Raw genomic sequence first — 55,425 nt, 5'->3', positions numbered from 1 at the left:
TCGTGCCGCTCGGCGTAGTTGGGGTGGACGGCGTGGCCCGTGTCGGAGGAGAGGCAGACGGTGCCGGCGAAGGCGCGCGCCCGGTCCTCGTACGAGCCGCCGCGCGCGAACACCGAGCGCTCCAGCACGCTGCCGAGCAGCGGGCCGTCGGCGCCGGTGTCCGACTGGGAGCCGGTCTCCTCGTGGTCGAAGGCGGCGAGCACGGGGATGGAGGACGGGTCCGCGCCCGAGCCGGCGACGGCGGCCAGCGCGGCCGTACCGGCGTGCACCGACAGGAGGTTGTCCATGCGCGGTCCGGCCACCAGCTCGTTGTCCCGGCCCAGGTAGGCGGGGGCCTCCACGGAGTGCGTCATCAGGTCCCAGCCGGTGACCTCGCCGCGCTCCAGGCCGGCCTCCTCCTCCAGGAAGGCGATGAGGTCGCCGTCGTGCACGGAGTCGCCGAGGCCCCAGACGGGCTGGAGGTGGCGCTGCTTGTCGAGCTTGAGGCCCTCCGCGGACACGTTGCGGTCCATGTGGATGGCGAGCTGGGGGACGCGCAGCAGCGGGCGGTCGACGTTGACCAGGCGGGTCGATCCGTCGCGCAGCGAGAGCCGGCCGGCCAGGCCCAGGTCGCGGTCGAGCCAGGAGTTCATCAGCGGGCCGCCGTAGACCTCCACGGCCACCTGGCGCCAGCCGTGCGCCCCGCTGTCCGGGCGCGGCTTGACCCGCAGGTTCGGGGAGTCGGTGTGCGCGCCGACGATGCGGAACGGCGTGTGGGCCGCGGCGCCCTCCGGCACGTACCAGGCCACGAGCGCGCCGCCGCGCAGGACGTACCGGCCGCCGGTGGACCCGTCCCACGCGTCCGTCTCGGCGACCTGCCGGAAGCCGGCCTTCTCCAGGCGCGCGGCGGCGTTCGCCACGGCGTGGTACGGCGTGGGGCTGGCCGCCAGGAAGGTCATCAGGTCGTCGGTGTGGCCGCGGTCGAAGCGGGACGGTGCGCTCATGGGGTTCACCTTAACGACGTACGAGAGCCCGCTCCCGGTCTGCCGGGAGCGGGCCCTCGTGAGGGTGTGTGGGGAGTGTGGAGACCGGACTCCCCGGTACCGATCGGACCGGGGAGACGCGGGCCCCTGAGCCGGGAGGGGCTAGAACGCGGCCTCGTCCAGCTCCATCAGGTCCAGCTCGACTCCCTGGGCGACCTTGCGGGCCATGGTCACGCCGGGCAGGACGTTCGCGGCGAAGAACTTCGCGGCGGCGATCTTGCCGGTGTAGAAGGCCTTGTCCCGGGCGGAGGCGGTCGGCAGCTTCTCGGCGGCCACCGCGGCGCCCTTGAGGAGCAGGTAGCCGACGACCACGTCGCCGGAGGCGAGCAGCAGGCGGGTGGTGTTCAGCCCGACCTTGTAGATGTTCTTGACGTCCTGCTCGGTGGCCGCGAGGTCGGTGAGCATCAGGCCGACGATGGCCTCCAGCTCGACGGCCGCCTTGGCCAGGTGCTCGCGGGCGCCGGACAGCTCCTCGCCGCCGGTGGCGAGGGCCAGGAACTTCTTGATGTCCTCGGCGAGCGAGTTCAGCGCGGCGCCCTGGTTGCGGACGATCTTCCGGAAGAAGTAGTCCTGGCCCTGGATCGCCGTGGTGCCCTCGTACAGGGTGTCGATCTTGGCGTCGCGGATGTACTGCTCGATCGGGTACTCCTGGAGGAACCCGGAGCCGCCGAAGGTCTGCAGCGACTGGGCGAGCTGCTCGTAGGCCTTCTCCGAGCCGTAGCCCTTGACGATCGGCAGGAGCAGGTCGTTGAGGGCGTGCTCGGTCGAGGCGTCCTCGCCGTTGGCCTCCTTGACCTGGATCTCGTCCTGCACGGTCGCCGTGTACATCACCAGCGCGCGCATGCCCTCGGCGTACGCCTTCTGCGTCATGAGGGAGCGGCGGACGTCCGGGTGGTGCGTGACGGTGACCTTGGGGGCGGTCTTGTCCATGAAGTTCGCCAGGTCGGGGCCCTGGACGCGCTCCTTGGCGTACTCCAGCGCGTTGAGGTAGCCCGTCGACAGGGTGGAGATCGCCTTCGTGCCGACCATCATGCGGGCGAACTCGATGATGCGGAACATCTGGCGGATGCCCTCGTGCTTGTCGCCGATCAGCCAGCCCTTGGCGGGGTGGCGGTCGCCGAAGGTCATCTCGCAGGTGTTGGAGGCCTTCAGGCCCATCTTGTGCTCGACGTTGGTGGCGTAGACGCCGTTGCGCGCGCCCAGCTCGCCGGTCTCGAAGTCGAACTCGTACTTCGGGACGAGGAAGAGGGACAGGCCCTTGGTGCCGGGACCGGCGCCCTCGGGGCGGGCGAGGACGTAGTGGAGGATGTTCTCCGACATGTCGTGCTCGCCGGACGTGATGAAGCGCTTGACGCCCTCGATGTGCCAGGAGCCGTCCTCCTGCTGGACCGCCTTGGTGCGGCCGGCGCCGACGTCCGAGCCGGCGTCCGGCTCGGTGAGCACCATGGTGGAGCCCCACTGCTTCTCGACGGCGAACGAGGCGATGTGCTTCTGGACCTCGTTGCCCTCCTCGAAGAGGATGCCGGCGAAGGCCGGGCCCGAGGAGTACATCCACACGGCCGGGTTGGCGCCGAGGATCAGCTCCGCGTAGGCCCAGATCAGGGAGCGCGGCGCGGTGGTGCCGCCGATCTCCTCGGGCAGGCCCAGGCGCCAGTACTCGGAGTCCATGAAGGCCTGGTAGCTCTTCTTGAAGGACGCCGGGACCGGTGCGGTGTTGGTCTCCGGGTCGAAGACCGGCGGGTTGCGGTCGGCGTCGGCGAAGGACTCGGCCAGCTCGTTCTCCGAGAGGCGGGTCAGCTCCTCCAGGACGCTCTTGGCGGTGTCGGTGTCCATCTCCGCGAACGGGCCGGTGCCGTAAACCTTGTCACGGCCGAGCACCTCGAAGAGGTTGAACTCGATGTCCCGGAGATTCGGCTTGTAGTGCCCCATGGCGACGGCTCCGTTGAGAGATCGGCGAGGCACTGGATCCTCGCATCTGTACACATACCGACTGCGCGTACCAAGCAGTAGCTCAGCCTCGCTACCGATGATGCTACCCGTCGGTAATAAGAAGCAACCCCGAGCGGGTCATCTGTGACTCGTTACTCGTTACTCTTTGCGGCATGTACGGCTACGACCAGACCGCGGGTCCTCAGCAGCAGCAGTACGCCCCGCCGCCGCAGCAGCCCATGGGCGGCGGGTACGGGCAGCAGCCGCCGCTGTACCCCGAGCCGTCCCCGCCCTCGCTCGCGGACGCGGTGCGCGCCTTCACCACCGGCCAGATGTCCGCCGAGGACTTCCAGCAGATCTTCGCCACCTCGAAGGTCTACTGCCCGCGCGGCGACAACCCCGGGTTCCTCGCGCTGCACAACACCCAGCAGCCGGTGATCCCGATGTTCACCGGCCTCAAGGAGCTGCGGCGCTACGCGGGCAAGGAGTCCAAGTACTTCGTGATCACCGGGGCCGAGGTGATCGACCTGCTGCCCACCGGCTACGGGTTCGTGCTGGACATGGAGGGCGAGCACCGGATGGTCTTCGACGCGAAGGCCGTCGAACAGATGGTCGATTTCGCGATGCGCCGCATGTATGGCTAGACGCCATTGCTTCGCCGACGGCCACGCGCCGTCGCCACCGCTGAGCGAGCCCGGAGGGAATGCCCTCCGGGCTTTCGTGGTTCGGACTGGCAAGAAGTTCAACGCTCAACTAAAGTGGGCGTACCCGAGGAGGTACATCGACGGGATCTTCGACCACCAGGACAGCCAGGGCGGTGGCGGCACCATCACCAACGGCGACACCCAGTGGATGACGGCGGGCTCGGGCCTGCTGCACATCGAGGCGCCGCCGGAGCAGCTGGTGATGTCCGGCGGGCTCTTCCACGGACTCCAGCTGTGGGTGAACCTGCCGGCCAGGGACAAGATGATGGCCCCCCGCTACCAGGACATCCGCAGCGGCTCCGTCCAGCTGCTCACCTCCCCGGACGGCGGCGCGCTGCTCCGCGTCATCGCCGGCGAGCTGGACGGCCACGAGGGCCCCGGGATCACGCACACCCCGATCACCATGGTCCACGCCACGCTCGCCCCGGGCGCCGAGGTCACCCTGCCCTGGCGCGAGGACTTCAACGGCCTGGCCTACGTGATGGCCGGCCGCGGTTCGGTGGGCGCCGAGCGGCGTCCGGTGCACCTCGGGCAGACGGCGGTCTTCGGGGCCGGCGGCTCGCTGACCGTCCGCGCGGACGAGAAGCAGGACGCGCACACCCCCGACCTGGAGGTCGTGCTGCTCGGCGGGCAGCCGATCCGGGAGCCGATGGCGCACTACGGCCCGTTCGTGATGAACACCAAGGACGAGCTGATGCAGGCCTTCGAGGACTTCCAGAAGGGCCGCCTCGGCACCGTGCCGGCCGTGCACGGCATGTCCGAGGCGGGCCCGGAGGCCTGACGCCGCGTCACCCGGGCGGGCGGTCCGCACAGGACAGCCCGCCCGGGCCGTGATCGGCTGGGGGCGTGCAGCTGCTCCCCGGCCCGGTCCGCCGGCTCGCCGCCTGGTGCGCCGTCATCCTGCTCGCCAGCGGTGTCGCCTACGTCGCGATCCGGCTCTGCGTCGAGCTGCGCACGGCGGTGACACCGGCCCTGCTCGCGCTGCTCGGCACCGCCCTGCTCAGACCGCTGCACAAGCGGCTGGTCAAGGCCCACGTGCAGCGCTCGCTGGCGGCCGGGCTGACCTGCGTCGCCGTCGTCGCCGTGGTCGGCGGCGCCCTGTACATCGTGGTGTCCGCCCTCATCGAGACCGGCGACCAGATCGTCGCCTCGGTCCGGAACGCGGCGCGCGACATCGCCGACCACTTCGGGGCGGCGGGCACCTCGCTGGAGGACATGGCGTCCAACGCCCGCGAGCTGCTGGGCAAGTTCGGCGGCACCGCCGCCTCCGGCGTGGTGACCGGGCTCAGCGTGGTCGGCGAGATGATCGCCGTGGCGGTCCTCGCCCTCCTGCTGGTCTTCTTCTTCCTGCGCGACTCCGACCGCGCCGTCGGCACGGTGCGCGCCCTCGCGCCGCCCGGCGCCGCCGACACCGTCGAGGCGATGGCCCGGCGCGCCTTCGGAGCCGTCGAGGGCTTCATGCGGGGCACCACCCTGATCGCCCTCATCGACGCGCTCTGCATCACCGTCGGGCTGCTGATCCTGCGCGTCCCCGGCGCGGTGGGCCTCGGCGCGCTCGTCTTCGTCGGCGCCTACATCCCCTACCTGGGGGCGTTCATCTCCGGCACCGTCGCCGTGCTGGTCGCGCTGGCCGACCGGGGGTTCGCCATCGCGCTCTGGGCGCTCGGGGTGGTCGTGGCCGTGCAGGTGCTGGAGGGGCACGTGCTCCAGCCCATGATCCAGAGCCGCACCGTGCAGATGCACCCGGCGATCGTGCTGCTGGCGCTGACCGCAGGGGCGTCGGTGGCCGGCATCCTCGGGATGCTGCTCGCCGTACCGCTGACCGCGGCGGCGTTCGGGATCGTCCACGAGCTGCAGAAGCGCTACGCCGCCGCCTCACCGTCGGCGGGGCCGTCCTCCGGGGCCGCGGACTCGTAGACCTCGTACCAGATGCTCTTGCCCTTGCCGCGCGGGGCGACGCCCCAGGCGTCGGCGAGCAGCTCGATCAGCATCAGGCCGCGGCCCGAGGACGCCATCTCCCCCGGGCGGCGCTTGTGCGGCAGGTCGTCGCCGTTGTCGGTGACCTCCACCCGGATCCGCCGTTCGCCGGGCTCCCCGGCGACCTCGGCGACCAGCAGGGCGTCGGTGTCGGTGTGCACCAGGACGTTGGTCAGCATCTCGGAGAGCAGGAGCACCGCGGCGTCCCGCTGGTCCTCGTCGGGCCAGTCGTGCAGCAGGTCCCGCAGGTGCTGCCGGGCGGTGGCGATCCGGGCGGGCTCGGCCTGGGCGACCGAGAGCATGGTGCGGCGCACCGTCGGCCGGGCCACGGTGCTGTCGCCGCAGCCGCAGCCCTCGCCCTGCCGGCACAGCAGCAGCAGCGCGATGTCGTCCTCCCGCCGGTCGGCCAGCGGGCCGGTGGTGTGGTGCGACGAGGGCCCGTGCACGGCCTGGACCAGCGCGTCGGCCAGCTCCTCCAGGCCCCCCTCGTGGTCCTCCAGAACCACGCGCAGGCGGTGCCAGCCGGTCTGGAGGTCGTGCCCGCCGGTCTCGACCAGGCCGTCCGTGCACAGCATCAGGGTGTCCCCGGGCTCCAGGGCGAGCCGCGTGGTCGGGTAGTCGGTGTCCGGGTCGATGCCGAGGGGCAGCCCGCCCGCCGTCGCGAGGATCAGCGCGGTGCCGTCCGCCATGCGCACGACCGGGTCCAGATGCCCGGCGCGGGCGCTCTCCACGGTGCCCGTCACGGGGTCGACCTCGGCGTAGTAGCAGGTCGCGAAGCGCAGGTCGCCGGGGTCCTCGTCGGACTGGGTCAGGCCGTGGAAGAAGTGCGAGGCGCGGGAGAGCACCGCGTCCGGCCGGTGGCCCTCCGAGGCGTAGGCGCGCAGCGCGATGCGCAGCTGGCCCATCAGCGCGGCCGCCCGCACGTCGTGCCCCTGGACGTCGCCGATGACGATGGCGAAGCGTTCGCCCGGCAGCGGGATCATGTCGTACCAGTCGCCGCCGACCTGGAGCCCGCCGCCGGTCGGGACGTAGCGGGCGGCGATGTCCATGCCGGGGATCTCCGGTCCCAGCACGGGCAGCATGGAGCGCTGCACCCCGTCGGTCAGCTCCCGCTGGGTCTCGGCGGCGCCCGCCCGGGTCAGGGCCTGCGCCAGCATCCGCGCCACGGTGGTCAGGACGGACCGCTCGTCCGGGGTGAAGGCCACCGGGTACGCGAACGCCGCCAGCCAGGCCCCCATGGTGCGGCCGGCCACGGTCAGCGGCAGGTAGGCCCAGGAGCGGCGGCCGAAGCGCTCGGCGAGATGCCAGGTCATGGGGTAGCGGGAGCGGTACTGCTGCGGCGAGGACAGGTAGACGGCCCGGCCGGTGCGGGCCACCTCCGCGGCCGGGTAGTCGGTGTCCAGGGACATGTCCACGAACGGGTTGACCTCGTTCTCCGGCTGCCCGTGGTGGCCGATGACGGTGAGGCGGTCGCCGGCCACCCCGAAGACCGCCAGGCCGTCCGGGGTGAACCCCGGCATCGACAGGGCCGCCGCGACCCGCAGCACCTCCTCCGTGGAGCGTGCCTCCGCCAGGGCGCGGCCCGCGTCCAGCAGGAACGCCTCGCGGGAGCGGCGCCAGTCGCCGGTGACGGCGCTGCGCCCGGCGGGGGTGCCGGGGGTGGGCTCGGCGACCTCCTGGAGGGTGCCGGTCAGCTCGTACGCCTTGCGCACGGGGTCGAAGGCGGGCTTGGAGCGGCTGCGGACCACGCGGACGACATGCCCCAGCTCGTCCATGATCCGGATCCGGACCTCGGCGAGGGTGCCCTCCGCGACGGCGAGCTGGACCACTCCGGTGATCTCGTTCCAGTCGACCGGATGGAGCCGGGACCGCACCTGCGCCTCGGTGAGGATCACCTGTTCCGCGGGCAGCCCCAGCAGGCGGGCGGCCACCGCGTCGACCGTGACCTCACCCGTGGCGGTGTCCCAGTGCCACAGGCCGGTCGCCAGGGCCGCGAGGACGTCCCCCACGTCCCGCAGGGGCTCACCAGTGCGCATGGGCCCACTGTAAGAAGAGGTGATCGCACGCTGCCACCGCGCGGGGCGGGGGTCACGGCGGGCCAAAGGGGAGGAAGGCAGCCTTGGCCGCCCGGTACGCTGGGGTTGTTTCACGTGAAACGCGAAACACCATCCCCGATCCGCGAAGGCTGGATGAACGACGATGCATCGGTACAGGTCCCACACCTGCGGCGAGCTCCGCTCCTCTGACGTCGGTACCGACGTCCGACTGAGTGGCTGGCTGCACAATCGGCGCGACCTGGGCGGCATCCTCTTCATCGATCTGCGCGATCACCACGGCATCACCCAGCTGGTGGCCCGGCCGGGCACCGAGGCGTACGAGGCGCTGGACAAGCTGACCAAGGAATCGACCGTTCGGGTCGACGGCAAGGTCGTCTCCCGCGGCGCCGAGAACATCAACCCCGACCTGCCCACCGGCGAGGTCGAGGTCGAGGTGGGCGAGGTCGAGCTGCTCGGCGCCGCCCAGCCGCTGCCCTTCACCATCAACGCCGAGGACGGGGTCAACGAGGAGCGGCGCCTGGAGTACCGCTTCCTCGACCTGCGCCGCGAGCGCATGCACCGCAACATCATGCTGCGTACGTCGGTGATCTCCTCGATCCGCAGCAAGATGGTGGCCCTCGGCTTCAACGAGATGGCGACGCCGATCCTCACCGCGACCTCCCCCGAGGGCGCCCGCGACTTCGTCGTCCCCTCCCGCCTCCACGCGGGCCGCTTCTACGCCCTGCCGCAGGCGCCGCAGCAGTTCAAGCAGCTGCTGATGATCTCCGGCTTCGACCGGTACTTCCAGATCGCGCCCTGCTTCCGCGACGAGGACGCCCGCGCGGACCGCTCGCCGGGCGAGTTCTACCAGCTCGACGTCGAGATGAGCTTCGTCGAGCAGGAGGACGTCTTCCGCCCGATCGAGCAGCTGATGACGGAGCTGTTCGAGGAGTTCGGGGGTGGCCGCCACGTCACCTCGCCGTTCCCGCGCATCCCGTTCCGCGAGGCGATGCTGAAGTACGGCTCCGACAAGCCGGACCTGCGCGCCCAGCTGGAGCTGGTCGACATCACCGACGTCTTCGAGGGCTCGGAGTTCAAGGCCTTCGCCGGCAAGCACGTGCGCGCGCTGCCGGTGCCGGACGTCTCCGGCCAGCCGCGCAAGTTCTTCGACCAGCTCGGCGACTACGCGGTGGAGCAGGGCGCCAAGGGCCTGGCCTGGGTCCGCGTCGCCGAGGACGGCTCGCTGACCGGCCCGATCGCCAAGTTCCTCACCGAGGAGAACGTCGCCGAGCTGACCAAGCGCCTGGCGCTGGCCGCCGGGCACGCGGTGTTCTTCGGCGCGGGCGAGTTCGACGAGGTCTCCAAGATCATGGGCGCGGTCCGGGTCGAGGCCGCCAAGCGCGCCGGGCACTTCGAGGAGAACGTCTTCCGGTTCTGCTGGATCGTCGACTTCCCGATGTACGAGAAGGACGAGGAGACGGGGAAGATCGACTTCTCCCACAACCCCTTCTCGATGCCGCAGGGCGGCATGGACGCCCTGGAGAACCAGGACCCGCTGGACATCCTGGCCTGGCAGTACGACATCGTCTGCAACGGTGTCGAGCTGTCCTCCGGCGCCATCCGGAACCACGAGCCGGACATCATGATCAAGGCCTTCGAGATCGCGGGCTACGACGCCGAGACCGTCGAGCGCGAGTTCGCCGGCATGCTGCGCGCGCTGCGCTTCGGCGCCCCGCCGCACGGTGGCATCGCCCCGGGCGTGGACCGCATCGTGATGCTGCTGGCCGACGAGCCCAACATCCGCGAGACCATCGCCTTCCCGCTCAACGGCAACGCCCAGGACCTGATGATGGGCGCGCCGACGGAGCTGGACGAGTCGCGGCTGCGTGAGCTGCACCTGACGGTGCGCAAGCCGCAGCCGAAGTAGCCCGCGGCAGCTTTGCGAGGGCCCGGAACCAGGCGCTGGTTCCGGGCCCTTCGGCGTCGTCACCCGGGCGTCACGTCCGGCCCTCGTCGCGGTAGACCGGCAGGTCGTGGGTCGAGACGGTCCACTCGGCGATGGTGACGTCCTCGCCGTAGACGAAATCCTTGCGGGTGGCGTAGCGGGGGCCGCCGGGGGTGGCGTGGATGTCGCTGAGGACGGCGCCGGTCGCGGTGCGCGGGTCGAAGATCGCGTAGACCGGGATGCCGAGCAGTGGGTAGTCGCGCAGCTTGGTGATCCAGTCGTTGTCCGGATTGGAGCGGGAGACGATCTCGACGGCGGCGATGATCGTACGCGGGTCGAACGGCCCCTCTCCCTCCATGTCCGCCTCGGCGATGACCATGATGTCGGGACGGCGCAGGATCCCCTCCGGCTCCATCTCGACGTCGGGTTCGCCGGTGTGCGCCACGATCTCCTCGGGCATGACCTTCTCCAAGCGCTTGCGGAGCCGGAGAGCGGTCAGCTCGTGTGGCCGCACGGGCGACATCATGTCGAGGACGATTCCTTCTTTGGTGATCTCGAACTTGCCGGGGAGCGTGCCGTCCGTGGACTCCACGAAGTCGCGCATGACCCTGTACAGGTGGGATGCACCCTGCCGTGCGTCGTCCGGGGCGATGGTCATGGCGCTCGCTCCTCGTCGTCTGTGCCCAGGGGCAAGGATCGTCGCTCTCATGCTAGGCGGCCTCCGGGGAGCATCTCGGATCGGCAGTCGCGGCACCTGCCCGGCTCGGGCGCCCGGAAGGCGCGGTCGCAGCCGTCGCAGGTCTGGAGGGGTTGGCGGGGCCCGGGAGCTGGTGGGGCCGGTGGCCTGAACGGCGGTGGGGGCGGCAACTGGGCGGTCAGGCGGTGGGCGAGGAGGGCGGCCGGGCGGATCAGGGGCTCGTCCGGCAGGTTCGCGGTCAGGGCATGGCGTACGGCGGTCGGGGTGACCTCGCGTTCGAGCCAGGCGGCGACGCCCGGGGCCAGGTGTTCGGCGTCCGTGGCGGACAGCAGGAGGCGGGGGTCGCGGCGGCGCAGGCCGGTGAGGACTTCGGCCGCCGCCTGGAGGAGGGCGGGGGTGGTGCAGGAGGGCTGGGGGACGGCGGGGAGCAGGCGCTTGCGTGGCGCGGCCTCGTCTGGCTCCGTGCGTCGCCGGGCGGGCCTGCGCGGTGCCGTGTCGCGCGCGGCGGTGCGGTGGCCGGGCCGATTGCAGGAGACGGTGCGGGTGACGATCCGGCCCGTGGCGGTGCGCTCCCTGCTGCGGATCAGGTAGCCGTGGGCTTCGAGTTCGTTCAGCGCGGCGGCGATGCGGGTGGGGCCCTCGGGGAAGCGGGCGGCCAGGGTCTTGATGTCGACGGCGGTACCCGGACGCACGGACTGGATGTAGCAGGCCAGTCCGATGGCGAGCCCCGACAGCTCCGGGTGCTGCACCAGGTCGTTGCCGACCACCGTGAAGTTCTCGGTGTGGCGCACGTGGTCGTGGGTGACGCCGGCGAACGGCTTTTCGGCGGGGTGGTTTTTGGGCGTGAGTCGGGACTGGGCGCGCTTGGGCGCGCTAGGGTTTTTCGTATCCATCGGGAAGGGCCTTGTCTTCCTCGGTGGTCAGGCCCTCGCATTGGGATGCCAGTCCCGGCGGGGGCCGTCGCATGTCTGGGGGTGCTTTGCGGTGTGCTGCTGCCGCTGAGAGTAGGGCAGGCAACCGGTGGCATATCCAGCCCAGTTGGGCATATTCACTCGCGGGAGTGACCCGGCCCGACGGGAGGGAGGGGTGGGGTTTGGTGAGGTTCTTTCTCCCCAGTGAGTAGTGCATAGGGGGCGCAGGTCGGACCGGAGCTTGAGGCGTCAGGTTCCGGTGGATGCGGGGACGGGCCGGGTGGGATCTGTCCGGGCGTGTCCAGGCTTGTCGGGGCGTCGTTCACGGGTAGGGCGTGGCTGGTACGGGGCGGTACGACGGAGGGGCGCGCATGTCGGTGGACGGCGAGGTTCGGCAGCTCAGGACCGAGGCTGACGAGCCGGGGTGGGAGGTCGACCCGGACGACGAGTGGGGCGTGGCAGTGATCGCCACGGTGGGGCGGCAGTTGAAGCTGCGGCGCGAGGCGGTGGGGATGCGGGCCGGTGACTTCGGCCGGGCCGTGGGGTACGGCGAGGACCTCGTCTACAAGATCGAGGGCGGGAAGCGGATTCCCCGGCCCGAGTACCTGGAGCGGGCGGACGAGGTGCTGGGGGCGGGCGGACTGCTCGCTGCGATGCGGGAGGACGTGGCCAAGGTCCGGTACCCGAAGAAGGTGCGGGATCTTGCTCAGATGGAGGCGCGGGCGGTCGAGATCGGGGTGTACGAGAACAGCAACGTGGCGGGTCTGTTGCAGACCGAGGGCCATATGCGGGCGCTGTTCGGCACGTGGCTTCCCGCCTACTCGGACGAGGAGACGGAGCGCATGGTGGCCGCACGCATGGCTCGCCGCGCGATCTTCGATCGGTCACCCGCGCCGACGCTCACCTTCGTCCAGGAAGAGTCGACGCTCCGGCGGCCGGTTGGGGGCAGAATGGTGTGGCGCCGACAGCTCGAACGCCTGCTTGAGCTGGGGGAGTTGCGGAATGTGTCGATCCAGGTGATGCCGACGGAGGTCGAGGACCACTTCGGCACGGGCGGGCTCATCGAGGAGCTGAAGTTCCCGGAAGGCACGGCGGTGGGTCGCTCCGAGGGAGCGTTCAACGGCCGCCCCGTGAGCGACCCGAAGCAGATCCGCATCCTTGACCTGCGCTATAGCATGATCCGGGCCCAGGCGCTCACGCCCCGGGAATCGCGGGCGTTCATCGAGCAGATGCTTGGAGAGACATGAGCACCAGGGACGACTCCACGCTGATGTGGTTCAAGAGCAGCTACAGCAGCAGCGGCGACGGCAACTCCTGCGTCGAGATCGCCCTCACACCCCGCACCACCCACGTCCGCGACTCCAAGTACCGCGAGGCCGGGCCCCGTCTCGCGCTCGGTGCGGACGCCTGGGCGGACTTCGTGGCGTACGCCTGCGGGAGCTGACCTCCTCGGCTACCGGGCCACGAACTGGGTCAGGATGGCCTGGACCTCGTAGATGTCGACGCCCTTGGTGAAGGTCTTCTGGATGGGGACCTGGGAGCCGGAGAGCCAGATCTTCAGTTCCGCGTCGAGGTCGAAGGTGCCGGCCGTCTCGACCGCGAAGTGCGTGATGCTGCGGTACGGGACCGAGTGGTACTCCGTCTTCTTGCCGGTGATGCCCTGCTTGTCGATCAGGATCAGGCGCCGGTCGGTGAACAGGATGGTGTCGCGGATCAGCAGGTACGCGGCGTACACCTGCTCACCCTGGCCGAGCAGGCGCGCGTACTCCTGCTGGGCCTGGGCCGGGTCGATGCTGTGGGCGTTGCCGAACAGTGCCATGGGCTGGTCCCCCTCGTGATCCTCGCGGTGCGCTCGGAGTAACGGACGCACGAGGGCCCGGGAGCGGTTGCTCCCGGGCCCTCGCGCGTGGCGCTGCCTACGCGGGCTGCGGCTCGCCGCCGAAGCGCTCCTTGTACGCGTCCAGGTCGTCGTCCGTCAGCTTGGCGAAGAGGACCGGGGGGACGGTGAAGGGGGTGCCGGCCGCCACCGTCGTGAGGGCGCGGGCCTCGTCCGGGGTGATCCAGGTCGCCGTGTCCTCCTCCAGGGCGAAGGCCTGGCGCATGGCGGCCGCGGTGCCCGGGATGAACGGCTCCGAGACCACCGCGTACAGGTGGATCAGGTTCATCGCCGTGCGGAGGGTGAGCGCGGCACCGTCCTTGTCGGTCTTGATCTCCAGCCAGGGGGCCTTCTCCTCCAGGTAGGAGTTGCCGGCCGACCACAGGGCGCGCAGGGCCGCGGCGGCCTTGCGGAACTGGAGCGCCTCCATCTGCGACTCGTACTCCGCGAGGAGCGTCGCGATCTCCGTACCGAGCCGCGTCTCCGCCTCACCCGGCTCGCCGCCGGCCGGGACCGCCTCGCCGAAGCGCTTCTTCGAGAAGGACAGCACGCGGTTGACGAAGTTGCCGAGCGTGTCCGCGAGGTCCTTGTTGACCGTGGCGGTGAAGTGCTCCCAGGTGAACGACGAGTCGTCCGACTCCGGGGCGTTGGCGATGAGGAAGTACCGCCAGTAGTCGGCCGGGAGGATGTCCAGGGCCTGGTCGGTGAAGACGCCGCGCTTCTGGGACGTGGAGAACTTGCCGCCGTAGTACGTCAGCCAGTTGAAGGCCTTGACGTAGTCGACCTTCTTCCACGGCTCGCGGACGCCCAGCTCCGTGGCCGGGAACATCACCGTGTGGAACGGGACGTTGTCCTTGGCCATGAACTCCGTGTACCGGACGGTGTCGTCGGCGTCGTACCACCAGGACTTCCAGTCCCGGTTCTCCGGGTCCTGGTCCGCCCACTCCTTCGTCGCCCCGATGTACTCGATCGGCGCGTCGAACCACACGTAGAAGACCTTGCCCTCGGCCGCCAGGTCCGGCCAGGTGTCCGCCGGGACCGGGACGCCCCAGTCCAGGTCGCGGGTGATCGCGCGGTCGTGCAGGCCCTCGTTCAGCCACTTGCGGGCGATGGAGGCGGCCAGCTGCGGCCACTCCTCCTCGTGGCGGGCCACCCACTCCTCGACCTCGTGCTGGAGCTTGGACTGGAGGAGGAAGAGGTGCTTGGTCTCGCGGACCTCCAGGTCCGTCGAGCCGGAGATCGCGGAGCGCGGCTCGATCAGGTCGGTGGGGTCGAGGACCCGGGTGCAGTTCTCGCACTGGTCGCCGCGGGCCTTGTCGTAGCCGCAGTGGGGGCAGGTGCCCTCCACATAACGGTCCGGGAGGAAGCGGCCGTCGGCCGGGCTGTACACCTGGCGGATCGCGCGCTCCTCGATGAACCCGTTCTCGTTGAGCCTGCGGGCGAAGTGCTGGGTGATCTCGGTGTTCTGCGGCGAGGAGCTGCGGCCGAAGTAGTCGAAGGCGAGGGCGAAGCCGTCGTAGACCGCCTTCTGGGCGTCGTGCGCCGACGCGCAGAACTCGTCGACCGGCAGGCCCTGCTCCTTCGCGGCCAGCTCGGCGGGGGTGCCGTGCTCGTCCGTCGCGCAGATGTAGAGGACCTCGTGGCCGCGCTGGCGCAGGTACCGGGAGTAGACGTCGGCCGGGAGCATGGACCCCACCATGTTGCCCAGGTGCTTGATCCCGTTGATGTACGGAAGGGCGCTGGTGATGAGGTGTCGAGCCATCGCGGGCTGCTCCCAAGTCGCTACGTGGAGTGACGATCCTGTGATCTCGGTCGTCCGTGGAACCTTGAAATCGTAGCCGACATGGGTTGGGCCGCCTCCTTCCGTTTCAGGGAGTGGAAGGAGGCGGCCCGGGACGACCCGTCGTGGTTACGGACGCCAGGTCGCCAGTACGCCCTCGTACAGCTCCTCGTCGGTCAGCTCCTTCGGAGTCTCGCCGGCGAGGAAGTGGGACGTGTTGCCCGTTTTGAGCTTGCGGAGGTAGTCGAAGGCCTTGTTCTCCGGGTCACCGAAGGCGACGAAGGAGAAGTGGACGTCCGGGTGGTTCGCGGCGGCGTCCGTGAGGGCCTGGGTGGCCGGGGTCTTGGCGTCCGGGGCGCCGTCGGTCTGGAAGACCACCAGGGCGGGGGTGCCGGGGGCTTCCTTCTCGTGGTGGGCGAGGACGGCCTCGACGGCGGCGTGGTAGCTGGTGCGGCCCATGCGGCCGAGCGCTGCGTGCAGCTCGTCGATCTTGTTCTCGTGGTCGGTGAGGGTGAGGTCGCCGGTGCCGTCCAGCTCCGTGGAGAAGAACGTGACGTGGACCGTGGCCTCGGGGTCGAGGTGGGCGGCGAGGGCGAGGGTCTGCTCGGCCAGGGCCTGGGCGGAGCCGTCCTTGTAGTACGGGCGCATGGAGGCGGAGCGGTCGAGGACGAGGTGGACCTTGGCGCGGGTGCCGGTGAGGTCGTGGGTCTTGAGGGTGGTGGCGGCGGCCTTGTAGGCGGTGGTGAGGGCGGGGGCGCGGGATTTGATTCGCGCCGCGGGGGTGGCGGGCTTCGGAGTCGCGGGGGCCTCCGGCTCCGGGTGCGTGGTCTCCTCGGCGGGGGCCTCCGGCTCCGGGTGCGTGGTCTCCTCGGCGGGGGCCTCCGGCTCCGGGTGCGTGGTCTCCTCGGCGGGGGCCTCCGGCTCCGGGCGCGTGGTCTCCTCGGCGGGGGCCTCCGGCTCCGGGCGCGTGGTCTCCTCGGCTTCGCCTTCGGAGTCCTTGTTCCCACCCGCACCACCCGTGCGGGTTTCGTTGTCGGGTGCGGGTGGCCCCTGTGGGGCGTCCTCGCCGTCGGCGGCTGCGGGGGTCGAGGGCTCGGCCTTCGCCTTCGGCTCGGCCTTCGGTTCGGCGTTCGTCTCCGGCTCTGCCTTCGCCTTCGGCTCTGCCTCGGGCTCCGGGGTGGGCTCCGGTTCGGGCTTCGCGTCCGCCTTCGGCTTCGCCTCGGGCTCGGGCTTCGCCTCGGCCTCCGGCTTCGGGTCCGGGGTCGGGGCCGGGGTCGGCTTTGGGACGTTGATGTTGGTGAAGGCTGCCTTCACCAGGTCGTGTTCGTCGGGGGTGGGTTCCGAGCGGGGCTCGGGGACCTGGGTGGTGGGGGGCTCCGCGGGTGCGGTGGGCTGGGACGGGAGCTTCGGCTCCGGCGCGGTGGCCGGCGGTGCCGTCTCCTGCGTCGCACCCTCCGCCGGGGCGGTCTGTTCCTTGCGTGACCGGCCGAACGCGTTCCGCAGGAGAGTGAGAATGCCCATGTGCGCAACCCTTCGGGTGAGTTGATGCCCGTCAATCCCTGGCCAGGACGGACACGTAAGGTTAGCGGTCCCGACTTGTGATCTTGTGCAGGGTCTGCCACGAAAGCACGGGCGCGTCAAGGTGTGATCGAGACGCCGCGGCAATTCCCCTCCGGCTTCCGGGGGTTCACCCTTCGTTCACCGCGCCGCCCGGCTCCCGCACGTATGTGCACCTACGGTCGCGCTGACACCAAGGGCATCCAAGGGTTTCTCAGGGGAGAACACAGTGCGCAAGCTGCTGCCGTTGATCGGGACACCGTCGTCCGGCTCGCACCCGGGGGGCCGGTCCGCCATGACCTGTCGCTTCCGGTGTGGTGACGCCTGCTTCCACGAGGTGCCGAACACCAGCGCCAACGAGTACGTCGGCGACGTGATCGCGGGCGCGCTCAGCCGCCGTTCCATGATGCGCGCCGCGGCCGTGGTCACCGTCGCCGCGGCGGGCGCCGGGGCCGTGGGTGTGGCCGGGGCGCCGTCGGCGCAGGCCGCGCCGGCGGCCGGGCACGGGCACGGCCACGGGCACCACCCGAAACCGCAGGGTGCGCGCGGGCTGCGGTTCACGCCCGTCGCACCCAACAAGGACGACAAGGTCACCGTTCCGGAGGGTTACCGCCAGGACGTCGTGATCCGTTGGGGTGAACCCATCCTGCGCGGGGCGCCCGCCTTCGACCCGGAGAAGCAGACCGCGAAGGCGCAGGCGGGTCAGTTCGGCTACAACAACGACTTCCTCGCGCTGCTGCCGCTGCGGGGCGAGCGCGACCGGCAGGTGCTGGTCGCCAACCACGAGTACACCGACGAGATCCTCATGTTCCGGGGCTACGACCCCGAGAACCCGACGCGCGAGCAGGTCGAGATCGCCTGGGCCGCGCACGGGCTGTCCGTCGTCGCCGTGGAGGAGGAGAGGCGGAGCGGGCGGCTGACGCCCGTCTCGCGGCACCGGCTCAACCGGCGCGTCACCGCCACCACCGAGTTCCGGCTGACCGGGCCCGCCGCCGGGTCCGACCTCGTGAAGACCTCCGTCGACCGCTCCGGGCGCAAGGTGCTCGGCACCCTCAACAACTGCTCCGGCGGCACCACCCCGTGGGGCACGACCCTGCACGGCGAGGAGAACTTCAACCAGTACTTCGCCAACAGCGGCCGCGACACCGACAAGCGGTACGGGATCGGGACCGGGGCCACCGAGCGCAAGTGGGAGCGGTTCGACAAGCGGTTCGACGTGGCCAAGGAGCCCAACGAGGTGCACCGCTTCGGGTACGTCGTCGAGCTGGACCCGTACGACCCCGAGTCCACGCCGCGCAAGCACACGCTCCTCGGCCGCTTCAAGCACGAGGCCGCCACCGTGCGGCTGACCTGGGACGGCCGTCCGGTCGTCTACACCGGCGACGACGAGCGGTTCGACTACTTCTACAAGTTCGTCGGCAGCAAGCGGATGCGGCACGGCGGCAGCCGCTCGGCGCGCGAGCACAACCTGTCGCTGCTCGACGAGGGCACCCTGTACGTCGCCAAGCTGAGCGGCGACTCCCCGGCGATCGAGATCGACGGCACGGGCAAGCTGCCGCGCGACGGCGAGTTCGACGGCAGCGGTCACTGGATTCCGCTGGTCACCGCGACCGAGGACGGCGCCGTCTCGCACGTCGAGGGCATGAGCGCCGAGGAGGTCTGCGTCTTCACCCGGCTCGCGGGCGACAAGGTCGGCGCCACCAAGATGGACCGGCCCGAGGACATCGAGCCGTCGCCGCAGACCGGCAAGGTGTACGTCGCGCTCACCAACAACACCAACCGCGGTGTCGGCTCCAACGCCAAGCCGGACGAGGCCAACCCGCGCAACGCCAACAAGCACGGGCACGTCCTGGAGCTGACCGAGCGCTGGAACCGGGCCGACGCCACCAGCTTCGCCTGGTCGCTGTTCCTGGTCGCGGGCGACCCGGAGGACCCGGCGACGTACTTCGCGGGCTTCCCGAAGGAGCGGGTCAGCCCGATCTCCTGCCCGGACAACGTGGCCTTCGACGACCACGGCAACCTGTGGATCTCCACGGACGGCAACGCGCTCGGCACCCACGACGGCCTCTTCGGCGTCGCGACCAGGGGCGACCGGCGCGGTGAGCTGAAGCAGTTCCTGACCGTGCCGACCGGTGCGGAGACCTGCGGCCCGCTGGTCCAGGACCGGCGCGTGCTGGTCGCCGTGCAGCACCCGGGCGAGGTCGACGGCGCCTCCGTGGAGAAGCCGGCCTCCACCTGGCCCGACGGGCCGGGCAAGATCGTGCGCCCGGCGGTCGTGGCCGTGTGGCGCGCGGACGGCGAGGACATCGGCGTCTGAGTCCCACCGCGCCGTGCGGGGCCCGGCGTCAGCGGGCCCCGTGCAGCGTGAGGTCGACGACCAGCGCGCGGTGGTCGGTGTCCGCCAGGTCCAGGAACCGGGCGCCGCGCGCGGCGAAGTCCTCCGACACGAGGACGTGGTCGATCTGCACGCCGAAGGCCGGGCTGGTCCGGGCGGGCCAGCTGGCCGTGCGGTCCGCCCCGGACAGCCGGGCGGCGTCGCTCAGCCCGGTGTCGAGGATGCGGCGGAAGGCGGCGTGGTCCTGGGAGGCGTTGAAGTCCCCGGCCACCACGGTGGGCGTCCCGCCGTCCCCGGCGACGGCGTCCCGCAGCGCGTCCAGCTCGCCGCGCCACAGGCCGACCTGGTCCGGCAGTGGCGGCATCGGGTGGGCGAGCTGGAGCCGTACCGGGTGTCCGTTCACGTCGGCCACGGCGCCCGGCATGCCCATGGTGGCGGGGACGCCGTCGGCGGCCCGGAGGGGGAAGGTGCTCAGGATGACCGACCCCTCGGAGCCGCCGCCCTCGACCGCCCGGCGGTGCGGGAAGTCCGCGGCCAGCTCGCGGCGCAGGGTGGCGTCGCAGGTGTATTCGCACTCCTGTACGAAGACTACGTCGGGTCGTTCCTCCCGTACGGCCGCGACCAGCGCGTCGGTGCCCTGCCCGAACTCGACGTTCGAGGTCAGCACCCGCAGCTCGGCCAGGGGCGGCCCGGCGGGGTCGGCGGTCCTGCCGTACGGCTCGATGAACCAGGCCAGCAGCCCGAGCAGCGCGACGCCCCACACCGCGCCGGTCCACCACCGCGCGAGCAGCGACAGCAGCAGTCCGGCAGCGGTCGGCACGAGCAGCCAGGGCAGGAAGGCCAGCAGCTGCGGTACGGGTGTGACCCCGTCGGTGTCCGCGGCACGGCAGCCGACGACCACGCTCACCAGGGCGAACAGCAGCGCCGCGCACCAGGCGCCGAAACGCCGCCGGCCCGGCCGGCCGGGGGGGCGGGCCCACTCGCCGGCCGCCGTGCCGGTGCCCGTGTCCGTGTCCAACGTGCCGGCCCTCCGCTCGCGGGTGCGATGCCCGAATCCTCCCTCAAGGACGAGCACCGCGGACCGGAAGTTGCGCGCCGGGCCTACACGGCGGCGTGGAACTCCCGCACGACCTCGATGCGGCCCACGATGTGCCGGTTGAACTCCGCCAGCTCCTCCGCCGGGACCCACAGCTCCAGGATCGTCTCGCCGCCCGCCCGGCGCACGGGATAGCGCTCCAGGAACGCGGTGTCGACCTCGAACCGGGTGACGTAGCCGGAGCCGGACGCGGGGACGTTCCAGTCGCGGGCGATGCGGACGGCGTAGTCCTCGTTGAGGACGGGGTAAAAGATCGGCTGCTCGGGCAGGCGCGGGGGCCAGGCCGTCCAGCCGGCGGCCGCCACCAGCGCCAGCTCCTCGGGGCCGGTGGGGCGCCACAGGGTCGTCGTCTCGGGCATGAGCGGTGACGGTAGTCGCCGGGGGGCCTGAGCCGCCAAGGGGTTTCAGAGGTGGGTGCGGGTCGGGCTCGGGGGCGTGGGGGTGGTGGGTGTGGTTGGGTTGCGGCGGTGGAGGAGGTCGCGGAGGCGGGCGGTGAGCCAGGAGGCCAGGGCCACGGTGAGGCCGAGGCCGACGAGCAGCCAGGACGCCGTGCGCAGCGTCTCGGTGAGGGCGTCGTAGACGGCGCCCGCGGCCGGGCCGTCCACCGGGCCGGGGAGGTCCGTGACGGTGAGCCGGCGGCCGACCACGACGGCGACGGCGAGCAGGGCGCCGCCCAGCGCGGTGCCGATCCCGGCGGCCGTCAGCGCGTGGCGGCGGCAGGCGGCGACCGCGATGCCGCCGAGCGCGAAGAGGACCGCCGCGAGGGGCAGCCAGAAGGCGGCGACGTCGAGCACGTGGTAGCCCTTCCTGAGCCGGTCCGCGTCACGGGCCGGGAGCACGGTGACCGCGGTGTGCCGCACCGGGATGCGCCGGGCGAACGGCACGTGGTCCCGCGCCAGCCGTTCCCGGACCCGGGCGGTGACCGGCGCCAGGTCGACGGTGACCGGGCGTCCGCTCGCCGCGTCGTCGCGCAGGGCGCGCAGGACGGCCTCGTGGACGGTGCGGTTGGCGGCGGTCCAGCCCACGCGGAAGGCCTCGGTCCGGGCGAAGGAGCGGGCCGCGTCCCGTACGAAGAGCCGCACCGCGCCGTTGCCGGGACCGGCGGCGACCTCGTCGGCCAGCCCGGCGCCCAGCGTGTCGGCGACCGTGTCCCGCACGTTCGGGTCGTCGGCGAGCGGCGCCATGGCGGCGACGTAGCGGCCGGTGTCGGCGAGCCCGTACGCGGCCCAGCCCGCCAGCACGCCGCACGGGGCGAGCAGGCAGGCGAGGCAGATCAGTACGGCCGACAGGCCGCTCCTCAGTCGCGGGGCCACCCTTCAAGGCAAGCCGCGCCGGCCGCTCCGGGCGACCGGCGTGACTGCATATGGCCCCGTATCCGCCCCCCGCGCGGCGGTCCGGTCAGGTCGTGCGGTGGCGGGCCGCCCGCGCCTGCTCGGCGTCCTCGTGCGTGTAGTAGCGGTACATCAGGGATCCCGTCACCGCCGCCGCCAGCAGCAGGGACACCAGGATGGACGTGAACATGGCCACGCCGCTGCCGGAGTACAGGAACCCCAGCGCGCTGCCCGCGAACGCTCCCCACAGCACCGCGTGGGCCTCCCGGGGCAGCCGCGCGGCCACCTCGCGGACCGCGACGAAGAGCACGAAGAACACGAGCACGCTCAGGAAGCCGACCAGCAGGTTCCAGCCGGTGATGGGACCGCCGTGGCGGCGGACGGACGCGACCCAGTACCCGTAGACCAGGCCGATCGCGAGCGGCATCGCCCACTTCGCCAGCAGGTGGGTCCGCGCGCCGTAGACGTCCGGCAGCGTGCTCCCGCGCCTGCTGCCCGGACCCTTGGACGTGCCGCGTGTCGGTACCGCGTGAGCCATGAGAGCACTCCTCTCGCCTCGCCCCGACTTCCAGGGCACACCTGGGCGGGCCGGGCGGCAAGTCAGGATGCGGGCCGGCGGGGGGCGTGCTTCGCTTGCCCCTGTGAGGGGTCGCGTGCGCAGGCCGGTGCGTGGCCGGTGGAAGTGGGGACGGCTGGCCCACGCGGCCGGCCGCGGCGACGTGGTGTCGCGGAACGAACTCCTCAGCGTGCACGGCCACAGCGTCGCCTGGCTGATCCCGCTGGTGCTGCTCGGCGGCGTCGCCGCGGCCGACATCACGACCGGCATCTTCCAGATCATCGCCTGGACCGTGCTCGTCCCCGGCGTCGCCGCGGCCATCTGCTCGGTGCGGGTCACGGCCGTGTTCGCGGTCCTGGCGGTCGGCGTCTACCTGCTCGCCGACCTGGTGTGGAAGCACCGCGACGAGACCGGACTGCCGGGCCTGCTGCTCGTCGTCGTCGGCGGCGGGGTCGCGGTGGTGGCGGCGGCGGTCCGGGTCGGCGGGGAGCGGCGCATGCTGCACATGCGGGACATCGCGGAGACCACGCGCCGCACCGTGCTGCGCCCGCTGCCGGCCGGCTTCGGCGGCCTGGAGCACGGCGCCGTCTACCTCTCCGCGGACAGCGAGGCCCGCGTCGGCGGCGACTTCTACGACATCCAGCCCGGCCCGCACGGCACCCGCGTCCTCCTCGGCGACGTCCAGGGCAAGGGCCTGGGCGCGGTGGACGCGGCCGCCGCGCTGCTCGGCACCTTCCGGGAGGCCGCCTTCCACGAGCCGGACCTCGCCGTGGTCGCCGGGCACCTGGAGATGCGGATGCTGCGGCACCGGGCGCACACGGCCGCCCTCGGCCGCGCGGACGGCGACCGGTTCGCCACGGCCGTGCTCGTCGGCTTCCGCCGCGACCTGCCCGAGGCCGTGGAGGTCGTCGTCTTCGGCCACGAGCCGCCCCTGGCGGTCGGCCCCCGCGGGGTGCGGTCGCTGCCGGTCGGGGGCGGACTGCCGCTGGGCATGAGCGACCTCGCCCCCGGCCCCGTGGTGTCGCTCAGCCGGACCGCGCTCGCGGACGACGAGTCGCTGCTGCTGGTCACCGACGGGGTCACCGAGGCCCGTGACCCCGAGGGGCGCTTCTACCGGCACGGTGACGCCGTCGCCCACGCGGTCGAGACCGACGCCGCGAACGCCGCGCCGCAGCGGCTGGTGACCCTGGTCCGGGACGGCACGCTGCGGCACTGCCGGGGGCGGCTCGCCGACGACACCACCGTCTTCGCGGTACGCCGGGAGGGGCTGCCCCCGAAGTGGCCCTGAAGGACCCGCTTCGCGGTCGCAGCGGTTACGGTGCTGCCGTACGTGATCGACAGGGGGAGGGGACATGCCCGGAACCGTGCTGCTGCTCGCGGCGTCGCCCGTGGGCAGGGGGTGCCTGGTGGACGCCGCCTCCGTGCTCCCCGTCCTCGCGGCCGTGCCGCCCGCGGTGCTCTCCGGCACCGACACGGCGAACGTCGTCGAACTCGCCGACCCGCTGGAACCGCAGGCCGTCCTCACCCGGCTGCGCGCCGCGGCCGCGGCCCCGGGACCGCTGACCGTCTACATCGCCGGGCAGCTCCAGCTGGACCGGCGCCAGCGCCTGCCGCACCTGGCGCTGGCCCGCACCACCCCGGCCACCGTCCGCTACACCGCCCTGCCCTGGCACTGGATCCGCGAGGAGCTGCGGCTGCGCCCGAGCGGTGCGACGACGCTGCTGCTCGACCTGCACGCCGACCGCGAGACCTGGCAGTGGCTGCGGACGGGCGGCCCGCACGGGCTGGACTGCGGGCGCGGCAACGCCGTCTACGGTCGCGTCGCGCCGCCCCCCGCGCGGCGGACCCTCGCGATCCCCTCGTACATGCGGGCCCTGGCCACGATCCTGCGCAGCGGGCACCGGCCGCCCCCCGACGAGCTGCACCGGCGGGCGCTGGCCCGTGCGGCGGCCGACGCCGCGGGGGAGGGCGTGGTGGCCGGCGCGGACCTGGTGCTGACGGCGCCGGGACCGGCCGCGGGCGACCCGCACGCCGTCATCGCCGCCGCCGTGCAGGCCGGCCGGCACCCGGACGCGGACGCCCTCGCCGCCCGGCACGAGGGGACCGCCGCCCACGCCCACGGGCCCGCCTCCGAGGAGGCACTGCACTGGACGGAGGTCCGGGCCGACCTCGCGATGTTCGCGGGCGACCCGGTGCGCAGCTGCCGCGCCTGGCTGACGGTGGCCGAGGCCCGGCTGGGCGCGGGCCAGCCCCCGCACTCGCCCGCGGTGGAGGCGGCCGTCGACCGCGCCCACCACCAGTGGGGCAGGGTGCGCGACCCCGGCCCGGCCCGCGAACTGGGCGCGGCCCTCGCCGCCCTGCGCGGCCGGGTGCCGGGCAGCCGCGAGGGCGCCCTGGACCACGTACGGCGGGAGATGAACCGGTTGCAGGCTCAGGTCTGAGAGCGCCCTAGGCGGGTCCGGCCTTCGCGCGGGTGCGGCGGCCCGTTTCCAGGATGCCGTTGATGATCTGGGTGTGCCGGCCCTTGAGCGCGGCGACGGGGACCTCGATCTTCTGGTGGACCTCGTGCTCGCTCTGGCGTTCCTTCACGCTGTCCTTCTCGTGCCAGCGCAGGTCCTGCCCGCCGGCCTCGATGTAGTCGATGTCCGGGACCGTCTGGAGCACGACGCGCTTGCCGGTGTTCGGATCGGGAAGCTCGATCCAGAAGTGGTCGGGGACGGCCAGCTTGCCCGTCATCTTGTAGTTGCAGACGATCCAGCCCGCCGGATTCCCCTCGGCGACCTCCAGTCCGTTGGACCGCACGAAGCCCTGCACCGCCCGGTGCATCAGCGGCAGGATCGCCCCTTCATCGTGCTTCTCGTCGATCTTGAAGGGGTCGAAGGCCATCCCGGCGGCCGTGATGTCGTTGCGCAGCTGGTCCAGGTCCTGCCTGACGGCCGGGGCGATCTGGCCGAGGGTGGCAGGTTCGCCCATGCTGGTCAGGTACTCCCAGCAGTCGCCGTGGGAGATCCCGCTGCCCTCCGAGGCGGCGCGGACCGCCCACTCCCAGCAGGCGGCCTCCTTCTGGTCCTTGGGCAGCTTGCGGCCCTTGCCGCCCTTGTAGGTGTCCTCGTGGCCGAGCGGCTGCGCGATCATGCTGACCGCCTCGGGATTGATCTCGTTCCCGGTGCTCTCCTCGTGGCCGCGCTTCGGCGCCCGCTGCACGGTCGCCCCGTGCTGCGCGCCGGGATGCCCGGACCTGCGGAGCGATTCCGTGACGGCTTCGTTGCCCGCGCTCTCCTGGAGACCCAGCATCCGGGCGTCTCTCGAATCCCGCGCGGGGCGGCGGAGCGCCTGCCGCTGGAGGGCGGCAGCCTCCCGGTCGGTGTCTCGGTCGCGGTGTGCCCGCACGCTGGCTCCTTTCCTGACCCGGACCCCGTCCGGGCTTGACCCATCTGTTTATCGGCGCACGGCGGCGCGGGGGAGCGGTGGACGGGCAGGGTCCCGGGCCGCGGGGGCAGAGTGCGGCGCCCCCGGTGCTGCCCGGACGTCCCTCAGCGGTCCGCGGAGGCCACGCCCTCCAGTCGCGGGGCGGTCTCCCCCACGGGGGCCGGGGAGCCGGCCGTGGACGTCGGGCCGGCGTTCGCGGCCAGCAGGAGGCAGGCCACGGCGGCGAGGGCGGCGGCGAGGGCCCTGGCGTAGCGTTCGGCGGTGCGGGTGGGTGCGGGCACGGCGTCCTCTGCGGGATCCGGGGGATTGTGCCAAGCGCTGTTAAGCACGCTTAATACGCGGTTTAACCTAGAGCCGTACGAGTCGAACGGCAAGAGCCTCAAGGGGAGTTGGCAGTGGGGGACCGTGACGACCGAGGGGCCATCGGACGCCGGGTGCAACGACTGCGGGCCGAGCGCGGGATGACCCAGCGCCAGCTCGCCGAACCGGCGTACACGCCCGCGTACATCTCGACCCTGGAGGCCGGCCGGGTCCGCCCCTCCGACGACGCGCTGCGGCACCTCGCCAAGCGGCTGGGCGTCGGCTACGAGGAGCTGGCCACCGGGCGCCCGGCGCGGCTCGCCACCGACCTGCGGCTCAGGCTCACCGAGGCGCAGCGCGCGCTGGCCACCGAGGGCGCCGAACAGGCCGCCGGGCAGTACGCCGGGCTGCTCACCGAGGCCGAGGCGCACGAGCTGCCCGAGGAACGCGCCGCCGCGCTGCTCGGGCTCGGCGAGTGCGCCGTGGAGACGGGCGAACTGGCCGCCGCCCGCCAGTACTTCGAGCGCGCCGAGGGCTGCCTCGCCGACGCCGGCGCGCCGCTGCCCGCCCGCGTCCCGGCCCTGCGCGGCCGGGCCGTCGCGCACTACCTCGCCGGTGAACTGCGGTACGCCGTCTACCTCCTGGAGTCCACCCTCGACGAGCTGAACCGCGGCGGCCTGCACGACCCCGACGCGCTGCTGCTGCTCTACGCCAGCGCGATCGGCCCGTACATGGACATGGGGGCGCACGCCCGCGCCGCCCAGGCCGCCGAACTGGCCCTCTCCCTCGCCCCCAGCGCCGGCGACCCCGCGCTGGTCGCCCGGATGCACCGCTCGGTCGCCCGCACCCTGCTCGCCGAGGGGCGCCTCGCCGAGGCGGACGCCTCGCTCGCCAAGGCCGCCGAGCTGTACCGCACGCTGCACCTGCGCACCGAGCTGGCCAACTGCCACTGGATGCGCGGCTACGTGTGCGCCCAGAACGGCGAGCTGCCGCGCGCCGAGGAGGAGATGCGCGAGGCGCTGAGCATGCTCTCCGCCACCCGCGCCGCCCTCTACAGCAGCCAGGTCGCCGTCGAGCTGGCCGACGTACTGCACCGGCGCGGCAAGTCCGAGGAGGCCGCCGGGCTGCTGCACGACGTGCTGGACGACCTCTCCTCCGAGCGCGGCGCGGTGCACTCCGCGGGCGCGCACCGGCTGCTCGGCATCATCGCCGAGGACGCCCGCGACACCGAGGCGGCCGAGGAGCACTACGTCCGCGCGCTGAGCCTGCTGGAGCGGGCGGGCGCGGCCGGCGACCTGGCCGACCTGTGCCGGCTCCTCGGCGACCTGCTGCGGCGCACCGGGCGGGTGGAGGCCGCGCTGGACGCGTACCGCACCGGGCTCGGGCACCGCACCGCGCCCGGCACGACGACGCTGGGTCCGGCGCCCGCCCAGCCGCCGCTGTAGCCCCGCCGCGGGTCCGCCGCCGGCGCCCGCCCAGCCGCCGCCGCAGCCCCGCCGCGGGCCCGCCCGCCGGGACCCGTGCGGCCGCCGGTTTCCGCCGGTCGGGCACGGGTAGTCGGCTCTCGGCCGCCGTGCGGGAAGGAGGCGGTGCCGCGTGCCGCCCACCGACGAGCCCTCGGCCGCCGAACTGATCGCGGCGGAGGTGCGGGGCACACCGCCGGCCGAGGTGCCGGGGCGGATGTGCGCGACCGCCGTGCGGCTGCTCCCGGTGGCCGGGGCGAGCGCGTCGCTGCGCGGCGAGGGCGTGCCGGTGCGGCTGTGCGCGAGCGGGGACCGCGCCTCCTACCTGGCGGAGATCCAGGCCAGCCTCGGCACCGGCCCCTGTGTGACGGCCGTCGAGGTGGGCGCGCCGGTGCTCGCCTGCGACCTGGCGTCCGCCGCGGACGCCGGGCGGTGGCCGTTCTTCGCCCAGCAGGCCACGGCGGCCGGTGTCCGCGCGGTCTACGCCCTGCCGCTGGGCACCGGCGACGCGTGCCTGGGCACCCTCGACCTCTACCGGAACAGCCCCGGCAACCTGAGCGCGCCGCAGCTGCGGACGGCGCGGCTGGTGGCCGGGGTCATCACGGCGGCCCTGATGGCGCTGCCGCGCCGGGCGGGGGCCTGGCTCGACGAGGTGGCAGGGGACCACGACGAGGTCTACCGGGCGGTCGGCATGATCATGGCCCAGCTGCGGATCGGCGCCGACGAGGCCCTCGCCCGCCTGCGCGCCGACGCCTTCGTCCGCGGCCGCACCGTCCAGGACGCGGCGCGTGAGGTCCTCACCCACCGGCGCCACTTCGGCCGGGACGGCCGGGGCCCGGCCTAGAAGGCCCTAGACCTGCGCCCGCCCCAGCCGCCGGGCCTCCGTCAGGTGCCGGGCGCCCGTGTCCGCGGCCGTCCAGGTGGCGTCGTCGGCGGGTTCGGCGAGGGTGCCGTTGGTGAGACTGACGGCGTCGTCGCCGACGCGTACGGCGGCGAGGTCCACGGTGAGGAAGGCGGCGTCTCCCCCGTCCACCGTCACCCGCACGCCCTGCCGGGCCTCCCCCGCCCCGGGCAGCTCCAGGGCGCCGACCCGGACGTCCCGCACCGCGCCCTCGGGAGCGCGGGCCGTGAAGCGCCCGCAGGTGTCCGGCAGGGTCGCGAGCCAGGCCAGCGTGCGGTCCAGGTCGGCGGCCCGGTGCGAGGTCACCCGGTAGTGCAGCTGGGCCCCGCCGTCCGCGTCGTCCAGCGCGGTCGTGGCGCGGGGCGCGCCGGCGCCGAAGAGGTCCTCGGTGTACAGGACGTCCAGCAGGCGGTGGCAGTCGGCCCGCTCGGCGGTCGCCTTGAGCAGCTCGTCCCGCCAGGTGGCGGCGCCCCGCGTCGGCTCCCACGCCTCCCCCAGGTCCTCCTCGGTGATCAGGGCCGCCCGCGCCTGACCCCGGGTGAGCACCGGCGGTACCTCGGCCGGTGTCAGCGCCGCCGGGGAGCGCGGTTCCGTCGGCGCGGGGGCGGCGGGGCGCACCCCCGTCCGTCCGCCTCCGGCGCAGGCGGCGGCCGTCAGCGCCAGCACCGCCGACAGCACGGCGGCGAGCGGGGTGCGGGCGGCGGGGGCGTGCCGCATCGGTGCCTCCTGGAGGGCCGGTGCGACCGGCGCCGCTCCGGGCCCGGCCGCACCCCCCAGGCCACCACCGTCCCCGCCCCACCACCAGCGCGCGCGTCCGTCCGGGTGAGGGACGGGCGGCCGGGCGGGACGGGGGCCGTGCGGTCCGACGGGCGGCTACAGCCCCAGCCACACGGTCGTGTCCGGGCCCAGACGGCCGTCGTCCAGGGGGCCGCTGGTCAGCAGCACCTCGCCGGCCGGGAGGTCGACGGTGTTGCCGGTGAGGTTGGTGACGCAGCGCCAGCGGTCCGAGCGGTCGAACCGGAGGACCCCGGCCGGCATGTCGTCGGCCCAGGTCAGCGACTCCCCGTCGAGTAGCTTGCGGCGCAGCCGCAGCGCCGAGCGGTACAGCTCCAGCGTCGAGCCCGCCACCCCGTCCTGGCCCTGGACGGAGTAGGCCGAGAAGCCCGGCGGCTGCGGCAGCCAGGACCCGCCCGCGCCGAACCCGTACGACGGGCCGTCCGTCGTCCACGGCAGCGGCACCCGGCATCCGTCGCGGCCCTTGCGGACGTGTCCGGTCTGCTCCCAGATGGGGTCCTGGAGGACCTCGGTGGGCAGGTCGGCCACCTCGGGCAGCCCCAGCTCCTCGCCCTGGTAGACGTACGCCGAACCGGGCAGCGCCAGCATCAGCAGCGTCGCCGCGCGCGCCCGGCGCAGTCCGGCCGCCGCGTCCACGGCCGGGGCGTGGCCGCCGGACAGCAGCCAGGCGTCGGTGTCGGTGTCCGGCGGCAGCGCCAGGCGGGTGGCGTGGCGGACCACGTCGTGGTTGGAGAGCACCCACGTCGCCGAGGCGCCGGCGGCGTGCGCGTCGGCCAGCGAGCCCGTGATGATCGCGCGCAGCTCCGCCGCGTCCCAGCCGCCCTGGAGGTACTCGAAGTTGAAGGCCTGGCCCAGCTCGTCCGGCCGGGCGTACAGCGCGCGCCGGGCGCCCGGGACCCAGGCCTCGGCCACCGCCATGCGGGGCGGGGTGTAGGTGTCGAAGATCTTGCGCCAGTCGCGGTAGACCTCGTGGACGTCGTCGCGGTCGTAGAACGGGTGGGTGCCGGGGGCGAACCGCGCGAGCGCCGCCTCGCCGCTCAGCTCGGGGGAGCCGAGGTCGCGCAGCGGCTCGGTCAGGTCCTTGACCAGGGCGTGCGCGACGTCAACGCGGAAGCCGTCCACGCCCCGGTCGCACCAGAACTTCAGCGTGGTGCGGAAGTCGGCGCGGACCTGCTCGTTGTCCCAGTTCAGGTCGGGCTGCTCGGGGGTGAACAGGTGCAGGTACCACTGGCCGTCGGGCACCCGCTTCCAGGCGCTGCCGCCGAAGACCGACTGCCAGTCGGTGGGCGGGAGTTCGCCCTGCGTGCCGCGGCCGTCGCGGAAGACGTAGCGGTCGCGGGCCGGGGAGCCGGGGCCCGCCTCCAGGGCCTCCAGGAACCAGGCGTGGCGGTGCGAGGTGTGGTTGGGGACCAGGTCGACGATCACCTTCAGGCCCAGCCGGTGCGCCTCGGCGGCCATCGCGTCGAAGTCGTCCAGGGTGCCCAGGCGCGGGTCGACGTCGCGGTAGTCGTCGACGTCGTAGCCGCCGTCGGCGAGTTCGGAGGGGTAGAAGGGGCTGAGCCACAGGGCGTCGACGCCCAGGCCGGCCAGGTGGGTCAGGCGCTGGGTGACGCCGCGCAGGTCACCGAGGCCGTCGCCGTCGGCGTCGGCGAAGCTGCGGGGGTAGACCTGGTAGATGACGGCCTGCCGCCACCAGTTGGGGTCCTTGGACGACAGGTCGGGCTTGGCGGCGGTGCTGCGTACGGTCACGCGGTCTCCTTCGCGGGCGTGCGGGCGACACGATCGGTCTGTTAGATCTGTCCAGATCACCCGAAAAGTGAAACCGCGCGCCCGCGACGCGCCGGGGCGGTCCGCCGGCGTGGGGACGGTCCGCCCGGCGGGCTCCTAGACGGCCCGGCGCTCGACGGCCGAGAGGTACAGCTCCACGTACCTGGCCACGTCCACGTCCAGGGCCACGTCCACCAGCGGTTGTTCGCGGGTCCCCTCGTGGAGTTCGGACTCGCCGGGGCGGGCGCGGCGGTCGACGACGGTCTGCCCGCGGGACGGTCCGGGGGCCAGGGAGACCTCCACCGGCAGCCGGCGGGTGGTCAGCCCCGCCGGGTCGATCACCGCGCAGACCGCGCCCGCGTCGCCCAGCCCGCCGCCGGGGTCCGACTCGTCGGTGGCGGGGCCGCGGTGGGCGAGCAGCTCGCCGGCGAGCCGGGTGCCGGGCTCTTCGCTCGCGCGCAGGCGGCGCACGTCCGGGCCCGGGACGATCACCCGCTGGAACACGTCGAGGCCGTACATCGTGATCGGCACGCCCGCGGTGAGCAGGATCGCGGCGGCCTCGGGGTCGTGCCAGACGTTGAACTCGGCGACCGGCGTGGCGTTGCCGGTGGCCACCGCGCCGCCCATGAACACGATCCGCTCGATGTTCCGGGTGACCTCGGGGTGGGTGCGCAGCAGCAGCGCGATGTTGGTCGCCGGGGCGGTGGGGATCAGGGTGACCGGGCGCGGGGAGGCGAGGATCTCCCGGCGCAGCAGGGTCACCGCGTCCACTTCGGCGGCGGCGCGGGTGGGCGCGGGCAGGCCGAGGTCGCCCATGCCGTCCCGGCCGTGCACGTGCCGGGCGGTGCGCACGCCCTCGATCAGCGGGCGCTCGGCACCCCGGGCGACGGGGACGTCGGGGGCGCCGGCCTGCTCCAGCACGGTCAGGGTGTTGCGTACGACGCCGGTCACGTCGGTGTTGCCGGCCACGCAGGTGACGGCGCGCAGGTCGAGGCCGGGGTGGCGGACCGCGAGCAGCAGGGCGAGGGCGTCGTCGATGCCGGTGTCGCAGTCGATGATCACGGGGACGGGCTGCGTCCGGCCGGGGGCGGTCGTCACGGCGGGGCTCCTTGCGCTGCGGGGTGCCGGTGCGGCGACCCTACGCGCGCGGGGCGGCGGCGCCCGCGGGCGGGGGTGCGCGGGGGCGGCCGCCGCGGGGCACCCTCTGCGACGCCCGCAGCCGCCCCGGCGGGCGCACCGCCCGGCACCCCTCGGGCGGGCCGGCCGGCGTTGCCGCGAGTGGGGGCCGGGTGTCGGGAGCGGGAGTGGAGTGCTGTGCGGGGACGTTCGCATGTCGCGTGGCGCCCGGTCGCTCTCGCGGGGCCGTCGGCGGCCGGGGAGGGTCGGGCCGGCGCTCAGCCCGGCGGGCGGTGCCGCTGGTGCCGGGACGTGCGAGCGCCCGTGCCGTCGGGGCGCGGCGTGTCCGGGGTGCCTGCTCCGGGGGGCGCCGACCTGCTCCAGCACGGTCCACGGTGCCGCGTCCTGTCACCCTCGCGGGGCCGCGTCGGCGGTGATGCCGCTCGGGTCGATGCCGCTCGGGTCGGTGCTCAGGGCTCCGCCGGCGGTGTTGCGGCGGGTCCCGCACGCCCCTGTGCCGCCGAAGCAGGCCAGGATGTCCGCATCACGGGCGCAGACCCGGCGCAGCCGCCCTCGCGGGGCCGCCCGCCGAGGGCGCGCCTCCGGGGTTCGCCGAGCGCCGTCCGGTCAGTGGTGGCCGGAGCCGCCGCTGCCGAAGGCTCCGCTGGAACCCGGCAGCCACTTGCGGCGCCGCTGGTCCTCGCCCCGGCGGCTGCCCGAGTGGTGCAGCTCGTAGGGCATCAGCCGGGGGCTGCCGTCCTGGTTCAGCGGGATCTCGTCGGGTTCGCGGATCTCCCGCTCCTCGCGGACCGCGCCCGACGCCGGGAGGTGGGGCTGGTCCTCGGCCCGCGGCCGGTCGGACTCGCGGTCCATGACCCGCATGCCGATCCGTACGGCGCCGATGAGCGCGCCGGCGACCACCAGCCCGAGGATGAAGGCCACTGTCACGTTGACCGCGTCGGACGCGGCCAGCAGTTCATACGTTGCCGTACTCATGTTCTGATTATGTACCCCCAAATGAGATAAAGCGCCCTATATGTCCGACAAGGTGGACGGGCCCCGCCTCACGGGGCCCGCAGCGCGTCCACCGCGATCCGGGCGGCCGTGCCGATGACCGCGTCCGCGGCCGGGAGCGTGGCGGCGGTGTGGGCGGTGCGGGTGAAGACGGCGACGGCGTAGCGGCCCCCGTCGGGGTACTCGACGACGCCGACCTCGTTGCGCAGGGTCGGCAGGCTGCCGGTCTTGCCGGCCACGTGGACGTCGTCGAAGGGGAAGCCCGAGGCCAGGCGGTGCGGCCAGACCTGGAGGCCCATGATCCGGCGCATGGCGGCCCCGTACTCGGGCGGGCAGGCCTCGTCCCGCCAGACCGCGGCGAGCAGCCGGGTCATGTCCCGGGGCGTGCTGCGGTTGGTGCGGGCCGGGTCGAGGGCGCGCAGCCGGGTGATGACGTGCGGGTCGGTCAGCGCCTGCGCGCCGGCGGGGCCGGTGTCCTCCCGCATGGTGGCCAGCATCTCGCCGAAGCCGTACACCGCACGGGTCCGGGTCAGCCCGAGCCGCTCGGCGGTCCGGTTGACGGCGTCCAGTCCGACCCGGCGCAGCAGCAGGTCGGCCGCGGTGTTGTCGCTGACGGACATCATCCAGAACGCGGCGTCGCGCAGCGACATCCGGACCGGGTCCAGCATCGCCGAGAGCCCCGTGGGCCCCGGGGTGCGCCCGGCGGGCGGGCACTCGACCTGCTCCGTGAGGTCGAGCGCCCCCGCGGCGGCCCGCTCGTGCAGCGTCACCAGCACGCACACCTTGTGGACGCTGGCCGTGCACACCGCCTGGTCCGCCCCGGCCTCCACCTGCGCCCCGGAGTCGACGTCCACGGCGTGCAGCCACCCGGTGACCCCGGCCTCGGCGAAGGCGGCGTCCAGGCGCGCCAGGGTGACGGTGTCGGTCACAGCCAGTACTCCGATGCCGGGCGAAGGTGCAGGGGCCGGGCGGGAGCCTCCGAGTGGGCGCCGGCCGTGGTGCGCAGGGCGTGGGTGGCCGCGTCTGTGAAGGCGGCGACGGCGGAGTCACCGCGCCCCCTGGGCCAGGCCACGGAGTGCCGCCAGGCGGGCGCCGCCCCGGCCAGCGGCCGCCAGACGAGGTCCTGGTCGCCGGGGGTCACCAGCCGCGTGTCGCGCGGGCACAGGGCGACGGCCCCGGAGGACAGCACCAGGCCGCGTACGAAACTGGCGCCCTGCCCGTGCCGTACGGCACCGGGCGTCCAGCCGCCCCGGGCGCACGCGGTGAGCAGGTCGTCGTAGACCGCGGGGGCGTCGGCGCGCGGGAAGAGGACCAGGTCGTAGCCGGTGAGCGCGGCCAGCGGCACCTCCTCCCGGTCCGCCGGGACCGCGCCGCGCGGCAGCAGCACGCCGAGGTCGCGGCGGAGCACCGGCCCCAGTTCCAGGCCGGTGACGTCGCACGGGTGGTGGATCAGGCCGACGTCCAGCTCGTGCGCGGCGAACCCGGCGAGCTGCTGGGCGGTGGACAGCTCGTGCAGCTCCAGCTCCAGACCGGCGTGGCGGCGACGGAAGTCCGCGAGCAGGGCGGCGACGGTCTCGCCGGAGATGTCGGGGGACAGCGCGGCGCGCAGCAGACCGGTCTCGCCGTCGCGGACCCGGCGCGCGGTGGCCCGCAGGGACTCGGCGCGGGTCAGCAGTTCGCGGGCCTCGGCGAGGAGCAGCGTGCCCGCCTCGGTGATCCTCACCTGGCGGCTGGTGCGCTCGAAGAGCCGGACGCCCAGCTCCCGCTCCAGCCGCTGGATGCGCTGCGACAGGGGCGGCTGGGCCATGCCGAGCCGGGCCGCGGCACGCCCGAAGTGTGACTCTTCTGCAACAGCCACGAAGCACTCCAGGTGCCGCACCAGGTCCACGACCAGTAATCATATCGGGGATTGATCGATCCGACATCCATATGAATCTTGGACACGGGCCCGACGGTGTTGCTCTCCTCGGGGCATGCGCTCCTTCCGCGACCTCGCACCCCGCCCGGCCCGGTGGCCCGCCGCGCTCGCCCTCGCCCTCCTGCTGCCGCTGGCCGGCTGCTCGGCCGACTCAGACCGGCCCGAGGCGGCGCCACCCGCGAGCGGCGCGTCCCCGGGCGGCGGTGCGGGCACCGCACCGCCGGAGGTCCGCGGGCGGCTCGCGGTGGACGGCCACGACCGCCGCTACCTCCTGCACCGTCCCGCCGCCGACGGCCGCAGGCCCCTGGTCATCGCCTTCCACGGCCGCGGTGAGCGCGCCGCCGACCTGCGGGAGAAGAGCGCGCTGCAACGGGCCGCCGGGCGGCGCGGCATGCTGGTGGCCTTCCCCGAGGGCCTGGACCGGGGCTGGGGCGCGGGCAGCCGGGCCACCGCCTCGCGCCCGGACCCCGGCCTCGACGTGCGCTTCACCGAGGCGCTGGTCCGGCACCTGGTCCGCACCGAGCGCGCCGACCCCCGGCGGGTCTACGTCGCCGGGTTCTCCAACGGCGGCTCCATGGCCCTGCGCATGGCCGCCGAACGCCCCGCCCTGATCGCCGGGGCGGCCTCGGTCTCCGGCCAGCTGACCGCCGGCGACGCCGCGGTGAAGCCCACCGGGCCCGTCCCCGTCATGGTCGTCTACGGCGCCGACGACCCCGTACGCCCCCTGGCCGGCCTGCCCTCCCCGCCGCCGGACCCCGAGGAGCCGATCCTGCCGAGCCTGTCGGCGCGGGACACCGCCGAGGCGTTCGCGGACGCCGGGGGAGCGGGCGCCCCGGTCACCCGGGCGCGCAAGGGCTACGACGAGACCGTCTGGCGGGCGGGGGACGGCGGGGACGGCGACGCCGTGCGCCTCCTCGTCGTCCACGACGCCGGCCACACCTGGCCGGGCACGGCCGTCGCCCCGCCCGACGGGTTCGGCCCCGTCAGCAAGGACCTGGACGCCACCGCCGCGATCCTCGACTTCTTCACCGGCCCCGCCGGCTGACCGGCCGCGCCGGCTGACCGGCCGCCCGCGCCGCCGGCACCCGCGCCGACGATCCGGAACGCCGGCCGCCACCGGCCGTCGGCAGGCGCACCAGCCTCCGCGAGGAGCACCGGCCGCACCGGGTCCATCGCCCCGGCCCGGCCGCCGCCGGCCCCACCGTCCGCTACCGGTTCCCCCGGCCCCCCGGCCGCCGCCAGGCCCACGGTCCGCCGCCGGGCCCACCGCCCCCCCGCTCACCAGAGCCCCCGCCCACCAGCCCCCGGCCCGCACCGCCCCGACGCCACCGACGTACAGGAGATCCCGATGTCCGAACCCTCCTACCTCACCTCCCCCCGCCGCCGCGGCCCCCGCAACGGCGTGCGGGCCGTAGCCGCGGTCGGGGTCGTGCTCGCGATCGCCGCGGGCGGCTCGTACGCCGCCGGGCTCGGTCCCTTCGCGCGCGGCGACGACGGCCCGGACCCCGCCGCGATGGAACAGGCGCGGGCGTTCCTCGCCGACTGGTCCGCCGGGCGCCTGCCGAGCGCGGCCGGCCGCACCACCAGACCCGGTACGGCCGAGGAGGTGCTCCAGAGCTTCACGGCCGGGCTGGACATCGAGAAGCCGAAGCTGACGGCGGCGAAGGAGGCGGAGGAGGCCGAGGACGGCACCCTCGGCGTGCCGTTCACCGCGCGGATGCCGATCAGCGGTCTCGGCACCTGGACTTACGAGTCGCGGCTGCCGCTGCGGGAGCAGGAGAACGGCGACTGGAAGGTGGACTGGCGGCTCTCCCTGGTGCATCCGAGGCTCAGCGACACCGAGAAGTTCCGGCTGGAGCGCGAGGAGACCGCCGCGCCGAAGGTCACCGACCGCGAGGGCACCTCCCTCAACGGCGGCCGGTACCCCTCCCTGGCACCGCTCCTGGGCCGGCTCGCCGGCGACGCGGGCGGCGGTCCGCGCGGTGCGGTCGAGCTGGTCGACCGGGCCAGCGGCGAGGCCGTGCGCACCGAGGCGTCCTTCGGTGAGAAGCCCGACCCGGCCACGGCGGACCAGCCGGTGCGCACCACCCTGGACGCCCGCTGGCAGTCCGCCGCCGAGGAGGCCCTCGCGAAGGCCGACGGCAAGAACGCCGCGCTCGTCGCCCTGCGCGTGGACAACGGCGAGGTCCTGGCCCTCGCCAACTCCCCTTCCACCGGCTTCAACCGCGCCGCCTCCGGCACCTACGCCCCCGGCTCCACCTGGAAGATCGTCACCAGCAGCGCCCTGCTGCTCAAGGGCGCGGTGAAACCGGACGACGTCGTGGACTGCCCCAAGTACCTGACGGTCGGCAAGGAGTTCCACAACGTCGAGACGTCGGAGCACCCGGGCGCCACCTTCCGCAAGGACTTCATGGAGTCGTGCAACACGGCCTTCATCAGCCTGCGCGGCAAGCTCGACGACGCGGAGCTGGGCGAGGTGGCCCGCACCTACTTCGGGGTCGGCCAGGAGTGGCACGTCGGCATCCCGACGTACGACGGCTCGGTGCCGGTCCCCAAGGACCAGACCGAGAAGGCCGCGTCGATGATCGGGCAGGGCCGCATCCAGGCCAACCCCCTGATCATGGCGTCCGTGACGGCGACCGCGGTCTCGGGCGAGTTCCACCAGCCGTCCGTCACCGCGGGCAACGAGAACGGCACCCGCACCGAACCGCTCCCCCGCGAGGTCGTCACCCAGCTGCGCGGGCTGATGCGGGACACCGTCACCGACGGCACCGCCCGCGGCCTGGCCGACCTGCCGGGCGAGGTCGGCGCCAAGACCGGCACCGCCGAGGTCTCCGAGGACCAGGACAACAACGGCTGGCTCGTCGCCCACCGCGGCAACGTCGCCGTCGCCGTGGTCGTCGAGGAGGGCGTCACCGGCGGCGGCTCCGCGGGGCCGGTCGTGCACAGCCTGCTGTCCGCCGTACCGGAGGACCCCTCCTGACGGTCGCGGCCGCCCCGGGCGGGCGGATCAGCCCAGGCGCAGCGGCAGTTCGGCCAGGCCGTGCAGCAGGGTGCCGGTGCGCCGGGTGAGCGTCGCCGGGTCGGTGGCGAACGCGAGCGCGGGGCAGCGCTCCAGCAGCAGTCGTACGGCGACGGTGGCCTCCAGCCGGGCCAGCGGGGCGCCCAGGCAGTGGTGGAGACCGTGGCCGAAGCCCAGGTGGCCGCCGGGAGCGCGGCCGGCGTCGAAGCGGTCGGGGCCGGGGAAGTGGCGGGGGTCGCGGGAGGCGGCGGCGAGGGAGACGAGGACCGCGTCGCCGGCCGCGATCGGGGTGCCCGCCAGTTCCAGCGGCTCGGCGGCGAAGCGGAACGCCGTGCTGTGCACGGGGGAGTCGAACCGCAGCGACTCCTCCACGGCCCGCGCCGCCAGGTCCGGCTCGGCGCGCACGCGGGCGAGCTGCTCGGGGTGGCTGAGGAGGCTGTGGACGGTGGCGGAGATCAGATGGACGGTCGTCTCGTGCCCGGCGACCAGGATCAGGAAGGCCATGCCGAGGAGTTCGTCGGGGGTGAGCGCGCCGGTGTCCGCGGCCTCGGTCAGGTCGCTGAGGAGGGTGCCGTCCGGGGCGGCGCGCTTCTCGCCGGTCAGGTCGGTGAGGTAGCCGGTCAGGGCATCGGCCGCGGTCGCCGCCGCCTCGGGCGAGGTGGGCGTCACCAGCTCGTTCGACCAGGTGTGGAAGGCCGGTCGGGCGGTGCCGGGCACGCCGAGGACTTCGCAGATCACGGTCACCGGGAGGGGCAGCGCGTAGCGGGCGACCAGGTCCGCCGTGCCGGGGTTCGGCAGCGCGTCCAGGAGTGCGCCGGCGAGGTGCTCGACGCGGGGGCGCAGGGCGGCGGTCCGTGCGGGGGTGAAGTGAGCGGCCACCAGCCGGCGCAGCCGGGTGTGCTGGGGCGGGTCGCTCTGGAGCATGTTGCTGCCGAGGGCGTGCCCGCCGTCGGTGTCCCAGGACGCCGAGTGCCGGATGTCGTTGCGCAGCCGCGGGTCGGTGAGCGCGACCCGCGCCGCGTCGCGCGACACGACCAGCCAGCTCTCCCCGCTCCCCGGCACGGACACCCGGTGGACGGCGCCGGTGGCCCGGAGGGCGGCCACTTCCTCTGGGGTGTGCGCGGCCATGGAGCCTCCTGGAGGGCGGGACGGGGAGCGCAGACGGGGGGCGGGAGCGCGAACGGACGAACACAAGCGGCGCACGAACACGGTAAGCGGGGAGCACTCCCCGTTTCGTCGCTCGACGATAGCATCGGCGCCGATGGCACGGGGAGCACTCCCCGGTTCGTACGACGCGGAGGGCGAGGATGACCGTCGGCGCACGCGGCGCGGCGCCCCGGCAGCGGCGCGACGCGCGACGCAACCGGGAGCTGCTGCTTGAGGCGGCCCACGAGGTGTTCACCGAGCAGGGTCTCGACGCACCGCTGGACGTGATCGCGCGCCGGGCGGGCGTCGGCAACGCGACGCTCTACCGCCACTTCCCCGCGCGGGGGGATCTCGTGGACGCCGTGTTCCGGGACTCGCTCACCGGCACGATGGAGGCCGGCGAGCGGGCCCGGAGCGCCACGGACGCCTGGGCGGGCCTCACCGGATACCTCGACGCCGTCTTCGCGGCGCTGGCCGCCGACCGCGGCTCCAACGACCTGATGACCACGCGGCTGCGGGGCGTGGACAGCCTGGAGGCCGTCCACGAGCACAACCGCGCGACCGTGGACGCGCTGCTGGTCCGCTGCCGGGACGAGGGCACCGTGCGCGCCGACGTCACCACCGAGGACGTCCTGTTCGGGCTCGCGGCGCTGGGCCGCGCGGTCCCGGCGCTGACCGCCGCGACCGCGCCGGACGCCTGGCGCCGCCCGCTCGCCCTGTTCCTGGCCGGCCTGCGCGCCGCGCCGACCGCGCCGCCCCTACCGGCCCCCGCCCTCACCGCCGCCGAACTCGCCGGCGTCCTGGGCGAACTGGGCCCCCACCGCACCCGCCCCGGCGACCGCGACTCCGGGGCGTGAGGCGGGGCGGGGTCAGCCGCGGGGCGTGGCGCCAGTGCCGCCGTCGCCGCGGTCGACGGTCTCCCCCTGGATGATCCGCGGTGCCGCCGGCTCGCCGGGCGGCGTCCGCTCCTCGTCCTTCATCGCGCGGGCCTCGGACTTCAGGATGCGGGCGGACCTGCCCGCCGACCGGGTCAGCTCCGGGAGCTTCCGGGCGGCGACGACGACCGCGACGACGATCAGGACGACGGCCAGCTCGCTCAGTCCGAACACGGCGCTCCTTCTTACGCTGGTTCCGGTGGTCCCTCTACGCTCGTGTAGAAGTTACCAGGGCCCGGAACAACGGCGGCCCGCGCGCAGTTCTCTACAGGCGAGTAGAAGCGCGGGTGCGCGAGCACTCCCCTTCTCTTTGCAGGTCCTTTACCATGTGAGGGAAAACCTCGGGCGCCGGCTGGTACGGCGCCCGCCGACCCCGTTAAGGAGTCCCGTTCCGTAATGGAGCCTCCCAGTACCGGCTGTGCCACGGCCGGCCCGCCAGTCCCCCCGTACACGCGTGAGGGAAGCGGGGTGGCACGGTGACCGAGGTCCTGCTGCTCCTGCTGGCCCTCCTGCTCACCCTGGCCTGTGCGCTCTTCGTCGCGGCCGAGTTCTCCCTCACCACCGTCGAACGCGGTGACCTGGAGCGTGCCGCCGAGTCCGGCGAGCGCGGCGCCGAGGGTGCCCTCAAGGCCGCCCGGTCCCTGACCCTCCAGCTCTCCGGTGCCCAGCTGGGCATCACGGTGACCTCGCTGGTCATCGGCATGCTGGCCGAGCCGTCCATCGCGGTGCTGCTGCGCGGCCCGCTGACGGCGATGGGCCTGGGCGCGGCGTCCTCCACGGTGGCGACGCTGCTCGGCGTGGTGCTCTCCACCGTCGTCCTGATGGTCGTGGGCGAGCTGGTCCCCAAGAACTGGGCGATCTCCCGCCCGATGGCCGTCGCCAAGGTCGTCGCGGGCCCTCAGCGCGGCTTCACCACCGCCTTCGGCCCCTTCATCCGGCACCTGAACGACACGGCCAACCGCTTCGTGCGCCGCTTCGGCCTGGAGCCGGCCGAGGAGCTGGCGTCCGCCCGCAGCGCGGAGGAGCTGGTCGCCCTGGCCCAGCACTCGGCCGCCGAGGGCGCGCTGGAGGCCGACTCGGCGGAGCTCTTCGTCCGCACCCTGCACCTGGGCGAGCTGACCGCGGAGAACGTCATGACGCCGCGCGTGGACGTCAAGGCCCTGGAGGCACACGCCACCGCCGCCGACGCCGCGAACCTGAGCCACGCCACCGGCCTCTCCCGCTTCCCCGTCTACCGGGACAGCCTCGACGAGGTCATCGGCACCGTGCACATCCGCGACGTACTGGCCCTGGAGCCGGAGCGCCGGGCCACCACCCCCGTCACCGAGCTGGCCGCGGCGCCGCTCCTGGTGCCGGACAGCCTGCCCGCCGACCGCCTCCTGGAGCGCATGCGCCGGGCCCGGACGATGGCCGTCGTCATCGACGAGTACGGCGGTACGGCGGGCGTGGCGACCGTCGAGGACATCGTCGAGGAGGTCGTCGGCGAGGTGCGCGACGAGCACGACCCGGTCGAGATACCGGATCTGCTGCCCGCCCCCGCGGACCCCGACGGCCGCGCCGCCTGGGAGGCCGACGGCTCGCTGCGCCTGGACCACCTGGAGCGCATCGGCCTGACCGCGCCGGAGGGCCCGTACGAGACCCTGGCCGGCCTGGTCGCCACCCGGCTCACCCGCATCCCCGTCAAGGGCGACGTCGTCGACCTGGACGGCTGGCGCCTCGACGTCCTCGACGTCGACCACCACCGCGCGGACCGCCTCCGCGTCACCGCGCCCGCACCCGTCGTGGGTGCGCGGCAGGAGCACGAGCAGCGGGAGATGGCCCGATGACCGCCGTACAGCTCTTCATCGGCGCGCTGACGCTGCTGACCAACGCCTTCTTCGTGGGCGCCGAGTTCGCCCTGATCTCGGTGCGCCGCAGCCAGGTCGAGCCGCGCGCGAAGACGGGCGACAAGCGCGCCCGGATGACCCTGTGGGGCCTGGAGCACATCTCCCAGATGATGGCCACGGCCCAGCTCGGCATCACCGTCTCCTCGCTCGTGCTCGGCGCGGTCGCGGAGCCGGCCATCGCGCACCTGATGGAGCCGGTGTTCGAGGCGGTGCACATGCCGCACGCGCTGGTCCACCCGGTGGCCTTCGCGATCGCGCTGACGCTGGCGACGTACCTCCACATGCTGATCGGCGAGATGATCCCGAAGAACATCGCGCTGGCCGCCCCGGCGCCCACCGCCCTGCTCCTCGGCCCGCCGCTGGTCGCCCTCACCCGCGCCCTGAAGCCGTTCGTCTTCGGCATCAACGCGTTCGCCAACACCCTGCTCAAGCTGCTCAGGGTGGAGCCGAAGGACGAGGTGGAGGCCGTCTTCACGGACGACCAGCTGGCCCGCATGGTGGTCGACGCCAGCGAGGCCGGACTGCTCACCCCGGCCGACGGCGAGCGCCTGCGCGACGCGCTGGAGCTGGGCACCCGGCCGGTCGGCGAGATCCTGGTCCCGTCGCAGAAGATGCGCACGGTCCCGCACACGGTCACCCCGGCCGAGCTGGAACGCATGGCCGCCGAGGCGGGCTTCTCCCGCTTCCCGGTCACCGGCCCCGGCGGCACCGTCCTCGGCTACCTGCACATCAAGGACACCCTGGGCCTCACCGACCGCGACCGCCCCTTCCCGCGCACGGCCCTGCACCGCGTCACCCGCGTCCGCATCGACACCCCCCTCGACGACACCCTCACCGCCCTGCGCACCGAGGACAGCCACCTCGCCGCGGTCACCGGCGAGAAGGGCGCGGTCCTGGGCTTCGTGACGATGGAGGACGTCCTGACGGAACTGGTGGGACCGACACCGGTGACGTCGTGACCCCGCTGGCGTCCTGACCCCGCCCTCCCCTACCAGCCCGTCGCCACCAGGTGGTTGACGAGCAGGGCCAGGACGGCCTGGGCGGTCAGCCAGGCGCGGGGGTGGGGGAGGAACGCGCAGGCCGGGAGGAGCCACTGGGCGAAGGGGAGCCAGATGCGTTCCGTCTCCGCCTTGCTCATGCCGGACAGGTCGGCGATCAGCAGGGCGAGCAGGCCCGCGCAGACGAGGAACGCGAGGCGGGTCTCCCCCGTGGCGTCCGCGGTGTCCGGTGAGCGGACGCCGCCGGTCGCGGGCGGCCCGCCGCGTCGGCGGGTGGTGAGGCGGGCGACGGCGCGGCGCAGGCCCGCCGCCGTCGCGACGCCCGTGATCAGCACCGTGCAGGCGAGGTTGGCCCACACCCAGTACGCGTAGGGGCGGACGGCGGCCGCGCCCTCGTAGTAGCGCTCGACGAGCAGGTGGTACGCCTCCCACCAGTCGAACCCGGCCGCCGTGAACGCCACCGGCACCACCGCCATGCCCGCCAGCAGCGGCACGAACAGCACCGGCCGCGCCCGCACCCCGCGCCGGCCGAGCAGCAGCACCGCCGCGCCGATCACGGCGACCAGCGTCAGACCGTACGAGAGGTAGCAGGTCAGGCCGAAGAGGAGGCCCGCGCCCGCCGCCCACCACAGGGAGCGTCCGGTGACGGTGAGGGCGAGCAGCGCCACCGACCAGGCGGCGACCGCCGCGAAGTAGCCGTCGGCGGAGGTGCCCATCCACACCGCGGCCGGTGCCAGCACCAGGAACGGCGCCGCCCGCCGGGCGAGGCGCTCACCCGCCAGGGCCCGCACCGTCACCAGGACCGCCACGCACGCCGTCGCGCCCACGGTGATGGTGAACGCCCCCGCCCAGCCCCCGCCGCCCAGCCCGATCCGGTCGAGCAGCACGTAGGTGAGTGTGGCGCCCGGCGGGTGGCCGGCGACGTGGGCGGGCCAGTTGTCGGGGGAGTGCAGCAGGATGTGCCCGTTGAAGTCGCGCAGGGTCGCCGGGATGTCGCGCCAGCGGTCCATGACCGACAGGTACTCCTGACCCGTGGTCAGCCGCCAGGCGACGCCCCGGTCCCAGCCGTCGATCAGCGCCAGCGACCAGGTCCAGGCCATCGCCGCGCCCCAGGCCGCCGGCAGCAGCGCGCGCCGGCCCAGCCGGGCGGCGACGGCCGGCCCGTACGCCACGACCGCCGCCCCCACCAGGACGGCCGCCGGGGTACCGGGACCCACGTGCGGGTCCCAGCGGCCCAGCAGCGGCGGCCACCCCACGATCAGGTCGTCGAAGGTGTACACGTTGCGGCCGACGAGGACGGCGGCCGCGACGAGCAGCACGGCCGCCGCGGCGGCGTACAGATCGCGGGGGACGGAGCGGAGGCGGGTCACACCACGACCGTAGGGCGACGGATCGCGCGGTCGGCGGCGCACACGGCGGACGTCAGCGTTTCGTCATGGGTCGCGGACCGCTTTCGGGGGCCTCCCCTGCCTACGGTCGGGACATGCGTGACCTCGCCCCCCGGCTCCCGTCCTCCCCGGGCTTCTGGCGCAGCCCCCTGCGCGGCCCGTGGTTCACCTCGGTGCTCGGCCTCGTGCTGCTCGCCGGCATCACCGTGCTGTTCGTGACCGGCCTGCTCTCGTACGCCGCGTACAACCCCGGCCTGTCCCCGGTCAACGACAAGACCCCGGACAAGGGGATCCTCGGCTTCTACCTCTTCGCCTGGCCCACCGGCCCCACCTGGCTCTACCGCCTCACCCAGGGCGTCCACGTCACCCTCGGGCTCACCCTGATCCCGGTGCTGCTGGCCAAGCTGTGGTCGGTGGTGCCGAGGCTGTTCACCCTGCCGCCGGCCCGTTCGGTCGCGCACGCCCTGGAGCGGATCTCGCTGCTGCTGCTGGTCGGCGGCGCGCTCTTCGAGTTCACGACCGGGGTGCTCAACATCCAGCTGGAGTACCTCTTCCCGGGCTCCTTCTACCCGCTGCACTTCTACGGCGCCTGGGTCTTCGTCGCCGCGTTCGTCGCGCACGCCGTCCTGAAGACGCCGAAGGCGCTGCGCAACCTGCGGGCGATGCGCGGGGAGAGCGGCGGCGCGGAGGCGGGCGGGGCGCGTGGAGATGAGGCCGACGACCTGGTGTCGCCGCGGCCCGCGCCGCCGACCGTCTCGCGGCGCGGCGCCCTGTGGTTCGTGGGCGGCGGCTCGCTGCTGATGTTCGCCACCAACGCGGGCCGCAGCTTCGACGGGCCGCTGCGGGCCACGGCCGTGCTCTCCCCGCACGGAGGGCCCGAACCGGGGAACGGCCCGAACGGCTTCCAGATCAACAAGACCGCCGCGCACGTCGGCATCGACCCCGCCGAGACCCGCGACGACGTCTGGCGGCTGGTCGTCACGGGACGCTCCGGGACCGTCCGGTTCAGCCGTGCCGACCTGCTCGCCATGGAGCAGCACAGCGAGGCCCTGCCCATCGCCTGCGTCGAGGGCTGGTCCACGTCCGACCAGTGGTGGCGCGGCGTGCGGCTGCGCGACCTCGCCGCCCGGGCCGGCTTCGAGGACGACCCGCCCGACGTGTTCGTGGAGTCCCTCCAGCGCGGCGGCGCCTTCCGCAGCGGCGCCCTGCGCGCCAACCAGGTCGCCGACCCGCGCGCCCTGCTCGCCCTGTCCGTCAACGGCGAGGCGCTGAGCCCCGACCACGGCTACCCGGCGCGGATCATCGTGCCGGCCGCGCCCGGCGTGCTGAACACCAAGTGGGTGGCCCGGATGACGTTCGGAGACCTCGGATGAACCCCGTACGCGTGTCGCGCGGGCGGCCGGCCGGGCTGCGGTCCGCGATCGGCAGCCCCTTCCAGATCCTCCTGCTCGCCTGCTCCTTCGCGCTCGCGGCCTACGCGGGCGTGCGGCTGCTCGCCGGCGACTGGCTCGGCGTGGCCCTCTGGTTCGCCGGGGCGGCGCTGCTGCACGACCTGGTGCTCGTGCCGCTGTACTCGGCGCTGGACCGGGCGGTCACCGGCGGGCTGGGCGCCGTCCACCGGCGTGCGTGGGCGATGTACGTGCGGGTCCCGGCGGCCTTCTCCGCCCTGCTCCTGCTGGTGTGGTTCCCGCTGGTCGGCGGCCGGGTCGACGCGTCCTACCGGGGGACGACGGGCCTGTCGGCGGACGGCTACCTCGCCCGCTGGCTGCTCATCACCGCCGTGCTGTTCGGCGGCTCGGCACTGCTGCTGGCGCTGCGTTCGCTGCGCAGCGCGACGAAGGGGCGGTCCCCGGACGTCCACTGAGCGGCGGTCCGCCAGCCCCCGCGGGCCGCGTGCCGCAGCAGCGCGCGGGTGCCGATCCGCGCCCAGGGGAAGGGGCTGCCGGACGGGGCGTGGCCGTCGGTGACGTCGACGAGCTGCACCTGGGCGCGCTCGTCGACGTCCACCCGCGCGGTCTCCGCGATCAGCAGCCCGCCCGGGGCGAGCAGGGCGGCCACGCGGGTGAGCAGGGCGCGGGGGTCGCCGCCGATGCCGACGTTGCCGTCCATGAGGAGCACGGTGTCCCAGCGTCCCTCGCCGGGCAGCGGCTCGAAGACGGAGCGCCGCAGCGAGTGCCCGCCGGAGCGCACGGTGCGGTCCACGGCGGCCTCGCTGACGTCGATGCCGAGGACGGTCCTGCCGCGGGCGGCGAGTTCGGCGACCAGGCGGCCGGGCCCGCAGCCCACGTCGAGGACGGCGCCCTCGCACCGGTCGAGGACCTCCAGGTCGACGGGGTCGGCCACCGCGCACCAGCGCTCCACGTCGAGCGGCAGCAGCCACCCGTCGGCCCGCCGCAGGAACAGCGGCCCGTGACCGGCCCGCAGGGCGGCGGCGTACGGGTCGGAGGCGGCCCAGGGCGCGGGGGGCGCCAGGGAGAACGGAGCCTCGGGGAGACGTCCGGCGGCCGGCCACTCCGCCTCCCGCGCGGCACGGGCCCGCCACTCCACGTCCGTCGCCGGGTGGACCGACTCGTCCACGGCGGTGCGGATCCGTCCGGCGCCGGCCCCGTTCCCGGTCCGCCCGCCCGCGTCGCCGCTCATCGGCCGCTCCCCGCACACCGACACCCGACACCCCTGCGCACTCCGGCGCGCCCACGCCCGTCCGGTGACCGCCGAGCCGTAAGCCCACCCGGGTCCGCCGGGGGTGCCCCGGCGCCGGGTACGGTCCCGGTCACCGGCGGTGTCCCCACGCCCGCGTCGCCGCTCACCGCGTCACCCGCGTGTCCATGACCGCCGTGCACGCCGCGAGCCGCGCCGCGAAGCCGCCGTGCGGGGCCAGTGCGGCGACGGCTCGGGCGTCGTCGGCGGTGTCGACGTCGCGCAGGGGCGGCAGGTCCCGTACCCGCAGACCCGCCGCCAGCAGCCGCTCGCGCTGCACGGCACCGGTCACCGGCGTCGACATCGGCACGCCCCGCAGCAGCGCCGGGTCGGGGCGGGCCAGGCCCAGCGCCCAGAAGCCGCCGTCCTCCGCGGGACCGAAGTACGCGTCGCACCCGGCGAAGTCCGCGTCGAGCAGGTCCGGCGTGACCTGCGGGGTGTCCATCCCGATCAGCAGGGCGGGCCCGGAGCAGCCGGCGAAGGCCGCCGCGAGCCGTTCGTCGAGGCCGCCCGCGCACTGCGGTACGACGTCGAAGCCGGGCGGCAGCCAGGGCCCCGGGGCGCCGTCGAGGACCAGCACCCGGCGCCGGGCCGGCGCCGCGGCCACGGCGCGCAGGGTGTCGGCGAGGGACGCCTCGGCCAGGGCGGCCGCCTCGTCCGGCGTGAAGGGCGGGGTGAGACGGGTCTTGACCCGGCCGGGCCGGGGTTCCTTGGCGATGACGAGAAGGGTGCGGGTGCCCATCATGCTCATCGTGAGTTCCCCCCGCGGGCCGCGTCACGCGGAACCGGGCGTTGTGGCGGTTCGGCGAGCACACCGCGCATGTCCCGCACCGCGTGCCAGGTGCCGCGCCAGGTCCCCGTCACCTTCGAGGCGCCGGTGCGGGGCAGGTAGGGGACGTCGTGCTCGGCGACCCGCCAGCCGGCGTCGGCGGCCCGCACCACCATCTGGAGCGGGTAGCCGCTGCGCCGGTCGGTCAGCCCGAGGCCGAGCAGCGCCTCGCGGCGGGCCGCGCGCAGCGGGCCGAGGTCGTGCAGCCGCAGGCCGGTGCGGCGGCGCAGCATCCGGGCGAGCGCGATGTTCCCGGCCCGGGCGTGGGCGGGCCAGGCGCCGCGCCCCTCGGGCCGTCTGCGGCCGAGCACCAGGTCGGCGGTGCCGTCCCGGATCTCCCGCACGAAGGGCGCGAGGAGCCCCGGGTCGAGGGAGGCGTCGCAGTCGCAGAAGCAGACGACGTCGGCCGTGGCGGCGGTCAGCCCGGCGTGGCAGGCGGCGCCGAAGCCGCGCCGCGGCTCGGTCACGACGGTGGCGCCGAGCGCGCGGGCGACGTCCGCCGAGCCGTCGGTGGAACCGTTGTCGACGACGAGCGCGCGCCAGCCGTCCGGGATGCGGGCCAGGACCCAGGGGAGGGCCCCGGCCTCGTCCAGACAGGGGAGGACGACGTCGACTTCGGGAGCGGGCGAGGTGGTCACGGCTCTCACCCTACGAGGTGAATTCGGGCTTAACGGACACCCGCTCCTTACGAAACACGGACGTCGCGGCCCGCCCCCGCCCTCGGGGACGACGCCCGCGGGCGCGCGGTGCGAGGCTGGGCGCATGCAGCAGCCGCACCAGCCCGCTCCCGCCCAGGCGCCCCCGGACGGGCCCCCCGCCGGCCCCGCCCGGATCCTGGTGGTCGACGACGATCCCACGGTCGCCGAGGTCGTCGCCGGCTACCTGGAGCGCGCCGGGCACGTGATCGACCGGGCGGACGACGGCCCCACCGCCCTCGAACGGGCCGCCGCGCACCGCCCGGACCTGGTGGTGCTGGACCTGATGCTGCCCGGCATGGACGGCCTGGAGGTGTGCCGGCGGCTGCGCGCCACGGGCCCCGTGCCGGTCGTGATGCTGACCGCCCGGGGCGACGAGGACGACCGCATCCTCGGCCTGGAGGTCGGCGCCGACGACTACGTCACCAAGCCCTTCAGCCCGCGCGAGCTGGTGCTGCGGGTGGAGTCGGTGCTGCGCCGCACCCGGCCGGCCACCGGGCGGGCGCCGCAGGTGCTGCCCGCGGCGGCCGGCCTCACCCTCGACCCGGGCGCCCGGCGGGCCACTAAGGAGGGCACCGAACTGGCCCTCACCCTGCGCGAGTTCGACCTGCTCGCCTTCTTCCTGCGCCACCCCGGGCGGGCCTTCGCCCGGGAGGAGCTGATGCGGGAGGTGTGGGGCTGGGACTTCGGCGACCTGTCCACCGTCACCGTGCACGTGCGGCGGCTGCGCGGCAAGGTCGAGGACGACCCGGCCCGGCCCCGGCTGATCCAGACGGTGTGGGGCGTGGGCTACCGCTTCGACCCGGCCGGGCGGGAGACGGACTGACCATGCACGACACCCTCCTCATCGCGCTCTACGCCTTCGCCGGCGCCGCCACCACCGGGCTGGCCGGCGCGGCGGTGCTGCGGCTGATCCGGCGCCGCTCGCTGACCGTGTCGCTCGCGGTGGTGGCGGCGGTCGCCGTCCTCGCGACGCTCGCGGGCACGCTCGCCGTGGCCTGGGCGATGTTCCTGTCGCCGCACGACCTGTCCGTCGTCACCACCGTCGCGGCCATGGCGGCCGTCGTGTCGCTGGCCACGGCGCTGCTGCTGGGCCGCTGGGTCGTCGCCCGCAGCCGCGAACTGGCCGCCGCCGCCCGCTCGTTCGGCGACGACGGCGACTACGCGGCGCCCACCGCCCCCGCCACCGCCGAACTCGACGCGCTCAGCCGTGAACTGGCCGCCACCAGCGCCCGGCTGGCCGAGTCCCGGGAACGCGAACGCGCCCTGGAGACCTCGCGGCGCGAACTGGTCGCCTGGATCTCGCACGACCTGCGCACCCCGCTGGCCGGCCTGCGGGCCATGTCGGAGGCGCTGGAGGACGGCGTCGCCGCCGACCCCGACCGCTACCTCCGGCAGATCCGCACGGAGGTGGAGCGCCTCAACACCATGGTCGGCGACCTCTTCGAACTGTCCCGCATCCACGCGGGCGCGCTCGCCCTCGCCCCCGCCCGGATCTCGCTCTACGACCTGGTCGGCGACGCCCTCGCGGGCGCGGACCCGCTCGCGCGCGAGCACGGCGTGCGGCTGGTCGGCGACGCCGTGGCGGCCGTGCCGGTCGAGGTGGACGGCAAGGAGATGAGCCGCGTCCTCGGCAACCTCCTGGTCAACGCCATCCGCCGCACCCCCGCCGACGGCACGGTCGCGATCGCCGCCGAACCCTCGGCCGAGGGCGTGGTGCTGTCCGTCTCCGACGGCTGCGGCGGCATCCCCGAGGAGGACCTGCCGCGCGTCTTCGACACCGGCTGGCGCGGCACCCACGCCCGCACGCCCCCGGCCGGCGCGGGCCTCGGCCTGGCCATCGTCCGGGGCATCGTCGAGGCCCACCGCGGCCGCGCCACCGTCCACAACATCCCGGGCGGCTGCCGCTTCGAGGTCACCCTGCCGCTCGCGGAGGCGTGAGCGGCGCGAGGGTCCCCGCGCCTGCGGTCACTGCCCCCGCAGCCCCGCCCGGGCGAACTCCCGCATCCCCTCGCGGAAGCCGACCCGCGGGGACCAGGACAGCTCGGCGCGCAGGCGGGCGGAGTCGGCGGTGATGTGGCGTACGTCGCCGAGGCGGTACTCGCCGGTGACGACCGGCTCGGGGCCGCCGTACGCCTCCGCCAGGGCGGTGGCCATCTCGCCCACCGTGTGCGGGTCGCCGCTGCCGGTGTTGTAGGCGGTGAGCGTGGAGTCGGGGCGGACGGCCGTCAGCGCCGCGACGTTGGCCTCGGCCACGTCCCGCACGTGCACGAAGTCCCGGCGCTGGCGGCCGTCCTCGAAGACCCGCGGGGCCTCCTCCCGGGCCAGGGCGGAGCGGAAGAAGGAGGCGACGCCGGCGTACGGGGTGTCGCGGGGCATGCCGGGGCCGTACACGTTGTGGTACCGCAGCGACACCGCCGTGCCCCCGGCCGACCGGGCCCAGGCGGCGGCCAGGTGCTCCTGGGCCAGCTTGGTCGTCGCGTACACGTTGCGCGGGTCGGCCGGCGCGTCCTCGCCGACCAGCCCCGGGGACAGGGCCGCGCCGCACACCGGGCACGGCGGCTCGAACCGGCCCGCGTCCAGGTCGGCGACGGCGCGCGGGCCGGGCCGCACCACACCGTGCTCCTGGCAGACGTAGCGCCCCTCGCCGTACACGACCATCGACCCGGCGAGCACGAGCCGCCCCACGCCCGCGTCCGCCATCGCGGCGAGCAGCACGGCGGTGCCGAGGTCGTTGCGCGAGACGTACTCCGCGGCGTCGGCGACCCCGTTGCCGAGCCCGACCATCGCCGCCTGGTGGCACACGGCGTCCACCCCGACCAGGGCCTTGGCGACGGCCGCCGGGTCGCGCACGTCGTCGGCGGGGTCCTCGCGGACGTCGTATCCGACGGGCTCGTGCCCGTGCTCCCTCAGTGCCGTCACGACGTGGGACCCGATGAACCCGGCGTGGCCGGTGACCAGTACGCGCATACGCCCACGCTAGGCCCGCCCACCCGGCACACCGCGTGTCCCGCGCGGCACGTCACGGGTCCGTAAGGAGCGCCCGCCGCCGGACGCGCACCCGGCTTTGCCATCCCTTTGCAACCCGCCCGCCCGCCGCCTCGTCTCTCCGTCCGATCCACCCCGTCACCCCCCGAGAGAGAGCGACCCTCATGCGCCGCACCATCCTCAGCGCCGTGGCCCTGGCCTGCACCGCCGTACTGGCCGGCACCGCGCCCGCGTTCGCCGACGGCCCCAGCCCGGTCCCCTCGAAGACCCCGGCCCAGAGCGCCCCGAGCCCCGTCCCGAGCGAGGCCCCCAGCAAGGCCGCGACGCCCTCGCCCAGCAAGCCGGGCCCGGCGGACGAGGCTGCGGCGACGCCCGCGCCCGCCCCGGCCGACCGCCAGGTGTCCGCCGTGCCCGAGGGCGCGCCCGACACCGGGGTCGCGGCCCGGCCGGCGGACGGGAGCGACGAGGGCCTGATCGGCGCGGGCGCCGGTGCCGTCCTGGTCGCGGGCGGCGCGGTCCTCCTCGTCGTACGGCGCCGGCGGGCGGCGACCGGGGCGTGACCAGGCCGCCCGGCCGCGCCCTCGCCGCCGTGGCGCTCGCCGTGCTGCTCGCCGGCTGCGGCGGCGGCCCGGGGGAGCAAACGGCCGCGAAGGACCGCCCCGCCACCACCGCGCCGAGCGCGCCCGCCGCCGAGCCGGCGCGCCCGCTGGAGCGTTCGGTGCCGGTCGGGCTGCGCATCCCGGCCATCGGCGTCGACACCCCGGTCCTGCGGCTGGGCCTCGCGGCGGACGGCACGGTGGAGGTCCCGCCCGTCACGGACGACGACCGCGCGGGCTGGTACCGGCACTCGCCGACCCCGGGGCAGGTGGGCCCGTCGGTCCTGCTCGGCCACGTCACGGTCGGCACCCACGGCGACGGCGTCTTCCGGCACCTCGCGCGGCTGCACCGGGGCGACCGGATCGAGACCCGCCTGGAGAACGGCACCGCGGCCGGCTTCACGGTCACCGCCGTACGGACGGTGCGCAAGGCCGAGTTCCCGACGGACGACGTCTACGGGAACGTGGACCGGCCGGAGTTGCGCCTCGTCACCTGCGGCGGCCCGCTGACCGGCGGCGAGTACCGGGACAACGTCATCGTCTTCGCCCGGCTCGCCACGACCGGCCCCGCGGCCTCCTGACCGGCCGTGCGCACGGCATACCCTCACGACCATGGAGAGCGTTGAAACGGTCCCGTGACAGGGCGGCGTCCGAGCTGTTCGCCGCCCTGTATCCGCGCCTCGCCGGCTGGTGCCGCCGGCTCGTCGACGACGACGAGACGGCCCACGAGATCGCCTCGGAGGCGTTCACCCGGCTGTGGGCCCGCTGGACGTCCGTGGAGGAGCCCCGCGGGTTCCTCTACGTGACCGCCGCCAACCTCGTCCGGGACCACTGGCGCAAGACGGAGCGCGAACGCCGGGCCGTGCGCCGGGTCACCGCGGAGGTCGCCGTACGCCCGCACCCCGAGCAGGCCGACCCCTCGGTGCGGATGCTCGTGCAGTCGCTGCCGGAGCGGCTGCGCGTGCCGATCCTGCTCCACTACTACGCCGACATGCCGATCCGGGAGGTGTCCGCGCTGACCGGGCGCAAGGAAGGGACCGTCAAGGCCGACCTGCACGCGGCCCGCGAACTGCTCCGCGTCCACCTGAGGAGGAGCCTTGACCACACGCCTTGAGGACGGCCCCGGGTCCGGAGGGGACGAGGACGATCCGCTGCTGGTCCTGCTGCGCCCGGACACCGCGTACCTGGGCCCCCCGCCGGGCCGCTACGAGGCGATCCGCCGCACCGCGTCCCGGCGCCGCCTGCTGCGCGCCGCGGCCGGCGCCGCCGCGACCGCTGCCGCCGCCGCGGTGATCGCGCTGCCGCTGCACGGGGCGGCCCCCGCCCCGCCCCCGCGTCCGACGGCACCGCTGGCCCCGGCCCCCGCCGAGCGGCCCCCCACCACGGCGCCGGCGCCGGAGCCGCCCCGGGACGCCTCGCGGGCGCCGAGCCCGGTCCCCGACGAACCCGCACGAACCGTGCCGACCCCGTCGGCCTCGGCGCCGCCGTCCGCGCCCGGGGCGATGCCCACACCCTCGGAGTACGGCGGGCCGGCTGTTAGAACGGGACGATGATCTACCACGTGGTGCCGCTGACCGAGTGGGACGCCGACCCGGACCGGCCGTACGCCCCCGCCTCCCTCGCCGCCGAGGGGTTCGTCCACTGCTCGCCCGACGAGGCGACCACCCTCGCCGTCGTCAACGCCTTCTACCGCGAGGCGCCCCGGCCGCTGCTGGCGGTGCTGCTCGACGAGGACCGCCTCACCGCGCGCTGTGTGTGGGAGGCACCGTCACCGGCCCCGCCGCCCGGGGTCGCCGCCGGAACTCTCTTCCCCCACGTCTTCGGCCCCCTCGACCGCGGCGCGGTCCGCCGGGTGAGCGAGGTCCACTGGGACTCGTCGGGCCGGGCCACGGGCCTGACCTGACACGGACCCGCCCCCGCCACTCGGCGGGGGCGGGTCCGTCGTCCCGCGGGCGGGTGGCGCACGGAGCCGCCATCGGCTCGGCCCCCGGGTCAGGGGTCCGGGCAGGCCCGGCCGTCAGTGGGGGCCGAGAGCCGGTGGGGGAGGGCGCCCTGAGCCGGCCGTCGCGGGGGCCGAGGTCCGTGCTGAGGCGGGCCCCGCCCTGCGCTGTCGCGCGAGCCGGACCCGGGCGGGGGCGGCCGCCGGCCGACGCCTGGGCCGGGGCCCGGCGGGGCGTCGCCCTCAGGCGTCCCGCGGGTCCGGTCCGCCGAGCAGCGCCGACGCCGTCTCCACCGCCGAGGCGGCGGGGGCCGGGGCGGGCTCGGAGCCCGGTGCGGGGTGGCAGGTGAAGCCCAGGCGCGTCATCGCCCGGGTGACCTCGGCCGCGGAGAAGTCGCGGCTGTCCTGCCGGGTGACGACCTCGCCCACCTGCTTGACCGGGTAGCGGCGCCGCCCGACGGTCACGGACTCACCCGTGACCGGCCGGGGCGTGACGCCCTTCATCGCGCTCAGCACCCCTTCCTTGGTGAGGTCGAACGGGTACCGGGCGATGACACAGCGCATGATGCCTCCACAAGGGGGACGGGAGCGGAAACGGGGAGTGCGGTGCTGTTACGCCGCCGAACCGCCGGCGGACTGGCGGCGCGGCCTGCGCCGCGCGCCCTCACCGGCGGCGCGGGCCTGACCGCCGCCGCTGCCGCCCCGGCCCTGACCGGTGCGGGCCTGCGGGACGGAGGCCTGGCCGGAGCGGCCCTGGCCGGACCGGCCGCGACGGCCGCGGGACGAGGAGCCCGTGCCGGACGCCGCGCGCCGCGGACGCTCCACGACCGGCGCGGTGATGACGACGGGGACGCCCGAGGGGGCCTGCGCGCCGGTGATCCGGGACAGCTCCGCCTCGCCCGAGCGGACCGGCGTGACCTGCGGGGTGATGCCCGCCGAGGCCATCAGCCGCGTCATGTCGCGCCGCTGGTCGGGCGTGACGAGGGTGACGACGCTGCCGGACTCGCCGGCGCGGGCCGTGCGGCCGCCCCGGTGCAGGTAGTCCTTGTGGTCGCCGGGCGGGTCCACGTTGACGACCAGGTCGAGGTTGTCGACGTGGATGCCGCGGGCCGCGACGTTGGTCGCCACCAGCGCGGTCACCTGCCCGTCCTTGAACTGGGCCAGGGTGCGGGTGCGCTGCGGCTGCGACTTGCCGCCGTGCAGTCCGGCCGCGCGCACACCGCTCTTGAGCAGCTGCTTGACCAGCCGGTCCACCCGGTGCTTCGTGTCGAGGAACATGATGACCCGGCCGTCGCGCGCCGCGATCTCGACGGTCGTCGCCTGCTTGTCCGCCTCGTGCACATGCAGCACGTGGTGCTCCATCGTGGTGACGGCGCCGGCCGACGGGTCGACGGAGTGCACCACCGGGTCGGACAGGTAGCGGCGGACCAGCCGGTCGACGTTGCGGTCCAGGGTGGCCGAGAACAGCATCCGCTGCCCGTCCGGACGCACCTGGTCGAGCAGCGCGGTGACCTGCGGCATGAAGCCCATGTCGGTCATCTGGTCGGCCTCGTCGAGGACGGTGATGGCGACGTCGGCGAGGTGGCAGTCGCCCCGGTCGATGAGGTCCTTGAGCCGTCCGGGCGTCGCGACGACGACCTCGGCGCCGCCCCGCAGCGCACTGGCCTGCCGGCCGATCGACATGCCGCCGACCACGGTCGCCGACCGCAGGCCCGCGGCGCGGGCGTACGGGGCGAGCGCGTCGGTGACCTGCTGGGCCAGCTCACGGGTGGGGACGAGGACCAGGGCGAGCGGCCGGCGCGGCTCGGCGCGGCGGCCCGCGGTGCGGGCCAGCAGGGCCAGGCCAAAGGC

At 74.4% G+C, this 55,425-nt stretch carries 54 protein-coding genes (2 of these 54 running past the window's edge); 25 read left to right on the top strand and 29 right to left on the bottom strand.

Features of this window, described 5'->3' with window-relative positions; all coding sequences use genetic code 11:
- Window positions 1-983, bottom strand: partial view of a M18 family aminopeptidase gene (locus tag IE108_RS01605; RefSeq protein ID WP_064728879.1) — the 5' portion only. It extends 316 nt beyond the left edge of the window; only the first 983 of its 1,299 coding nucleotides appear in the window; its start codon is at window positions 981-983; its stop codon lies off the left edge, out of view.
- Between the two features lie 141 nt (window positions 984-1,124).
- Complete coding sequence (locus IE108_RS01600) at window positions 1,125-2,951, bottom strand: acyl-CoA dehydrogenase (protein ID WP_064728880.1); 1,827 nt, start codon at window positions 2,949-2,951, stop codon at window positions 1,125-1,127.
- 173 nt (window positions 2,952-3,124) lie between these two features.
- Here IE108_RS01600 and IE108_RS01595 point away from each other — a divergent pair, with 173 nt between their 5' ends.
- The 3 genes from IE108_RS01595 (at window position 3,125) to IE108_RS01585 (ending at window position 5,572) form a co-directional block, all read left to right on the top strand.
- On the top strand, window positions 3,125-3,595 hold the full coding sequence (locus IE108_RS01595) for an SseB family protein (protein ID WP_064728881.1): 471 nt from the start codon (window positions 3,125-3,127) through the stop codon (window positions 3,593-3,595).
- Between the two features lie 76 nt (window positions 3,596-3,671).
- The gene (locus IE108_RS01590) at window positions 3,672-4,436 is read left to right on the top strand and encodes a pirin family protein (RefSeq protein WP_229851552.1); all 765 of its coding nucleotides are present in this window, start codon (window positions 3,672-3,674) and stop codon (window positions 4,434-4,436) included.
- A 65-nt stretch (window positions 4,437-4,501) separates the two neighbouring features.
- Window positions 4,502-5,572 carry an AI-2E family transporter gene (locus tag IE108_RS01585; protein ID WP_064728883.1) on the top strand — a complete coding sequence of 357 codons (1,071 nt, stop codon included), beginning with the start codon at window positions 4,502-4,504 and terminating at the stop codon, window positions 5,570-5,572.
- On the opposite strand, the gene IE108_RS01580 is transcribed toward IE108_RS01585, so the two are convergent.
- A complete protein-coding gene (locus IE108_RS01580) occupies window positions 5,518-7,668 on the bottom strand; it encodes a SpoIIE family protein phosphatase (protein ID WP_064728884.1) in 2,151 nt (716 codons plus the stop codon). The two genes, IE108_RS01585 and IE108_RS01580, sit on opposite strands and share 55 nt — an antisense overlap.
- A 163-nt stretch (window positions 7,669-7,831) precedes the next feature.
- Here IE108_RS01580 and aspS point away from each other — a divergent pair, with 163 nt between their 5' ends.
- Window positions 7,832-9,595, top strand: coding sequence for an aspartate--tRNA ligase (aspS, locus tag IE108_RS01575; protein WP_064728885.1), 1,764 nt, complete (start codon window positions 7,832-7,834; stop codon window positions 9,593-9,595).
- A 70-nt stretch (window positions 9,596-9,665) separates the two neighbouring features.
- Here aspS and IE108_RS01570 read toward each other — a convergent pair whose 3' ends face one another.
- Window positions 9,666-10,271: a Uma2 family endonuclease gene (locus tag IE108_RS01570; protein ID WP_064728886.1), complete on the bottom strand. Its 606-nt coding sequence runs from the start codon at window positions 10,269-10,271 to the stop codon at window positions 9,666-9,668.
- Between the two features lie 47 nt (window positions 10,272-10,318).
- Window positions 10,319-11,203: a helix-turn-helix domain-containing protein gene (locus IE108_RS01565; protein ID WP_064728887.1), complete on the bottom strand. Its 885-nt coding sequence runs from the start codon at window positions 11,201-11,203 to the stop codon at window positions 10,319-10,321.
- A 389-nt stretch (window positions 11,204-11,592) separates the two neighbouring features.
- Between IE108_RS01565 and IE108_RS01560 the strand changes: the two genes are divergently transcribed.
- Complete coding sequence (locus tag IE108_RS01560) at window positions 11,593-12,468, top strand: helix-turn-helix domain-containing protein (protein WP_064728888.1); 876 nt, start codon at window positions 11,593-11,595, stop codon at window positions 12,466-12,468.
- Window positions 12,465-12,665 (top strand): DUF397 domain-containing protein, encoded by a 201-nt coding sequence (locus tag IE108_RS01555; RefSeq protein WP_064728889.1) that lies wholly within the window; start codon window positions 12,465-12,467, stop codon window positions 12,663-12,665. The genes IE108_RS01560 and IE108_RS01555 overlap by 4 nt, the downstream gene beginning before the upstream one ends.
- Before the next feature lie 9 nt (window positions 12,666-12,674).
- Here the strand turns inward: IE108_RS01555 and IE108_RS01550 are convergent, their stop codons facing one another.
- The 3 genes from IE108_RS01550 to IE108_RS01540 form a co-directional block, all read right to left on the bottom strand.
- Window positions 12,675-13,040, bottom strand: coding sequence for a PH domain-containing protein (locus tag IE108_RS01550; protein ID WP_064728890.1), 366 nt, complete (start codon window positions 13,038-13,040; stop codon window positions 12,675-12,677).
- A gap of 97 nt (window positions 13,041-13,137) precedes the next feature.
- Complete coding sequence (gene metG / locus IE108_RS01545; RefSeq protein WP_064728891.1) at window positions 13,138-14,859, bottom strand: methionine--tRNA ligase; 1,722 nt, start codon at window positions 14,857-14,859, stop codon at window positions 13,138-13,140.
- 147 nt (window positions 14,860-15,006) lie between these two features.
- The gene (locus IE108_RS01540; protein ID WP_064728892.1) at window positions 15,007-16,398 is read right to left on the bottom strand and encodes a VWA domain-containing protein; all 1,392 of its coding nucleotides are present in this window, start codon (window positions 16,396-16,398) and stop codon (window positions 15,007-15,009) included.
- 265 nt (window positions 16,399-16,663) lie between these two features.
- Here IE108_RS01540 and IE108_RS01535 point away from each other — a divergent pair, with 265 nt between their 5' ends.
- Window positions 16,664-18,751 (top strand): PhoX family protein, encoded by a 2,088-nt coding sequence (locus tag IE108_RS01535; RefSeq protein WP_064728893.1) that lies wholly within the window; start codon window positions 16,664-16,666, stop codon window positions 18,749-18,751.
- 28 nt (window positions 18,752-18,779) lie between these two features.
- Here the strand turns inward: IE108_RS01535 and IE108_RS01530 are convergent, their stop codons facing one another.
- The 4 genes from IE108_RS01530 to IE108_RS01515 form a co-directional block, all read right to left on the bottom strand.
- Complete coding sequence (locus tag IE108_RS01530; protein WP_064728894.1) at window positions 18,780-19,787, bottom strand: endonuclease/exonuclease/phosphatase family protein; 1,008 nt, start codon at window positions 19,785-19,787, stop codon at window positions 18,780-18,782.
- An 83-nt stretch (window positions 19,788-19,870) separates the two neighbouring features.
- Complete coding sequence (locus tag IE108_RS01525; protein ID WP_064728895.1) at window positions 19,871-20,224, bottom strand: hypothetical protein; 354 nt, start codon at window positions 20,222-20,224, stop codon at window positions 19,871-19,873.
- Between the two features lie 45 nt (window positions 20,225-20,269).
- Window positions 20,270-21,178: a hypothetical protein gene (locus tag IE108_RS01520; RefSeq protein WP_064728896.1), complete on the bottom strand. Its 909-nt coding sequence runs from the start codon at window positions 21,176-21,178 to the stop codon at window positions 20,270-20,272.
- An 85-nt stretch (window positions 21,179-21,263) separates the two neighbouring features.
- The gene (locus tag IE108_RS01515; RefSeq protein ID WP_064728897.1) at window positions 21,264-21,734 is read right to left on the bottom strand and encodes a hypothetical protein; all 471 of its coding nucleotides are present in this window, start codon (window positions 21,732-21,734) and stop codon (window positions 21,264-21,266) included.
- 115 nt (window positions 21,735-21,849) lie between these two features.
- Here IE108_RS01515 and IE108_RS01510 point away from each other — a divergent pair, with 115 nt between their 5' ends.
- Together IE108_RS01510 and IE108_RS01505 are read left to right on the top strand one after the other, a co-directional pair.
- Window positions 21,850-23,040: a PP2C family protein-serine/threonine phosphatase gene (locus IE108_RS01510; RefSeq protein WP_064728898.1), complete on the top strand. Its 1,191-nt coding sequence runs from the start codon at window positions 21,850-21,852 to the stop codon at window positions 23,038-23,040.
- A 64-nt stretch (window positions 23,041-23,104) separates the two neighbouring features.
- Window positions 23,105-24,193: a hypothetical protein gene (locus IE108_RS01505; RefSeq protein WP_064728899.1), complete on the top strand. Its 1,089-nt coding sequence runs from the start codon at window positions 23,105-23,107 to the stop codon at window positions 24,191-24,193.
- A gap of 7 nt (window positions 24,194-24,200) precedes the next feature.
- Here IE108_RS01505 and IE108_RS01500 read toward each other — a convergent pair whose 3' ends face one another.
- Both IE108_RS01500 and IE108_RS01495 read right to left on the bottom strand, forming a co-directional pair.
- Window positions 24,201-25,142, bottom strand: coding sequence for a hypothetical protein (locus IE108_RS01500; RefSeq protein WP_064728900.1), 942 nt, complete (start codon window positions 25,140-25,142; stop codon window positions 24,201-24,203).
- Between the two features lie 143 nt (window positions 25,143-25,285).
- Window positions 25,286-25,462 (bottom strand): hypothetical protein, encoded by a 177-nt coding sequence (locus tag IE108_RS01495; RefSeq protein WP_189397554.1) that lies wholly within the window; start codon window positions 25,460-25,462, stop codon window positions 25,286-25,288.
- Between the two features lie 114 nt (window positions 25,463-25,576).
- Between IE108_RS01495 and IE108_RS01490 the strand changes: the two genes are divergently transcribed.
- Together IE108_RS01490 and IE108_RS01485 are read left to right on the top strand one after the other, a co-directional pair.
- Window positions 25,577-26,926 carry a helix-turn-helix domain-containing protein gene (locus IE108_RS01490; RefSeq protein ID WP_064728901.1) on the top strand — a complete coding sequence of 450 codons (1,350 nt, stop codon included), beginning with the start codon at window positions 25,577-25,579 and terminating at the stop codon, window positions 26,924-26,926.
- Window positions 26,927-27,077: 151 nt separating this feature from the next.
- Entirely contained in the window at window positions 27,078-27,788 is a 711-nt protein-coding gene (locus IE108_RS01485; protein WP_064728902.1) for a GAF and ANTAR domain-containing protein, read from the top strand.
- A 6-nt stretch (window positions 27,789-27,794) separates the two neighbouring features.
- Here IE108_RS01485 and IE108_RS01480 read toward each other — a convergent pair whose 3' ends face one another.
- The 6 genes from IE108_RS01480 to IE108_RS01455 all read right to left on the bottom strand — a co-directional run bounded on the left by IE108_RS01480 (window position 27,795) and on the right by IE108_RS01455 (window position 34,395).
- The gene (locus IE108_RS01480) at window positions 27,795-28,562 is read right to left on the bottom strand and encodes a hypothetical protein (RefSeq protein WP_064728903.1); all 768 of its coding nucleotides are present in this window, start codon (window positions 28,560-28,562) and stop codon (window positions 27,795-27,797) included.
- 156 nt (window positions 28,563-28,718) lie between these two features.
- Window positions 28,719-30,389: a glycoside hydrolase family 13 protein gene (locus tag IE108_RS01475; protein ID WP_064728904.1), complete on the bottom strand. Its 1,671-nt coding sequence runs from the start codon at window positions 30,387-30,389 to the stop codon at window positions 28,719-28,721.
- Between the two features lie 135 nt (window positions 30,390-30,524).
- Window positions 30,525-31,505, bottom strand: coding sequence for a nucleoside hydrolase (locus IE108_RS01470; protein WP_064728905.1), 981 nt, complete (start codon window positions 31,503-31,505; stop codon window positions 30,525-30,527).
- A 645-nt stretch (window positions 31,506-32,150) separates the two neighbouring features.
- On the bottom strand, window positions 32,151-32,519 hold the full coding sequence (locus IE108_RS01465) for a DUF6479 family protein (protein WP_064728906.1): 369 nt from the start codon (window positions 32,517-32,519) through the stop codon (window positions 32,151-32,153).
- A 68-nt stretch (window positions 32,520-32,587) separates the two neighbouring features.
- Window positions 32,588-33,466, bottom strand: a complete 879-nt coding sequence (locus IE108_RS01460) for a serine hydrolase (RefSeq protein WP_064728907.1) — start codon at window positions 33,464-33,466, stop codon at window positions 32,588-32,590.
- Window positions 33,463-34,395 (bottom strand): LysR family transcriptional regulator, encoded by a 933-nt coding sequence (locus IE108_RS01455; protein ID WP_269465971.1) that lies wholly within the window; start codon window positions 34,393-34,395, stop codon window positions 33,463-33,465. Before IE108_RS01455 ends, IE108_RS01460 begins: the two co-directional genes overlap by 4 nt.
- Window positions 34,396-34,510: 115 nt before the next feature.
- On the opposite strand from IE108_RS01455, the gene IE108_RS01450 reads away from it, so the two are divergent.
- Together IE108_RS01450 and IE108_RS01445 are read left to right on the top strand one after the other, a co-directional pair.
- Window positions 34,511-35,500: a CE1 family esterase gene (locus IE108_RS01450; protein ID WP_064728909.1), complete on the top strand. Its 990-nt coding sequence runs from the start codon at window positions 34,511-34,513 to the stop codon at window positions 35,498-35,500.
- Between the two features lie 303 nt (window positions 35,501-35,803).
- Complete coding sequence (locus IE108_RS01445; protein WP_064728910.1) at window positions 35,804-37,438, top strand: penicillin-binding transpeptidase domain-containing protein; 1,635 nt, start codon at window positions 35,804-35,806, stop codon at window positions 37,436-37,438.
- A gap of 27 nt (window positions 37,439-37,465) precedes the next feature.
- Here the strand turns inward: IE108_RS01445 and IE108_RS01440 are convergent, their stop codons facing one another.
- Complete coding sequence (locus IE108_RS01440) at window positions 37,466-38,605, bottom strand: cytochrome P450 family protein (RefSeq protein WP_064728911.1); 1,140 nt, start codon at window positions 38,603-38,605, stop codon at window positions 37,466-37,468.
- A gap of 179 nt (window positions 38,606-38,784) precedes the next feature.
- Between IE108_RS01440 and IE108_RS01435 the strand changes: the two genes are divergently transcribed.
- Window positions 38,785-39,480, top strand: a complete 696-nt coding sequence (locus tag IE108_RS01435) for a TetR/AcrR family transcriptional regulator (RefSeq protein WP_064728912.1) — start codon at window positions 38,785-38,787, stop codon at window positions 39,478-39,480.
- A gap of 12 nt (window positions 39,481-39,492) precedes the next feature.
- Here the strand turns inward: IE108_RS01435 and IE108_RS01430 are convergent, their stop codons facing one another.
- The gene (locus tag IE108_RS01430) at window positions 39,493-39,732 is read right to left on the bottom strand and encodes a twin-arginine translocase TatA/TatE family subunit (RefSeq protein ID WP_064728913.1); all 240 of its coding nucleotides are present in this window, start codon (window positions 39,730-39,732) and stop codon (window positions 39,493-39,495) included.
- A gap of 302 nt (window positions 39,733-40,034) precedes the next feature.
- On the opposite strand from IE108_RS01430, the gene IE108_RS01425 reads away from it, so the two are divergent.
- Together IE108_RS01425 and IE108_RS01420 are read left to right on the top strand one after the other, a co-directional pair.
- Window positions 40,035-41,384 (top strand): hemolysin family protein, encoded by a 1,350-nt coding sequence (locus tag IE108_RS01425; RefSeq protein ID WP_064728914.1) that lies wholly within the window; start codon window positions 40,035-40,037, stop codon window positions 41,382-41,384.
- On the top strand, window positions 41,381-42,403 hold the full coding sequence (locus IE108_RS01420; RefSeq protein ID WP_064728915.1) for a hemolysin family protein: 1,023 nt from the start codon (window positions 41,381-41,383) through the stop codon (window positions 42,401-42,403). The genes IE108_RS01425 and IE108_RS01420 overlap by 4 nt, the downstream gene beginning before the upstream one ends.
- A 29-nt stretch (window positions 42,404-42,432) precedes the next feature.
- Here the strand turns inward: IE108_RS01420 and IE108_RS01415 are convergent, their stop codons facing one another.
- Complete coding sequence (locus tag IE108_RS01415) at window positions 42,433-43,812, bottom strand: glycosyltransferase family protein (RefSeq protein ID WP_064728916.1); 1,380 nt, start codon at window positions 43,810-43,812, stop codon at window positions 42,433-42,435.
- Between the two features lie 113 nt (window positions 43,813-43,925).
- On the opposite strand from IE108_RS01415, the gene IE108_RS01410 reads away from it, so the two are divergent.
- A complete protein-coding gene (locus IE108_RS01410) occupies window positions 43,926-45,203 on the top strand; it encodes a molybdopterin-dependent oxidoreductase (protein WP_064728917.1) in 1,278 nt (425 codons plus the stop codon).
- Window positions 45,200-45,694: a hypothetical protein gene (locus tag IE108_RS01405; protein ID WP_159394617.1), complete on the top strand. Its 495-nt coding sequence runs from the start codon at window positions 45,200-45,202 to the stop codon at window positions 45,692-45,694. The genes IE108_RS01410 and IE108_RS01405 overlap by 4 nt, the downstream gene beginning before the upstream one ends.
- Here the strand turns inward: IE108_RS01405 and IE108_RS01400 are convergent.
- The 3 genes from IE108_RS01400 to IE108_RS01390 all read right to left on the bottom strand — a co-directional run bounded on the left by IE108_RS01400 (window position 45,580) and on the right by IE108_RS01390 (window position 48,003).
- A complete protein-coding gene (locus IE108_RS01400; RefSeq protein ID WP_229851544.1) occupies window positions 45,580-46,470 on the bottom strand; it encodes a class I SAM-dependent methyltransferase in 891 nt (296 codons plus the stop codon). The two genes, IE108_RS01405 and IE108_RS01400, sit on opposite strands and share 115 nt — an antisense overlap.
- Window positions 46,471-46,633: 163 nt before the next feature.
- Window positions 46,634-47,272, bottom strand: coding sequence for a TIGR04282 family arsenosugar biosynthesis glycosyltransferase (locus tag IE108_RS01395; protein WP_372462819.1), 639 nt, complete (start codon window positions 47,270-47,272; stop codon window positions 46,634-46,636).
- Between the two features lie 2 nt (window positions 47,273-47,274).
- Entirely contained in the window at window positions 47,275-48,003 is a 729-nt protein-coding gene (locus tag IE108_RS01390; RefSeq protein ID WP_064728918.1) for a glycosyltransferase family 2 protein, read from the bottom strand.
- Between the two features lie 115 nt (window positions 48,004-48,118).
- Between IE108_RS01390 and IE108_RS01385 the strand changes: the two genes are divergently transcribed.
- On the top strand, window positions 48,119-48,877 hold the full coding sequence (locus tag IE108_RS01385) for a response regulator transcription factor (protein ID WP_079163589.1): 759 nt from the start codon (window positions 48,119-48,121) through the stop codon (window positions 48,875-48,877).
- A 2-nt stretch (window positions 48,878-48,879) separates the two neighbouring features.
- On the top strand, window positions 48,880-49,992 hold the full coding sequence (locus tag IE108_RS01380; RefSeq protein WP_064728919.1) for a sensor histidine kinase: 1,113 nt from the start codon (window positions 48,880-48,882) through the stop codon (window positions 49,990-49,992).
- 27 nt (window positions 49,993-50,019) lie between these two features.
- Here IE108_RS01380 and IE108_RS01375 read toward each other — a convergent pair whose 3' ends face one another.
- Window positions 50,020-51,021, bottom strand: coding sequence for an NAD-dependent epimerase/dehydratase family protein (locus IE108_RS01375; protein ID WP_064728920.1), 1,002 nt, complete (start codon window positions 51,019-51,021; stop codon window positions 50,020-50,022).
- 182 nt (window positions 51,022-51,203) lie between these two features.
- Between IE108_RS01375 and IE108_RS01370 the strand changes: the two genes are divergently transcribed.
- From IE108_RS01370 to IE108_RS01350, 5 genes are read left to right on the top strand one after another with little or no spacing between them, the layout of a single operon-like run.
- A complete protein-coding gene (locus tag IE108_RS01370; RefSeq protein ID WP_064728921.1) occupies window positions 51,204-51,599 on the top strand; it encodes a hypothetical protein in 396 nt (131 codons plus the stop codon).
- Entirely contained in the window at window positions 51,596-52,216 is a 621-nt protein-coding gene (locus IE108_RS01365; RefSeq protein WP_064728922.1) for a class F sortase, read from the top strand. The genes IE108_RS01370 and IE108_RS01365 overlap by 4 nt, the downstream gene beginning before the upstream one ends.
- A gap of 41 nt (window positions 52,217-52,257) precedes the next feature.
- Window positions 52,258-52,749, top strand: a complete 492-nt coding sequence (locus tag IE108_RS01360) for an RNA polymerase sigma factor (protein WP_064728923.1) — start codon at window positions 52,258-52,260, stop codon at window positions 52,747-52,749.
- The gene (locus IE108_RS01355; protein WP_079163590.1) at window positions 52,733-53,188 is read left to right on the top strand and encodes a hypothetical protein; all 456 of its coding nucleotides are present in this window, start codon (window positions 52,733-52,735) and stop codon (window positions 53,186-53,188) included. The genes IE108_RS01360 and IE108_RS01355 overlap by 17 nt, the downstream gene beginning before the upstream one ends.
- On the top strand, window positions 53,185-53,538 hold the full coding sequence (locus tag IE108_RS01350; RefSeq protein ID WP_064728925.1) for a DUF952 domain-containing protein: 354 nt from the start codon (window positions 53,185-53,187) through the stop codon (window positions 53,536-53,538). The genes IE108_RS01355 and IE108_RS01350 overlap by 4 nt, the downstream gene beginning before the upstream one ends.
- A 279-nt stretch (window positions 53,539-53,817) precedes the next feature.
- Here the strand turns inward: IE108_RS01350 and IE108_RS01345 are convergent, their stop codons facing one another.
- Together IE108_RS01345 and IE108_RS01340 are read right to left on the bottom strand one after the other, a co-directional pair.
- Window positions 53,818-54,138 (bottom strand): SCO5918 family protein, encoded by a 321-nt coding sequence (locus IE108_RS01345; RefSeq protein WP_064728926.1) that lies wholly within the window; start codon window positions 54,136-54,138, stop codon window positions 53,818-53,820.
- Between the two features lie 48 nt (window positions 54,139-54,186).
- Window positions 54,187-55,425, bottom strand: the 3' portion of a protein-coding gene (locus IE108_RS01340) for a DEAD/DEAH box helicase (protein ID WP_064728927.1). 324 nt of this gene lie beyond the right edge of the window; 1,239 of the gene's 1,563 nt are visible here — the last part of the coding sequence; its start codon lies off the right edge, out of view — the gene reads right to left on this strand; its stop codon occupies window positions 54,187-54,189.

The sequence above is a fragment of the Streptomyces parvulus genome (genome assembly GCF_014648855.1).
Classification (GTDB): Bacteria; Actinomycetota; Actinomycetes; order Streptomycetales; family Streptomycetaceae; genus Streptomyces; species Streptomyces parvulus.
This window is presented reverse-complemented; position numbering and strand designations above follow the sequence as displayed.

Excerpts from the sequence above, each read along its gene's own strand:
- IE108_RS01600 (WP_064728880.1), bottom strand. The coding sequence starts at position 2,951 with ATGGGGCACTACAAGCCGAATCTCCGGGACATCGAGTTCAACCTCTTC.
- IE108_RS01595 (WP_064728881.1), top strand. The coding sequence starts at position 3,125 with ATGTACGGCTACGACCAGACCGCGGGTCCTCAGCAGCAGCAGTACGCC.
- IE108_RS01580 (WP_064728884.1), bottom strand. The coding sequence starts at position 7,668 with ATGCGCACTGGTGAGCCCCTGCGGGACGTGGGGGACGTCCTCGCGGCC.
- aspS (WP_064728885.1), top strand. The coding sequence starts at position 7,832 with ATGCATCGGTACAGGTCCCACACCTGCGGCGAGCTCCGCTCCTCTGAC.
- IE108_RS01570 (WP_064728886.1), bottom strand. The coding sequence starts at position 10,271 with ATGACCATCGCCCCGGACGACGCACGGCAGGGTGCATCCCACCTGTAC.
- IE108_RS01565 (WP_064728887.1), bottom strand. The coding sequence starts at position 11,203 with ATGGATACGAAAAACCCTAGCGCGCCCAAGCGCGCCCAGTCCCGACTC.
- IE108_RS01560 (WP_064728888.1), top strand. The coding sequence starts at position 11,593 with ATGTCGGTGGACGGCGAGGTTCGGCAGCTCAGGACCGAGGCTGACGAG.
- IE108_RS01555 (WP_064728889.1), top strand. The coding sequence starts at position 12,465 with ATGAGCACCAGGGACGACTCCACGCTGATGTGGTTCAAGAGCAGCTAC.
- IE108_RS01550 (WP_064728890.1), bottom strand. The coding sequence starts at position 13,040 with ATGGCACTGTTCGGCAACGCCCACAGCATCGACCCGGCCCAGGCCCAG.
- metG (WP_064728891.1), bottom strand. The coding sequence starts at position 14,859 with ATGGCTCGACACCTCATCACCAGCGCCCTTCCGTACATCAACGGGATC.
- IE108_RS01540 (WP_064728892.1), bottom strand. The coding sequence starts at position 16,398 with ATGGGCATTCTCACTCTCCTGCGGAACGCGTTCGGCCGGTCACGCAAG.
- IE108_RS01525 (WP_064728895.1), bottom strand. The coding sequence starts at position 20,224 with ATGCCCGAGACGACGACCCTGTGGCGCCCCACCGGCCCCGAGGAGCTG.
- IE108_RS01515 (WP_064728897.1), bottom strand. The coding sequence starts at position 21,734 with ATGGCTCACGCGGTACCGACACGCGGCACGTCCAAGGGTCCGGGCAGC.
- IE108_RS01505 (WP_064728899.1), top strand. The coding sequence starts at position 23,105 with ATGCCCGGAACCGTGCTGCTGCTCGCGGCGTCGCCCGTGGGCAGGGGG.
- IE108_RS01480 (WP_064728903.1), bottom strand. The coding sequence starts at position 28,562 with ATGCGGCACGCCCCCGCCGCCCGCACCCCGCTCGCCGCCGTGCTGTCG.
- IE108_RS01465 (WP_064728906.1), bottom strand. The coding sequence starts at position 32,519 with ATGAGTACGGCAACGTATGAACTGCTGGCCGCGTCCGACGCGGTCAAC.
- IE108_RS01450 (WP_064728909.1), top strand. The coding sequence starts at position 34,511 with ATGCGCTCCTTCCGCGACCTCGCACCCCGCCCGGCCCGGTGGCCCGCC.
- IE108_RS01445 (WP_064728910.1), top strand. The coding sequence starts at position 35,804 with ATGTCCGAACCCTCCTACCTCACCTCCCCCCGCCGCCGCGGCCCCCGC.
- IE108_RS01440 (WP_064728911.1), bottom strand. The coding sequence starts at position 38,605 with ATGGCCGCGCACACCCCAGAGGAAGTGGCCGCCCTCCGGGCCACCGGC.
- IE108_RS01435 (WP_064728912.1), top strand. The coding sequence starts at position 38,785 with ATGACCGTCGGCGCACGCGGCGCGGCGCCCCGGCAGCGGCGCGACGCG.
- IE108_RS01420 (WP_064728915.1), top strand. The coding sequence starts at position 41,381 with ATGACCGCCGTACAGCTCTTCATCGGCGCGCTGACGCTGCTGACCAAC.
- IE108_RS01410 (WP_064728917.1), top strand. The coding sequence starts at position 43,926 with ATGCGTGACCTCGCCCCCCGGCTCCCGTCCTCCCCGGGCTTCTGGCGC.
- IE108_RS01405 (WP_159394617.1), top strand. The coding sequence starts at position 45,200 with ATGAACCCCGTACGCGTGTCGCGCGGGCGGCCGGCCGGGCTGCGGTCC.
- IE108_RS01400 (WP_229851544.1), bottom strand. The coding sequence starts at position 46,470 with ATGAGCGGCGACGCGGGCGGGCGGACCGGGAACGGGGCCGGCGCCGGA.
- IE108_RS01395 (WP_372462819.1), bottom strand. The coding sequence starts at position 47,272 with ATGATGGGCACCCGCACCCTTCTCGTCATCGCCAAGGAACCCCGGCCC.
- IE108_RS01385 (WP_079163589.1), top strand. The coding sequence starts at position 48,119 with ATGCAGCAGCCGCACCAGCCCGCTCCCGCCCAGGCGCCCCCGGACGGG.
- IE108_RS01380 (WP_064728919.1), top strand. The coding sequence starts at position 48,880 with ATGCACGACACCCTCCTCATCGCGCTCTACGCCTTCGCCGGCGCCGCC.
- IE108_RS01375 (WP_064728920.1), bottom strand. The coding sequence starts at position 51,021 with ATGCGCGTACTGGTCACCGGCCACGCCGGGTTCATCGGGTCCCACGTC.
- IE108_RS01370 (WP_064728921.1), top strand. The coding sequence starts at position 51,204 with ATGCGCCGCACCATCCTCAGCGCCGTGGCCCTGGCCTGCACCGCCGTA.
- IE108_RS01350 (WP_064728925.1), top strand. The coding sequence starts at position 53,185 with ATGATCTACCACGTGGTGCCGCTGACCGAGTGGGACGCCGACCCGGAC.
- IE108_RS01345 (WP_064728926.1), bottom strand. The coding sequence starts at position 54,138 with ATGCGCTGTGTCATCGCCCGGTACCCGTTCGACCTCACCAAGGAAGGG.